This is a genomic window from Actinomadura mexicana (genome assembly GCF_900188105.1).
In the GTDB taxonomy this organism is placed as follows: Bacteria; Actinomycetota; Actinomycetes; order Streptosporangiales; family Streptosporangiaceae; genus Spirillospora; species Spirillospora mexicana.
On sequence record NZ_FZNP01000005.1, the window covers coordinates 55,438 to 112,945 of the forward strand.

47 protein-coding genes (2 of these 47 running past the window's edge) are annotated in these 57,508 nt (G+C 72.7%); 26 read left to right on the forward strand and 21 right to left on the reverse strand.

From position 1 onward, the window contains the following. The 5 genes from CHC11_RS14260 to CHC11_RS14280 form a co-directional block, all read right to left on the reverse strand. On the reverse strand, positions 1 to 581 hold the 5' portion of the coding sequence (locus tag CHC11_RS14260; RefSeq protein WP_245919283.1) for a ParA family protein. 286 nt of this gene lie to the left of the window's left edge; only the first 581 of its 867 coding nucleotides appear in the window; the start codon lies at positions 579 to 581; the stop codon falls past the left edge of the window. A 228-nt stretch (positions 582 to 809) separates the two neighbouring features. Then, the gene (locus CHC11_RS14265; RefSeq protein ID WP_245919203.1) at positions 810 to 1,835 is read right to left on the reverse strand and encodes a site-specific tyrosine recombinase XerD; all 1,026 of its coding nucleotides are present in this window, start codon (positions 1,833 to 1,835) and stop codon (positions 810 to 812) included. Positions 1,836 to 1,871: 36 nt separating this feature from the next. Continuing rightward, entirely contained in the window at positions 1,872 to 2,519 is a 648-nt protein-coding gene (locus CHC11_RS14270; protein ID WP_089312204.1) for an NUDIX domain-containing protein, read from the reverse strand. Beyond that, positions 2,516 to 4,210, reverse strand: a complete 1,695-nt coding sequence (locus CHC11_RS14275; RefSeq protein ID WP_089312576.1) for a CTP synthase — start codon at positions 4,208 to 4,210, stop codon at positions 2,516 to 2,518. The genes CHC11_RS14270 and CHC11_RS14275 overlap by 4 nt, the downstream gene beginning before the upstream one ends. A gap of 421 nt (positions 4,211 to 4,631) precedes the next feature. Next, positions 4,632 to 6,383, reverse strand: a complete 1,752-nt coding sequence (locus CHC11_RS14280; RefSeq protein WP_143227067.1) for a coiled-coil domain-containing protein — start codon at positions 6,381 to 6,383, stop codon at positions 4,632 to 4,634. 373 nt (positions 6,384 to 6,756) lie between these two features. Here CHC11_RS14280 and pip point away from each other — a divergent pair, with 373 nt between their 5' ends. The 13 genes from pip to CHC11_RS14345 all read left to right on the forward strand — a co-directional run bounded on the left by pip (position 6,757) and on the right by CHC11_RS14345 (position 20,791). Continuing rightward, the gene (pip, locus tag CHC11_RS14285; RefSeq protein ID WP_089312206.1) at positions 6,757 to 7,725 is read left to right on the forward strand and encodes a prolyl aminopeptidase; all 969 of its coding nucleotides are present in this window, start codon (positions 6,757 to 6,759) and stop codon (positions 7,723 to 7,725) included. A gap of 616 nt (positions 7,726 to 8,341) precedes the next feature. Further along, a complete protein-coding gene (ectA, locus tag CHC11_RS14290) occupies positions 8,342 to 8,890 on the forward strand; it encodes a diaminobutyrate acetyltransferase (RefSeq protein ID WP_089312207.1) in 549 nt (182 codons plus the stop codon). 52 nt (positions 8,891 to 8,942) lie between these two features. Further along, positions 8,943 to 10,205, forward strand: a complete 1,263-nt coding sequence (gene ectB / locus CHC11_RS14295; RefSeq protein ID WP_089312208.1) for a diaminobutyrate--2-oxoglutarate transaminase — start codon at positions 8,943 to 8,945, stop codon at positions 10,203 to 10,205. Between the two features lie 34 nt (positions 10,206 to 10,239). Next, positions 10,240 to 10,635, forward strand: coding sequence for an ectoine synthase (locus CHC11_RS14300; RefSeq protein ID WP_089312209.1), 396 nt, complete (start codon positions 10,240 to 10,242; stop codon positions 10,633 to 10,635). Next, the gene (gene thpD / locus CHC11_RS14305; protein WP_089312210.1) at positions 10,632 to 11,597 is read left to right on the forward strand and encodes an ectoine hydroxylase; all 966 of its coding nucleotides are present in this window, start codon (positions 10,632 to 10,634) and stop codon (positions 11,595 to 11,597) included. Before CHC11_RS14300 ends, thpD begins: the two co-directional genes overlap by 4 nt. A gap of 98 nt (positions 11,598 to 11,695) precedes the next feature. Next, positions 11,696 to 12,589: an ectoine/hydroxyectoine ABC transporter substrate-binding protein EhuB gene (ehuB, locus tag CHC11_RS14310; protein WP_089312211.1), complete on the forward strand. Its 894-nt coding sequence runs from the start codon at positions 11,696 to 11,698 to the stop codon at positions 12,587 to 12,589. 3 nt (positions 12,590 to 12,592) lie between these two features. Continuing rightward, positions 12,593 to 13,309: an ectoine/hydroxyectoine ABC transporter permease subunit EhuC gene (gene ehuC / locus CHC11_RS14315; protein ID WP_089312212.1), complete on the forward strand. Its 717-nt coding sequence runs from the start codon at positions 12,593 to 12,595 to the stop codon at positions 13,307 to 13,309. Continuing rightward, complete coding sequence (ehuD, locus tag CHC11_RS14320; protein WP_179278853.1) at positions 13,309 to 13,962, forward strand: ectoine/hydroxyectoine ABC transporter permease subunit EhuD; 654 nt, start codon at positions 13,309 to 13,311, stop codon at positions 13,960 to 13,962. The genes ehuC and ehuD overlap by 1 nt, the downstream gene beginning before the upstream one ends. Further along, positions 13,949 to 14,896 carry an ectoine/hydroxyectoine ABC transporter ATP-binding protein EhuA gene (gene ehuA, locus CHC11_RS14325; RefSeq protein WP_245919205.1) on the forward strand — a complete coding sequence of 316 codons (948 nt, stop codon included), beginning with the start codon at positions 13,949 to 13,951 and terminating at the stop codon, positions 14,894 to 14,896. Before ehuD ends, ehuA begins: the two co-directional genes overlap by 14 nt. A gap of 190 nt (positions 14,897 to 15,086) precedes the next feature. Then, positions 15,087 to 16,277 (forward strand): thiolase family protein, encoded by a 1,191-nt coding sequence (locus CHC11_RS14330; RefSeq protein WP_089312214.1) that lies wholly within the window; start codon positions 15,087 to 15,089, stop codon positions 16,275 to 16,277. A gap of 2 nt (positions 16,278 to 16,279) precedes the next feature. Continuing rightward, a complete protein-coding gene (locus CHC11_RS14335) occupies positions 16,280 to 16,675 on the forward strand; it encodes a Zn-ribbon domain-containing OB-fold protein (RefSeq protein ID WP_089312215.1) in 396 nt (131 codons plus the stop codon). Between the two features lie 9 nt (positions 16,676 to 16,684). Then, positions 16,685 to 17,821 (forward strand): NAD(P)H-dependent flavin oxidoreductase, encoded by a 1,137-nt coding sequence (locus CHC11_RS14340; protein WP_089312216.1) that lies wholly within the window; start codon positions 16,685 to 16,687, stop codon positions 17,819 to 17,821. Between the two features lie 123 nt (positions 17,822 to 17,944). Next, positions 17,945 to 20,791, forward strand: coding sequence for a hypothetical protein (locus CHC11_RS14345; RefSeq protein WP_089312217.1), 2,847 nt, complete (start codon positions 17,945 to 17,947; stop codon positions 20,789 to 20,791). Between the two features lie 21 nt (positions 20,792 to 20,812). Here CHC11_RS14345 and CHC11_RS14350 read toward each other — a convergent pair whose 3' ends face one another. Next, entirely contained in the window at positions 20,813 to 21,340 is a 528-nt protein-coding gene (locus tag CHC11_RS14350; protein WP_245919208.1) for a GNAT family N-acetyltransferase, read from the reverse strand. Next, a complete protein-coding gene (locus CHC11_RS14355; RefSeq protein WP_089312218.1) occupies positions 21,337 to 21,777 on the reverse strand; it encodes an ArsR/SmtB family transcription factor in 441 nt (146 codons plus the stop codon). Before CHC11_RS14355 ends, CHC11_RS14350 begins: the two co-directional genes overlap by 4 nt. 104 nt (positions 21,778 to 21,881) lie before the next feature. On the opposite strand from CHC11_RS14355, the gene CHC11_RS14360 reads away from it, so the two are divergent. Further along, entirely contained in the window at positions 21,882 to 22,376 is a 495-nt protein-coding gene (locus CHC11_RS14360; protein ID WP_089312219.1) for a pyridoxamine 5'-phosphate oxidase family protein, read from the forward strand. Positions 22,377 to 22,409: 33 nt separating this feature from the next. Here CHC11_RS14360 and CHC11_RS14365 read toward each other — a convergent pair whose 3' ends face one another. Continuing rightward, entirely contained in the window at positions 22,410 to 23,228 is an 819-nt protein-coding gene (locus CHC11_RS14365) for a class I SAM-dependent methyltransferase (RefSeq protein ID WP_089312220.1), read from the reverse strand. 47 nt (positions 23,229 to 23,275) lie between these two features. Between CHC11_RS14365 and CHC11_RS14370 the strand changes: the two genes are divergently transcribed. Next, on the forward strand, positions 23,276 to 23,863 hold the full coding sequence (locus CHC11_RS14370; RefSeq protein ID WP_089312221.1) for a TetR/AcrR family transcriptional regulator: 588 nt from the start codon (positions 23,276 to 23,278) through the stop codon (positions 23,861 to 23,863). Positions 23,864 to 23,871: 8 nt separating this feature from the next. On the opposite strand, the gene CHC11_RS14375 is transcribed toward CHC11_RS14370, so the two are convergent. From CHC11_RS14375 to CHC11_RS14385, 3 genes are all read right to left on the reverse strand, one after another. Next, entirely contained in the window at positions 23,872 to 24,837 is a 966-nt protein-coding gene (locus CHC11_RS14375) for a CapA family protein (RefSeq protein ID WP_089312222.1), read from the reverse strand. A 74-nt stretch (positions 24,838 to 24,911) separates the two neighbouring features. Further along, positions 24,912 to 25,949, reverse strand: coding sequence for an SGNH/GDSL hydrolase family protein (locus tag CHC11_RS14380; RefSeq protein ID WP_089312223.1), 1,038 nt, complete (start codon positions 25,947 to 25,949; stop codon positions 24,912 to 24,914). An 84-nt stretch (positions 25,950 to 26,033) separates the two neighbouring features. Then, the gene (locus tag CHC11_RS14385; protein WP_089312224.1) at positions 26,034 to 26,540 is read right to left on the reverse strand and encodes a GNAT family N-acetyltransferase; all 507 of its coding nucleotides are present in this window, start codon (positions 26,538 to 26,540) and stop codon (positions 26,034 to 26,036) included. Between the two features lie 247 nt (positions 26,541 to 26,787). Between CHC11_RS14385 and CHC11_RS14390 the strand changes: the two genes are divergently transcribed. Beyond that, positions 26,788 to 27,381 carry a hypothetical protein gene (locus CHC11_RS14390; RefSeq protein ID WP_089312225.1) on the forward strand — a complete coding sequence of 198 codons (594 nt, stop codon included), beginning with the start codon at positions 26,788 to 26,790 and terminating at the stop codon, positions 27,379 to 27,381. Positions 27,382 to 27,668: 287 nt separating this feature from the next. Here the strand turns inward: CHC11_RS14390 and uvrB are convergent, their stop codons facing one another. Both uvrB and CHC11_RS14400 read right to left on the reverse strand, forming a co-directional pair. Continuing rightward, positions 27,669 to 29,786: an excinuclease ABC subunit UvrB gene (uvrB, locus tag CHC11_RS14395; RefSeq protein WP_089312226.1), complete on the reverse strand. Its 2,118-nt coding sequence runs from the start codon at positions 29,784 to 29,786 to the stop codon at positions 27,669 to 27,671. Positions 29,787 to 29,878: 92 nt separating this feature from the next. Next, positions 29,879 to 31,030, reverse strand: coding sequence for a sensor histidine kinase (locus CHC11_RS14400; protein ID WP_089312227.1), 1,152 nt, complete (start codon positions 31,028 to 31,030; stop codon positions 29,879 to 29,881). Positions 31,031 to 31,214: 184 nt separating this feature from the next. On the opposite strand from CHC11_RS14400, the gene CHC11_RS14405 reads away from it, so the two are divergent. From CHC11_RS14405 to CHC11_RS14415, 3 genes are read left to right on the forward strand one after another with little or no spacing between them, the layout of a single operon-like run. Next, positions 31,215 to 32,228, forward strand: coding sequence for a hypothetical protein (locus CHC11_RS14405; RefSeq protein ID WP_089312228.1), 1,014 nt, complete (start codon positions 31,215 to 31,217; stop codon positions 32,226 to 32,228). A gap of 48 nt (positions 32,229 to 32,276) precedes the next feature. Further along, a complete protein-coding gene (locus CHC11_RS14410; RefSeq protein WP_245919210.1) occupies positions 32,277 to 32,984 on the forward strand; it encodes a hypothetical protein in 708 nt (235 codons plus the stop codon). Between the two features lie 31 nt (positions 32,985 to 33,015). Beyond that, positions 33,016 to 33,900 (forward strand): inositol monophosphatase family protein, encoded by an 885-nt coding sequence (locus tag CHC11_RS14415; protein ID WP_089312230.1) that lies wholly within the window; start codon positions 33,016 to 33,018, stop codon positions 33,898 to 33,900. Between the two features lie 24 nt (positions 33,901 to 33,924). Here CHC11_RS14415 and CHC11_RS14420 read toward each other — a convergent pair whose 3' ends face one another. Continuing rightward, the gene (locus CHC11_RS14420) at positions 33,925 to 35,151 is read right to left on the reverse strand and encodes an ArsB/NhaD family transporter (RefSeq protein ID WP_245919212.1); all 1,227 of its coding nucleotides are present in this window, start codon (positions 35,149 to 35,151) and stop codon (positions 33,925 to 33,927) included. Between the two features lie 180 nt (positions 35,152 to 35,331). Here CHC11_RS14420 and CHC11_RS14425 point away from each other — a divergent pair, with 180 nt between their 5' ends. Beyond that, complete coding sequence (locus CHC11_RS14425; protein WP_218826094.1) at positions 35,332 to 41,187, forward strand: WD40 domain-containing protein; 5,856 nt, start codon at positions 35,332 to 35,334, stop codon at positions 41,185 to 41,187. Here the strand turns inward: CHC11_RS14425 and coaE are convergent. From coaE to CHC11_RS14455, 6 genes are all read right to left on the reverse strand, one after another. Then, the gene (coaE, locus tag CHC11_RS14430) at positions 41,184 to 41,783 is read right to left on the reverse strand and encodes a dephospho-CoA kinase (protein ID WP_089312233.1); all 600 of its coding nucleotides are present in this window, start codon (positions 41,781 to 41,783) and stop codon (positions 41,184 to 41,186) included. The two genes, CHC11_RS14425 and coaE, sit on opposite strands and share 4 nt — an antisense overlap. Positions 41,784 to 41,912: 129 nt before the next feature. Beyond that, a complete protein-coding gene (locus CHC11_RS42640; RefSeq protein WP_245919308.1) occupies positions 41,913 to 42,218 on the reverse strand; it encodes a hypothetical protein in 306 nt (101 codons plus the stop codon). 328 nt (positions 42,219 to 42,546) lie between these two features. Further along, complete coding sequence (locus CHC11_RS14440; RefSeq protein ID WP_089312234.1) at positions 42,547 to 43,038, reverse strand: GNAT family N-acetyltransferase; 492 nt, start codon at positions 43,036 to 43,038, stop codon at positions 42,547 to 42,549. A 201-nt stretch (positions 43,039 to 43,239) separates the two neighbouring features. Beyond that, the gene (locus CHC11_RS14445; protein WP_089312235.1) at positions 43,240 to 45,192 is read right to left on the reverse strand and encodes an endonuclease/exonuclease/phosphatase family protein; all 1,953 of its coding nucleotides are present in this window, start codon (positions 45,190 to 45,192) and stop codon (positions 43,240 to 43,242) included. A 216-nt stretch (positions 45,193 to 45,408) separates the two neighbouring features. Continuing rightward, the gene (gene rpsA / locus CHC11_RS14450; protein WP_089312236.1) at positions 45,409 to 46,884 is read right to left on the reverse strand and encodes a 30S ribosomal protein S1; all 1,476 of its coding nucleotides are present in this window, start codon (positions 46,882 to 46,884) and stop codon (positions 45,409 to 45,411) included. A 242-nt stretch (positions 46,885 to 47,126) separates the two neighbouring features. Beyond that, complete coding sequence (locus CHC11_RS14455) at positions 47,127 to 48,041, reverse strand: polysaccharide deacetylase family protein (protein ID WP_245919214.1); 915 nt, start codon at positions 48,039 to 48,041, stop codon at positions 47,127 to 47,129. 798 nt (positions 48,042 to 48,839) lie between these two features. On the opposite strand from CHC11_RS14455, the gene CHC11_RS14460 reads away from it, so the two are divergent. The 6 genes from CHC11_RS14460 to CHC11_RS14485 all read left to right on the forward strand — a co-directional run bounded on the left by CHC11_RS14460 (position 48,840) and on the right by CHC11_RS14485 (position 56,494). Next, positions 48,840 to 49,907: a FecCD family ABC transporter permease gene (locus CHC11_RS14460; RefSeq protein ID WP_089312237.1), complete on the forward strand. Its 1,068-nt coding sequence runs from the start codon at positions 48,840 to 48,842 to the stop codon at positions 49,905 to 49,907. Beyond that, positions 49,904 to 50,974: a FecCD family ABC transporter permease gene (locus tag CHC11_RS14465; protein ID WP_089312238.1), complete on the forward strand. Its 1,071-nt coding sequence runs from the start codon at positions 49,904 to 49,906 to the stop codon at positions 50,972 to 50,974. Before CHC11_RS14460 ends, CHC11_RS14465 begins: the two co-directional genes overlap by 4 nt. Next, positions 50,971 to 51,870, forward strand: a complete 900-nt coding sequence (locus tag CHC11_RS14470) for an ABC transporter ATP-binding protein (RefSeq protein ID WP_281258319.1) — start codon at positions 50,971 to 50,973, stop codon at positions 51,868 to 51,870. Before CHC11_RS14465 ends, CHC11_RS14470 begins: the two co-directional genes overlap by 4 nt. 80 nt (positions 51,871 to 51,950) lie before the next feature. After that, complete coding sequence (locus CHC11_RS14475; protein WP_089312240.1) at positions 51,951 to 52,997, forward strand: iron-siderophore ABC transporter substrate-binding protein; 1,047 nt, start codon at positions 51,951 to 51,953, stop codon at positions 52,995 to 52,997. A gap of 4 nt (positions 52,998 to 53,001) precedes the next feature. Continuing rightward, entirely contained in the window at positions 53,002 to 54,786 is a 1,785-nt protein-coding gene (locus CHC11_RS14480) for an ABC transporter ATP-binding protein (protein WP_089312241.1), read from the forward strand. A 7-nt stretch (positions 54,787 to 54,793) separates the two neighbouring features. Beyond that, positions 54,794 to 56,494 (forward strand): ABC transporter ATP-binding protein, encoded by a 1,701-nt coding sequence (locus CHC11_RS14485; RefSeq protein WP_089312242.1) that lies wholly within the window; start codon positions 54,794 to 54,796, stop codon positions 56,492 to 56,494. Positions 56,495 to 56,800: 306 nt separating this feature from the next. Here the strand turns inward: CHC11_RS14485 and polA are convergent, their stop codons facing one another. After that, positions 56,801 to 57,508 carry the 3' end of a DNA polymerase I gene (gene polA / locus CHC11_RS14490; RefSeq protein WP_089312243.1) on the reverse strand. Its footprint extends 1,983 nt past the window's final position, so the window shows 708 of its 2,691 coding nt (coding positions 1,984–2,691); the start codon falls outside the window, past its right edge; the stop codon is at positions 56,801 to 56,803.

A 57,508-nucleotide genomic window follows, 5' to 3' on the forward strand; every position in this document is an offset into this window, starting at 1 on the left:
TCCATCAGCAGCGCGACGCCGCGCATCGCGAAGTACTCGCACTCCAGCGGGATCAGCACGCCCTCGCTGGCGGCCAGCGCGTTCACGGTCAGCAGGCCGAGCGAGGGCTGGCAGTCGATGAGGATGTAGTCGTAGTGGTCGACGGCCGACTTCAGCGCGCCCTGCAGGATGTACTCGCGGCCGACCTCGTGGACGAGCTGGACCTCGGCGCCGGACAGGTCGATGTTGCTCGGCAGCAGGTCCATCCCGTCGACGCCGGTCTCGATGACGATGTCCTCCCACTCGGTGTCGCGTTCGAGCAGCAGGTTGTGGATCGTCACTTCGAGCTGGCGCGGGTCGCCCTTGCCGAGGCCCACCGACAGGGCGCCCTGCGGGTCGAAGTCGACGAGCAGGACACGGCGGCCGTACTCGGCGAGCGCGGCGCCCAGGTTGATCGTCGTGGTGGTCTTGCCGACGCCGCCCTTCTGGTTGCAGACGGCCACGATCCGGCCGGGCCCGTGCTCGGCCAGCGGCTCCGGTTCCGGGAACACCGGCACGGGTCGCTGCGTGGGCCCGAGGGCACGGCTCGGATCGGTCTCTATGGTGGCGGAGGAAAGGACTCCATCCGCACCGTTAGTGCTGGTCACCAGATCCCTCCCCGGCGGCCTGGAAATGCCATCCAGAACGGGGACTCTAGGCCCGTCCACCCCGTCGCTCAAGCCGACGCGCAACGAACGTCGGGATTTGTCGATGTGTCGGATGGCCCGATTCGTCCCTTCGTGCGTGTCCGCCGCCCCCGGCGGGCGGTCAGTTCCGCCCCCGGCGGGCGGTCAGTTCCGCGCCCGCGGGTGGGAGGTCGCGTAGACCTCGCGCAGCAGCTGGACGGTGACGAGCGTGTAGACCTGCGTGGTGGTGACCGAGGCGTGTCCGAGCAGTTCCTGGACGACGCGGACGTCGGCTCCACCGTCCAGCAGGTGCGTGGCGAACGAGTGCCGCAGCGTGTGCGGAGACACCTCCGACAGCTTCGCCCGGTCGGCGGCGGCGCGCAGCACCATCCAGGCGCCCTGCCGCGACAGCCGGCCGCCGCGCGCGTTCAGGAACAGCGCCGGGCCGCCCCGCCCGGCGCCGGCCAGCTCGGGGCGAGCCCGGACCAGGTAGGCGTCCACGGCCTCGCGGGCGTAGTCGCCGATGGGCACGACCCGGGCCTTGCCCCCCTTGCCGGCGACGCGGGCGAACCCGTCCCGCAGGTCGAGGTCGTCGACGTCCAGGCCCACGGCCTCGGAGATGCGCGCGCCCGACCCGTAGAGCAGCTCCAGCAGCGCGCGGTCGCGCAGGCCGCGTGCGGTGCCGGGGTCGCCGGACGGCCCGGCCGCCGCGGCCAGCAGCCGTTCGACGTCCTCCAGCGAGATCGCCTTCGGCAGCCGGCGGGGCGGCGTGGGCGGCTTGACGTCGTGCGCGGGGTCGCCGGCGGCGAGGCCCTCGCGCAGCGCGAACCGGTGCAGCCCCCGGACCGCCACGAGCGCCCGCGCCGCGGAACCCGCCGACAGCGGCGGATGGTCCTCGTCGCCCTCGCGCAGGCCCACCAGGAACGCGCGGACGTCCTCCTCGGTGACCTCCCCCACCGCCTCCCGTCCCCGTCCCGCCTGCACCTGCGCGTAGCGGCGCAGGTCGCGGCGGTAGGAGCTGAGCGTGTTGGCGGCGAGGCCGCGCTCGACGGCCAGGTGCCCCAGGTAGGCGCGCACGGCCGAGTCGAGCGCGGACCCGGCGCGGGCGTCGCGTGCGGTACTCCGGGAGGACGGGCTCGGGGACAGGGCGGCACCTCTTCCGGCCGTGGGCTCCGGGGACCCGCCCATCATGCCCCCTCCGGCGACCGGAGGGGGGCCTCATCCGGCTCAGTCCTCCGGCGCGTCGACGGGGCGCAGATCCGCGAAGCCGGAGTCGCGTGCGGCGCGCACCGCGAGGACCCCCATGCACGCGATCATGTTGTGCAGCTCACCGGCGAACACCTTGCGGACCGCCTCCTCCAGCGGCACCCACACGACCGGCATGTCGGCCTCCTCGTGGACGCGCTCGAAGTCGATCTGGTCGGCCGGGACCTCGGTGAGATCGCGCGCCAGGAAGATCCGGATGCGTTCGTCGGCCATGCCGGGCGACGGGAACACGTCGATCAGGGTGTCCCAGCGTTCGGCGCGGTATCCGGCCTCCTCCAGCAGCTCGCGCTGGGCGAGCTCGTGCAGGGGCTCGCCCGCCACGTCCCGCAGCCCGGCGGGCGCCTCCCACAGCTGCCGCGCCACCGGGTGCCGGTACTGCCGCAGCAGCAGCACCCGGTCGCGGTCGTCGACGGCGATCACGCCGACCGAGCCGGTGTGCTCGATCACGTCGCGGGCGACGGCCTCGGCGGCCTCGCCGCGCGGCATCTCGACCCGGTCGCTGCGGACGTTGAAGACGCGGCCCCGGAAGACCGTGGAGGACTCCACGACCTTCCAGCGGTCGGGACGGTCGCGGACGTCGCCCGGGCTCAGCTCCTCGCCGCCGCTCATGAGGCGCTCACGGCCCCTGTGCCGCCCTCGTCCGCGCGCGCCTCGGCGTAGTCGAGGGCGGCGGACACGAGGCCGGTGAACAGCGGGTGCGGGCGGGTCGGGCGGGACCGGAACTCCGGGTGCGCCTGGGTCCCGACGAAGAACGGGTGCTGCTCGCGGGGCAGCTCGACGTACTCGACCAGGCGGCCGTCGGGCGACAGACCCGAGAACCGCAGCCCGGCCTGCTCCAGCCGGTCGCGGTAGGCGTTGTTGACCTCGTAGCGGTGCCGGTGCCGCTCGGACACCTTCGCCTCCCCGTACAGCTCCCGGACGACCGACCCGTCGGCCAGGTCGGCCGGGTAGAGGCCGAGCCGCATCGTGCCGCCCATGTCGCGCTCCCCGGCGACGACGTCGAGCTGGTCGGCCATGGTGGCGACGACGGGGTCGGCGGTGGTGGCGTCGAACTCGGAGCTGCCGGCGCCGGCGAGCCCGCCGAGGGTCCGCGCGGCCTCGATGACCATGCACTGCAGCCCGAGGCAGATGCCGAGCAGCGGGACGCGGTTCTCCCGGACGTGCCGGATGGCGCCGAGCTTGCCCTCGATGCCGCGGACGCCGAACCCGCCGGGGACGAGGACGCCGTCGACGCCGTCCAGCTCCCGCTTGGCGCCCTCGGGGGTCTCGCAGTCGTCGCTCTTCACCCAGCGGATGTGCACCTTGGCGTCGTTGCCGAACCCGCCGTGCCGCAGCGCCTCGGTGACCGACAGGTACGCGTCGGGCAGGTCGATGTACTTGCCGACCAGCGCGATCGTGACCTCGCGGGCGGGCTTGTGGACGCGGCGCAGCAGCTCGTCCCAGGCGCCCCAGTCCACGTCGCGGAACGGCAGGTCCAGGCGCCGCACCACGTAGGCGTCCAGGCCCTCGGAGTGCAGCACCTTCGGGATGTCGTAGATGCTGGCGGCGTCCACCGCGGACACCACGGCCTCGCGGTCCACGTCGCACATCAGGCTGATCTTGTGCTTGAGCCCGTCGGTGATCGGCCGGTCCGACCGGCACACGATCGCGTCGGGCTGGATGCCGATGGAGCGCAGCGCGGCGACCGAGTGCTGCGTCGGCTTGGTCTTCAGCTCGCCGGACGGGCCGATGTAGGGCAGCAGCGACACGTGCAGGAAGAAGCAGTTCTCCCGGCCGATCTCGTGCCGGATCTGCCGGACCGACTCCAGGAACGGCAGCGACTCGATGTCGCCGACCGTCCCGCCCACCTCGGTGATGACCACGTCGACGTCGCCGTCGTCGGCCATCCCGCGGATCCGGTCCTTGATCTCGTTGGTGATGTGCGGGATCACCTGCACGGTGTCGCCGAGGTACTCCCCGCGCCGCTCCTTGGCGATCACGTTGGAGTAGACCTGCCCGGTGGTGACGTTCGCCGACCCGTGCAGTTCGGTGTCGAGGAACCGCTCGTAGTGCCCGATGTCCAGGTCGGTCTCGGCGCCGTCGTCGGTGACGAAGACCTCGCCGTGCTGGAACGGGTTCATCGTGCCGGGGTCGACGTTGAGGTAGGGGTCGAGCTTCTGCATGGTGACCCGGAGGCCGCGGAGGGCGAGAAGCCGCCCGAGGCTGGACGCCGTCAGACCCTTGCCGAGGCTCGAGGCGACACCGCCGGTGACGAAGAGATGCTTGGTAGGACGTGATCTACCAGTGGATGCCGAAGGCAAGAAGTCGCTCCCGTGGTCGTTGCGAGGCGGACGGTACCGCACTGCCCACGGGCCTCTAGCTTATTGCATTTCTCTCCTCCTTCGGCCCCGGGGGGCCTCTATCGTCGAGAAACGCGGCGATCGCTGCGCTTTTCGGCGTGTCTCTCCTACTTCGGCCCCGGGGGCCTCCATCGTCGAGAAACGCGGCGATCGCTGCATCGCTCCGGCTCGCCCATGGGCTCGCTGCGCGATCAGGTTCTCGCAAGCTCGAACCTGTTTTCGGACGCGATCGCAACGTTGGCGTCGTCGCGTGGTTGCGGCGATGGCCGGCCTTGTAGTGGTTCGCCGCGGCCCTTGGCGCGGTGGCCGCGGGCGTTGGTACCGGGTCCGTTGGTGCGGCCGCCGTGGTCGCCGTGGTCGTGGTGCCGGCGCCGCCGAGCCCTTACAGGCGGGGGGTGGCGGCGGTGGGCATGATGGTGCGGAGTTGCCTGGTCAGCTCGTCGATCAGGGAGCGGGCCTGGTCGGCGGCCTGGCGGGCCGCGTCGCGCTCCTGGGACAGTTCGGCGATCTGCGCGCGCTGCTCGGTGACGGCCTGCGCGAGCTGGTCGACCCACTGGTCGCGCTCGGCGAGCTTCTCGGCGACGGCGTCGCGCTCGGCGGCCAGCTGCCGCATCGCCGCCACGGTCTGGTCGCGCTCGCGCCCGGCCTGGTCGGCGCGGCCGCGGGCCAGGGTGAGTTCGGACTCGGCGCGCGCCTGCGCCTGGACGGCCCCCTCCCGGGCCCGCTCGGCCGCCTCGCGCGCCTTGGCGCTGCCGTCGCGTTCCCGCTCGGCCTTCTTGGCGGCCTCCAGCGAATGGGCGGCCGTGTCGAGCGCCTGCTGCCGCTCGGCCTCGGCGACGTCGGCCCGTCCGGCCGCCTCCTGGGCGCGGCGCTCGGCGTCCTGCACCCGCCGTTCGGCCTCCTGCGCGCGGCGCTCGTTCTCCTGCGCGCGTCGCTCGGCGACCTCGGCGCGGCGCCGGGACTCGTCGGCCTCCTTGCCCGCCGCGACGACGGCGTGCTGCAGGTTCTGCGCGCTCATCTCGGCGTCGGTGACCTTGGCGCGCAGCGCCGACAGCTCGGCGTGCGCGGTCTCCAGCGCGCGGGACAGCTCCCCGGCCTGCTCGGCGACGCGGTCGCGCTCGGTCTCGGCGGAGCGGCGGCCGCCGACGGCGTCCTCGACGGCGCGCAGGGCGTCGTCGCGGGCCTCGCTCATGGCGTCGCGCTGCTGGATCGCCTGCCGGACGGTCGCCTCGGCCTCGGCGACGCGCCGCTCGGCCTGCTCGGTCTGGGCCTGCAACTGCTCCATCTGCGCGCGGGCCTGCTCCACCTGCGCGCGCGCCTGGTCGGCCTGGACCCGCGCCTGCTCGGCCTGGCCGCGGGCCTGGTCGGCCTGGACGCGGCCCTGCTGGGCCTGGTTCCAGGCGGCGGCCGCGTCGCGCTGGGCGTTCTCCTTCTCGGTCTGGAGCGCCGCGATCTGCGTGACGGCCTCGTTCTGCACCTCGGCGGCGCGGCGCTCGGCGTCGGCGACCTGGCGCTCGGCGTCGACGGCGCGGCGGTCGGCCTGCTCGGCCTGGCCCCGGGCGCGCTGCACCTCGCCCCAGGCGGCGGCCGCGTCGCGCTGCGCCGACTCCTTCTCCGCCTGCACGGCCGCGATCTGCGCCGCCGTCTCGTTCTGCGCCTCGGTGACGCGGCGCTCGGCCTCGACGGCGCGGCGGTCGGCCTGCTCGGCCTGGCCCCGGGCGCGCTGCACCTCGCCCCAGGCGGCGGCCGCGTCGCGCTGCGCCGACTCCTTCTCCGCCTGCACGGCCGCGATCTGCGCCGCCGTCTCGCTCTGCGCCTCGTTGACCTTGCGCTCCCCGGCGGCGAGCGCGTCGCCGATGAGGTCGGCCATCTGGCGGAGCCGCTCGACGATGTCCCAGGGCTGGGCCTCGGCCTGCTCGACGTCGGGGCGCACGATCTCCCCCGTCTGCCCGTGCCGGCCCGGCTGCGCGGGCTGACCCGGCTGGCCGGCCTGCGCGGGCTTGGACATCTGGAGGGGCTGCTGGGCGGACGGCAGCGCCTGCTGCGCGCCGCCCGGGTCGCGTCCCATGGCGGGCCAGGGAGTCGCCGCGTCGGGGACTCCTCGGGAACCGCCGGATCCGTTCAGCTCGCTCACCGGTCTCCTCGCCTCCCGGACGGGAGCGGACCGACCGGCGGCACGCCGCTCGCCCTGCTCGCAGCGTTCCCGGCCCGACGGCCCGTCACTTCGCTCACGTGTCTCCTCGCCCGGCGGCGCGCGGCCGCGTTCGCGGGGGTCGTTGTGCACATCTCGCTCGCTCCGCTGCCGGCCCTGTGGCTCCTCGCTTCGCTCACTAGGAGCACTCTAGTCCCGACCAGCGGAACGTTTGCCCAGTTTGGGGTTTGCCCTCTCGGCGCCCGCCCTGCGTTCGCGCACGCAGGACGCCTGATCGCCGTCCGCGCGGCCCGTCCGCGAGGTGCCGTGGGTCACATCCGGCCGCGGCGCGGACCGGATGGAACAATCGCGCCCCATGGAGCTTCGCACGCTGTACCCGCCGATCGAGCCCTACGACTCCGGGCTGCTCGACGTCGGCGACGGAAACCGTATCTACTGGGAGGTCTGCGGGAACCCGGACGGCAAGCCCGCGGTGATGCTGCACGGGGGGCCGGGCGGCGGGTGCAGCCCGGCGCACCGCCGGCAGTTCGACCCCGAGGCGTACCGGATCGTCCTGTTCGACCAGCGCAACTGCGGCCGCAGCCTGCCGCACGCGAAGGACCCCGAGGTGTCGCTGGAGAGCAACACCACCTGGAACCTGGTCGCCGACATGGAGCGGCTCCGCGAGCACCTCGGCATCGAACGCTGGCTGGTGTTCGGCGGGAGCTGGGGCAGCGCACTGTCGCTGGCGTACGCGCAGAAGCACCCCGACCAGGTGACCGAGCTGGTGCTGCGCGGCATCTTCACCCTGCGGCCGTTCGAGCTGTACTGGTTCTACCAGGAGGGCGCGTCGCTGCTGTTCCCCGATCTGTGGGAGAAGTACGTCGAGCCCATCCCCGAGGACGAGCGCGAGGACCTCATCTCCGCGTTCCGCGAGCGGCTCGACTCGCCGGACCCGCAGGTGCGGATCGCGGCCGCGAAGGCGTGGGCGACGTGGGAGGGCTCCACGCTCACGCTGCGGCCGGACCCGGAGATGGCCGGCGGCTTCGGCGAGCCGGAGTACGCGGTGGCGTTCGCCCGCATCGAGAACCACTACTTCAGCAACGGGGGGTTCCTGGAGGAGGACCAGCTGATCCGGGACGTGGACAGGATCCGCCACATACCGGCCGTGATCGTGCAGGGCCGCTACGACGTGTGCACGCCGGTCGCGACGGCGTGGGACCTGCACCGCGCGTGGCCCGAGGCGGACTTCCACATCGTCGACGACGCGGGGCACGCCTACAGCGAGCCGGGGATCCTGCACCACCTGATCGAGGCGACCGACCGTTTCGCCGGGAAGATATGACTCTTCGTCATAGAGTGACGACAACGCGTCATCGGGCAGGGAGAGACCGGGCCTGAATCGGTCTCACCACAAATGAGCTTCAGAAGGTCCGCAACCGGGCCGGGGTCCGGTTTCCTCGCCCGGCCCCGGCCACCCGGAAGCGGACCGATATCCACATTCCCTGTCCCGTTAGCAACCCTGGCCTTACCCTCTGGATAGCGCACCTGCCCCCGAGGGTCAGCGCAGACGGCCTCGCGGAGCGCTTCGGCCCACACCCGCCCCACCTCGCCCGCTCGCCGCCCGACCTCCCGCGATGCGAAGTGACGCCCGCCGCACCCGCCCCGTTGACAGGCGATCCATGTGACTTACCTCACATAACCGATACAGAAAAGCACTCCTGGCACCGCGGCGAAACGTTAAGGTCGCATTCAGGAAGCATGCTGGCAACATCTCCGGCGCACCCGGCAGTACCTCCTGCGTATCCCGGGGAAAAGCGGATCGCGGCCCGCCTCAAAACCGCCCAAATTGCACCCGAATCGGGAAAGCCCTCAGTCATACCCGCTGGCGACCAGCCCAAACATCTCGTCGATAACATCTATCTGCGATCACCGCGCGAGATTCGCTAAATTGCCTGGACATGGCAGCGCAACCCCTGGAATCACCGACCCGACGCCCCGGGAAGAACGAGACGAACGCGGAAGTGCAACTCCAGGAGCCGAGCCTCGCCGATGGACCCGCGCTTTGGCGGCTCGCCCGGGACTCACGAGTCCTGGACGTCAACTCGCCGTACAGCTACGCGCTCTGGTGCCGCGATTTCGCGGACACTTCCATCGTCGCGCGCGACGGGGCGGGCCCGTGCGGCTTCATCACCGGCTACGTCCGCCCGTCCCGTCCGGACACGTTCTTCGTATGGCAGGTCGCGGTCGACCGCGACCACCGCGGCCAGGGCCTCGCCCGCCGCATGCTCGACAGCCTGGCGGACCGTCTCGCCCCCCGCGGGCTCGAGTACATGGAGGCCACGGTCACGCCGGACAACGCCGCCTCCACCGCGATGTTCGAATCCTTCGCCAGGGCCCGCGGGAGCGAGCTCGCCCGCAGCCCGCTGTTCGCCGCGGAGCACTTCCCCGAGGGGGGACACGAGCCCGAGGTGCTCTTCAGGATCGGCCCGATCGCCGCCGCGAACTGACCCACGCTCCACGCCCCCATCCGCTCCTCTCCGACCCTGCCTGGAGGCAGACATGGACGTTTTCGACCGCATGGAATCGGAAGTCCGCGGCTACTGCAGAAGCTGGCCCACGGTGTTCACCACGGCACAGGGCAGCCACATGACCGACGAGAACGGCAAAAGCTACCTCGACTTCTTCGCCGGCGCCGGAACCCTCAACTACGGGCACAACAACCCGGGGCTGAAACGCCGGCTGATGGACTATCTCGCCGGCGACGCAGTCGTGCACGGCCTCGACATGTACACCTCGGCCAAGCGGGAGTTCCTGGAACGCTTCAACGAGTACGTCCTGGCGCCCCGCAACCTCGACTACAAGGTCCAGTTCCCCGGGCCCGCGGGGAACAACTCGGTCGAGGCGGCGCTGAAACTGGCGCGCAAGTACACCGGCCGCGAGACCGTCGTCAGCTTCACCAACGCCTTTCACGGGATGACGCTCGGCGCGCTCGCCGTCACCGGCAATTCGATGAAGCGCACCGGCGCGGGCGTGCCGCTCGGGCACGGCGTGGCGATGCCCTACGACAACTACCTCGACGGCAGGACGCCCGACTTCCTGCTCTTCGAGACGATGCTGGACGACAGCGGCAGCGGCCTGGACAAGCCCGCCGCCGTCATCGTGGAGACCGTGCAGGGCGAGGGCGGCATCAACGTGGCCACCGCCGAGTGGCTGCGCGGCCTGCAGGATCTGTGCCACCGGCAGGACATCCTGCTCATCGTCGACGACGTGCAGATGGGCTGCGGCCGCACGGGGCCGTTCTTCAGCTTCGAGGAGGCCGGGATCACCCCGGACATCGTCTGCCTGTCCAAGTCCCTGAGCGGCTACGGGCTGCCCTTCGCGATCACGCTGATGAAGCGGGAGCTGGACGTGTGGGAGCCGGGCGAGCACAACGGCACCTTCCGCGGCTTCAACCCCGCGTTCGTCACCGCCGTCGGCGCGCTGGAGGACTACTGGACCGGCGACGACTTCGAGAAGCAGACCCTCGCCAAGGGCCAGCAGGTCCAGGCGGCGCTGAACGAGATCGCGATCGCGCACGCCGGCGCCATCGACTCCGTCCGCGGCAGGGGCCTGGCATGGGGGCTGGTGATGAAGGACCCGGAGGCGGCGCCGAAGGTGTGCGGCGAGGCGTTCGCCCGCGGGCTGCTGATGGAGACCTCCGGCCCCGAGAGCGAGGTCGTCAAGATGCTGCCGCCGCTCACCACGACCGAGTCCGAGCTGGCCACCGGCCTGGAGATCATCGCCGACTCGGTGGAGGCCGTCCGCCAGAAGATCACCGCCTGAGCCGGACCGGCACCGAAAGAACAGAGGAGTTTCAATGATCGTTCGTTCCCTCGGAGAGATCATCGGCACGGAACGCGACGTGCAGGCGCCGACCTGGTGCAGCCGCCGCTTCGTGCTGGCCAAAGAGGGCGTCGGGTTCTCGCTGCACGAGACGATCCTGTACGCGGGCACCGAGACGAAGATGTGGTACGCCAACCACATCGAGGCCGTGTACTGCGTCGAGGGCCAGGGCGAGCTGACCAACGACGAGACGGGCGAGAAGCACAAGATCGAGCCGGGCGTGATGTACCTGCTCGACGGCCACGAGCACCACACCCTGCGCGCCCACACCGACGTGCGGACCGTCTGCGTGTTCAACCCGCCCTGCACCGGCCGGGAGGTCCATGACGAGAACGGTGTCTACCCCCTGCTGACCGAGGAGGACGCATGAGCATCATCGAGTCCCATCCGACGATCGACGACGCCTACCCCACCCGCAAGGCCTCCGAGGCCGCGCTGCTGTACCGCCAGGACCCGGTCGTGTACGGCGAGGCGAAGGACGGGCCCATCGACGGCGCGACCCTCGACTCCTTCGAGGCCAACGGGTTCCTCTCCGTCGACCAGCTGATCGCGCCGGAGGAGGTCGAGGACTACCGGGCCGAGCTGCGCCGGCTGTCGTCGGACCCGCAGGTCCTGGCCGACGAGCGCACGGTGACCGAGCGCGGCTCGGACGAGGTCCGCTCCATCTTCGAGGTGCACAAGCTCAGCGAGGTGTTCGCCGAACTCGTCCGCGACCCCCGCATCGTGGGCCGGGCGAGGCAGATCCTCGGCTCGGAGGTTTACGTGCACCAGAGCCGGGTCAACTACAAGCCAGGTTTCACCGGCAAGGACTTCTACTGGCACTCGGACTTCGAGACCTGGCACGCGGAGGACGGCATGCCCCGGATGCGCGCGGTGAGCATATCCATCGCGCTCACCGAGAATTTCGTGCACAATGGCGGGCTAATGATCATGCCCGGCTCGCACAAGACCTTCGTGGCCTGTGTCGGGGAGACTCCGGACGACCACTACAAGGAGTCCCTGCGCGGCCAGGAGATCGGTACGCCCGACCCCAACAGCCTGTCGATCCTGGCCGACAAGCACGGGATCGAGCTGTTCACCGGCCCCGCGGGCTCGGCGACCATGTTCGACTGCAACTGCATGCACGGCTCTAACGGGAACATCACCCCGTTCCCGCGCTCCAACGTGTTCGTCGTGTTCAACAGCGTCGAGAACACGTGCGTCGAGCCGTTCTCCGCACCCGCGCCCCGTCCCTCCTTCATCGGCGCCCGCGACTTCACCCCCGTCGGAGCCGGGAGCGCTCCGGAGGCCGCGGCCGGACGTCCCCCGGCGGAGGGCACCGCCGGCGCCTGAGCCTAACAATTCGATAAACCGACCCACCCGCTCCGCGCCCGCAAGGGGGCCGTCCGGCCTCCCTGCGGGCGCGGAGCTCACCCATCAGGAGTTCGACGATGACTTCTTCGAGACGCGACTTCCTCCGCACCGCCGTGCTGCTGTCCGCCGCGGCGCCGCTGGCCGCGGCGGGCTGCTCCACGACGGATCCGGAGAAGGAGAAGACCGGCGGCGGCACCCTGCAGAAGGCCAAGGACGCCGGCACGATCACGGTCGGGTTCGCCAACGAGGCGCCCTACGGCTACACCGACAAGTCCGGGAAGCTGACCGGTGAGGCGCCCGAGCTCGCGCGCGCCATCTTCAAGAACCTCGGCATCGACGAGATCAAGGGCGTCCAGGTCGACTTCGGGGGGCTCATCGGCGGGCTCAACGCCAAGCGCTTCGACGCGATCGCCGCCGGCATGTTCATCACGCCCGAGCGGTGCGCCTCCGCGGCGTTCGCCAATCCCGAGTACGTGGCCAAGAGCGCCTTCATGGTGCCCGAGGGCAACCCGAAGGGCCTCAAGGCCGCCGAGGACCCGGGCAGGAAGGGCGTCAAGGTCGGCGTGCTCACCGGCGCCGTCGAGGCCGACTACGCCGAGAAGACCGGCGTCAAGAAGGGCGACATCAAGACGTTCGCCGACCAGGCCAGCGCCTACGAGGGCCTGAAGGCCGGGCGCATCGACTGCATCTGGCTGACCCGCATCTCGCTGGCCGACCTGCTGACCAAGCACAAGGGCGAGGGCTTCGAGGTCACCGACGCGTTCACCCCCGTCATCGACGGCAAGGAGCAGCTCGGCGCCGGCGCGTTCGCGTTCCGCAAGGCCGACACGGACCTGGTGAACGCCTGGAACGGCGAGCTCGCCAAACTCCAGCAGGGCAACAAGCTGCTGCCGGTCCTGCAGCCGTTCGGCTTCACCCAGGCGGAGATGCCCGGCCCGAACGACACCGCCGCCAAGTTCTGCCAGGGCTGACCCGTGTCCGAGGTCCTCGACAGCTATCCCCAGTGGCTGGACGGGGCGTGGGTCACCATCCGGCTCACCCTCCTCGGCGGCGTACTGGCGCTGTTGCTCGCGCTGCTGTTCGGGATGGCCGGCACGTCGCGCCACGCGGGTGTGCGCGTGCTCAACCGCGTGTACGTGGAGTTCTTCCGCGGCAACGCCACACTGGTGCTGCTGTACTGGTTCTTCTACGCCCTTCCCCTGATCGGTCTCCGGTTCTCCACGATGTTCGCGGCCGTGCTGGCCCTCGGCCTGAACGTCGGCGCCTACGGCGCCGAGGTGGTGCGCGGATCGATCAACGCAGTCCCGAAGGCGCAGTACGAGGCGACGATCGCGCTGAACTTCACGCCGTTCCAGCGCATGCGGCGCGTGCTGCTGCCGCAGGCGTTCGCGCTGATGCTGCCGCCGTTCGGCAACCTGATCATCGAGCTGATGAAGGGCACCGCCATCGTGTCCCTGGTGGGCCTGGTCGACCTGACCCGCGTCTCCAAGAACATCCAGGGCAGCACCGGCCAGACCGTCGCCGCGTTCACGGTCGTGCTCGTCCTGTACTTCGTGATCGCGCAGGTGCTGCAGCTGTTCGTCCGCTACGCCGAGCGGCGCGTGGACCGGATGCTGGGCCGCAGGCTGCCCGCTGAGCCGTCCCTCGGGACGATCGCGGCCGGCGCCCCCGGGGCGGGGGTGAGCTCCTGATGAGCTGGGACTGGCACTACTCCGGCGAGATCCTCCCCGACCTGCTGGACGGGCTGCGCTACACGCTGATCGCGACGCTGCTGGGCTATGTGATCGCCCTGGTCCTCGGGCTGGTGTGGACGCTGCTGCGCCGCTCCCCGAGCCGGGTCTTCAACCAGGTGGTCCGGTGGGTCACCGAGTTCATCAGGTCCACGCCGCTGATCCCGCAGCTGTACTTCGTCTTCTTCGTGCTGCCCGCCTGGGGCATCACCATCGGGTCCCTCACCGCGGGCACCATCACCCTCGGGATCCACTACTCGACCTACACGGCCGAGGTGTACCGGGCCGGGATCGCCGACGTCCCCAAGGGGCAGTGGGAGGCGTGCACCGCGCTGAACCTGCCGCGTTCGCGGGTGTGGCTGGACGTCGTCCTGCCGCAGGCGATCCGGCGGGTGATCCCGACGCTCGGCAACTACCTCATCGCGATGTTCAAGGACTCGCCGCTGCTGCTGGCGATCAACGTCTCGGAGCTGCTGTTCTCCGCGTACCAGGTCGGGTCCAAGACCCTGCAGTTCCTGGAGCCGATCACCATGGTCGGCCTGTTGTTCGTCGTGGTCAGCGTCATATCCTCGATACTCGTCCGCCGCCTGGAGAGGCGTTATGCCACCAATTGACACCGACGCAGTCGACCCCGGGGACGCGGCGGACCGCCCGCCCTCGGAGGGCGCCACCGCGGCGCAGGGCCCCGCCCCTGGCGAGGCGGCCGCCGGAGCGGGCGCCTCCACGCAGAAGGACGCCGCCACGAAGGCCGAGCCGGGCGCGGAGCTGCCGCGCGGCGAGGCGCCGGGCATCCGCTTCGAGAAGGTGGTGAAGCGGTTCGGCTCCAACGCCGTGCTCCGCGAGCTGGACTTCACCGTGGCACCCGGGGAGCGGGTGACGCTCATCGGGCCGAGCGGGTCCGGCAAGACCACGATCCTGCGGCTGCTGATGACGCTGGAGAAGCTCGACGAGGGGCTGATCTGGATCGGCGACGAGACGCTGTGGCACATGGACCGCGGCGGCAAGCGCGTCCCGGCGAACCAGAAGCACCTGCACGAGATGCGCAAGCAGGTCGGCATGGTGTTCCAGCAGTTCAACCTGTTCCCGAACATGAACGTGCTGCGCAACCTCACCGAGGGTCCGGTGCGCGTGCTCGGAGTGTCCAAGGACGAGGCGGTCGAACGGGCCCGCGGCCTGCTGGACATGGTCGGCCTGTCGGACAAGGAGAACGCGCACCCCACCCAGCTGTCGGGCGGCCAGCAGCAGCGGGTGGCCATCGCGCGGGCGCTGGCCATGCAGCCGAGGGTGCTGCTGCTGGACGAGGTCACCTCGGCGCTCGACCCCGAGCTCGTGGTCGGCGTCCAGGACCTGCTGCGCGACATCGCCCGGCAGAGCGACCTGACCATGCTCTGCGTCACCCACGAGATGGCCTTCGCCAAGGACATCTCCGACCGGGTCCTGATGTTCGACCAGGGCCAGATCGTCGAGGAGGGCCCTCCGGACCGGATCTTCGGCGAGCCGTCCGAGCAGCGCACCCGCGACTTCCTGCAGGCGGTCCTCGCCTCCTGACCGGTCCTGGCCCGCCGGGCGGGACCGTGTCCCGCGCGTCGCCCGCGTCCCCGTCGCCCCGGGGACGCGGGCGACTCCCGTTCCGGGGGGCGGCCGCGCCGGGCGGCGTCCGGCCTCCCGGTCACCCCGCCCGCACCCGCACCGAACGCGATTCTGTACCGTGGCGCCCACGGACGAGGAGAGCGGGGCGATGGGCACTTCGATCGTGGGGCTCGGCATGACCGAGCTCGGCAGGGTGTACGGGCGCAGTCCCCGGCGGCTCGCCGCCGACGCGGTGCGGCTGGCCGCAGCCGACGCGGGCCTGGCGCTCGGCGACCTGGACGGCCTGCTGGTCAGCCACGGCATCGGCGGTTCGCCCGGGATCGAGCTGGCCGACACGCTCGGCCTGCGCGACCTGCGGCTGCTGGCCCTGGTCAACTCCTACGGGGCGACGGCCGGGGCGATGGTGTCGTACGCGGCCATGTCGGTGCTGAACGGTTCGGCGACCACGGTGGCGTGCGTGTTCGCGGACGCGCCGCTGAAGCCGAAGCAGTCGGCGGGATCGGCCTACGACCGCGCCGCCGGCACAGGGCCCGGGGCCGCGCCCGGGAAGACGGAGTGGTACGGGTTCGGCGGGATGACGGCGGCGCTCGGCCTGCGCAGCGTGAACTCCCACTACGCCCTCGCCGCGCAGCGGCACATGGCCCGCTACGGCACGACGAGCGAGCAGCTCGGCGCGATCGCCGTCGCGACCCGGCGGTGGGCCGCCGGCAACCCGCTCGCGCAGTTGCGCGAGCCGATCACCATCGAGGACCACCAGCGCTCCCGCTGGGTGTCCGAGCCGCTGCACCTGCTGGACTGCTGCCTGGTGTCCAACGGCGCCGTCGCCGTCATCGTGACGAGCGCGGACCGGGCCCGCGACCTGGCGCGCCCGCCCGTCCACCTGTGGGGATGGGGGCAGGGGCACCCGGGGCACCGCAGGGAGCGCGGCAGCGACTTCGGCCTGACGACGGGCGCCGCCGCGTCCGGCGCGGCGGCGATGAAGATGGCCGGCGTCACCGCCGCCGACGTGGACGTGTGCGAGCTGTACGACTGCTACACCTACACGGTCCTGGTGACGCTGGAGGACTACGGGTTCTGCGCCAAGGGCGAGGGCGGCGCGTTCGCCGCGTCCGGCGCGCTCGGGCCCGGCGGGTCGCTGCCGACCAACACCGGCGGCGGGCAGCTGTCGGCGTACTACATGTGGGGCATGACGCCGCTGTCGGAGGCCGTGATCCAGGCGCGGGGGGACGGCGGGCAGCGGCAGGCGCCCTGCACCGACGTGATCCTCGTCAGCGGGAACGGCGGGATCCTCGACCACCACTCCACGCTGGTCGTCAGCCCGCACGAGAAGGGGGCCTAGCCATGGAGACCGGCGTTCTGCGGCGGGACGGGCGGACCGACCCGTTCTTCGACGGCACGGCCGCCGGCCGGCTCGTCGTCCGGCGCTGCGAGGCGTGCGACCGGTGGTTCGCGCCGGACGCGAGCGGCTGCCCCGGCTGCGGCGAGGAGGACCTCGGCTGGGCCGAGGCGAGCGGCGCGGCGACCCTGGTGACCTGGACGATCCTGCCCAAGGAGCCGCCCGTGTTCCTGGCGCTGGTCGAGCTGGCCGAGGGACCGTGGCTGCACGCCCGCCTGGACGGCGTGGAGCGCGCGGACCTGCGCGAGGGGCTGGCGCTGCGCGCCGCGTTCGAGCATCCGGACGAGGGCGAGTCGTACGTGCTGTTCCGGCCCTGGACCGAACGCGGTTCGGTCCGTTAGCGTCGGGCCATGAACACCGAGGTCTGCGCACGGTTCGGCATCGAGTTCCCGCTGTTCGCCTTCAGCCACTGCCGCGACGTCGTCGCCGCCGTCACCAACGCCGGCGGCTTCGGCGTCCTCGGCGCCGTCGCGTACACGCCGGACCGGCTCGAAGAGGAGCTGCGCTGGATCGACGACCATGTGGGCGGCCGCCCCTACGGCGTCGACGTGCTCGTCCCCGGCAAGATCGACAAGGCGGCGGAGGGCGGCGGCGGCCTGGACGCCCTGCTCGCCGCCGTCCCCGACGAGCACTGGAGCTTCCTCGTCGGCCTGTTCGCCAAGTACGACGTCCCACTGCCCGACTTCGAGAAGGCCAGGCGGTCCGACGCGCGCGGCGGCGCGCGGGTCACCAAGGAGGGCGCGACCGAGCTGATCGACGTGTCACTCGCCCACCCCATCGGCCTCATCGCCAGCGCCCTCGGCACCCCGCCGCCGCTGATGGTGGAGAGGGCCAAGGCCGCCGGGATCCCCGTCGCCGCGCTGGTCGGGACGCCCGAGCACGCCCGCCGCCAGGTCGCCGCCGGCGTCGACCTCGTCGTCGCGCAGGGCGGGGAGGCGGGCGGGCACACCGGCGAGATCTCCACGATGGTGCTCGTCCCCGAGGTGGTCGACACGGTCGCGCCGGTGCCCGTCCTCGCCGCGGGCGGGATCGCCACCGGACGCCAGATGGCCGCGGCACTGGCGCTCGGCGCGTCCGGCGTGTGGTGCGGCTCGGTGTGGCTCACCACCGAGGAGGCCGAGACGTCCCCGCCGGTGAAGGAGAAGCTGCTCGCCGCCACCTCCCGCGACACGATCCGGTCGCGGTCGCGGACCGGCAAGCCCGCCCGGCAGTTGCGCTCCGCGTGGACGCGGGAATGGGAGGGCCCGGACAGCCCGGGCCCGCTCGGCATGCCGCTCCAGATGATCGTGGCGGAGGGCGCCATGCGGCAGATCAACAAGGTGGCCGAGTCCGGCAACCCGGGCGCCCGCGCCCTCGCCAACTACTTCGTCGGCCAGTGCGTGGGCCTGATGAACACCGTCAAGCCCGCCCGCCAGGTCGTCTACGACATGGTCGAGGACTTCGCCGACGCCGTGGAGCGCCTCAACGCCGTCACCGGCACGGGCTGAACGACCGAAACCGGACATCGTTCCGGCGGGTGACGCGGCGCTCTCGGCGTGACGCCGCCGCGGCCCCGGCCTACGCTTCCCTGCGACAGGCACGATCCGCCCCCGCCGTCAGGAAAGGCCGCCGTGGGCAACCCCCGACCCGCCGACTCGGGGCGCGGGCTCTTCGCGCTCTTCGACTGGATGACCGGACGCCTGCCCTGGCGGCTGGACTCGCGCCCGTACCCGGTCACCGTCCTGGAACCGGCCGGCGACCGGGACGACCCGGACGAGCACCTGGAGGAGCTGAAACGCCTCGCGGGCGAGATGGGGCTGTCGGCGATCTGCCCGGACCTCGCGGGCGCCGGCGGCGAGGCCGCCGCGATCGCGCTCGTCGACACCATGTCCCAGCCGCTGACCTGGCGGCACACCCGGTCCCAGTTCGGCCGCCTGCGCTTCCCCCGCTCCGACCTCATCCGGACGATCCAGGCCGCCGCCGCCGAACCGGGGCCGGACGGCTCCCTCGCGCCGCCCCCGTACCGCCGCTCCGCCGTCGCCGCCGTCGACCGCTGGAACGAGCGCGCCGGGCTGTTCCGCTGGCAGGGCGCCCCGCTGCGCGCCCCCGCCTGGTGGCCCGGCATCGGCGCGTCCATCGTCGCCCTCATCGCGGTGCTCGCCGGCGGCATCGCCGAGCAGACGCCGAGCCGCATCCTGGCCACCGCCGCCGCCGTCCTCGCCGTCGTGCTCGTCACCGTCGCCGCGCTGTCCACGCGGCGGATCTGGCTGCCCGTGCTGTCGCGCGCCGGGTTCGGCGGCCGCTACCGCTGGTTCGCCCGCACGTCGTTCTTCGCCGTCCTGGACGAGAGCGGCGACGACCTCGGCTTCGAGGGCCGCCTGCACCGGGTGTCCGAGCGGCTCGCCAAGCCGGACGCGGCCCGGTTCCTCCTGCAGATCAAGACCTTCGCGCTGCTGGAGGACATCCGCGACCAGTACCGGCGGCTCGCGCCCAGCCTGCGCGGCTTCAAGCGCCCCGCGCCGCCCGTGGTGTTCCTGTCGCGTCCCGGGCGCCGCAACGGCGGCCTCGCCGTGCTGTCGGCGATCAGCGACATCCGGGCGCGCCGCAGCGAGTTCCACCCGCTGCTGGTCATCGCGGCCATCGACGCCGCCACCCGGGACGAGCTCGGCGGCCCGGCGCCCGCCGGCGGCGACGCCATGGACCGATACGAGCACTGGCGGTCCTCGCTCGGCACCGCGCAGGGGCCGAGCGAGTCCGTCCGGCTGCCCTACCTTCTGCGCATCCCGGTCTCCGGCGCCCCCGCCGAGCAGCGCCCCGCCGACGACTTCGCCGTCCGGCGCCGCCCCCGCTGGACGTGGCTGTGGTCGTGGCGCGCCCTCATCGCCGCCGTCCTGGTGTGCGTGTGCGCGGTGACCTACGCGCAGCTGGACCTGCGCTCCACCTACTGCAGCGTCGGGTTGCCCATGAGCTGGAACGGCGACACCAGGCTGCACACCAACGCCGACCGCAGCCGCGAATGCGTCGGCGTGTCCACGCACGGCGTCCGGTTCGAGCGCGGCGCCGACAGCATCGGCATGGACGGCGACCGGCATGCACCGTCCGACGGCAACGCCGGGCCGCGGCTCACCCTCGCCGACCTCCAGCGCCGCATCGAGCAGGAGAACAAGGCCGTAACGACCTCGGGCGCCCCCTACGTGACGCTCGTCTACGTGGGGATCTTCACCGCGAGCCCCGGCCAGAGCGAGGTCACCGTCAGCAGCGTGCACGAACTCGCGGGCGCCTACCTCGCGCAGCGGCGCAACAACAGGTCCGGCGGCCCCGGCGAGGTCGGCAACCCCCTCAAGATCCGCCTGTTACCCGCGAACACGGGACAGAACATGGCGTTCTCCGACGAGACCGCCGACCGGATCCTGGACCTCGCCCGCCGCGACCCGACCCTCGCCGGCGTCATCGGCTTCGGCCGCAACACCGAGCCGTCCGGGGCCGCGATCGAACGGCTGAGCGACGCCGGCCTGCCCGTCGTCGACACCGTCAACTCCTCCGACGAACTGCCCCGGCTGAAGCACTACTACAGCCTGGCCGCCACCGACTACGACGAGGCCGCCGCGACCCGCGCCGCCGTCCGCGCCGAGTTCGGCGACCGCCCGATCAGCCGCGCGATGATCGTCTACCGCACCCCGGGCCCGTCCCGGGACGCCTACAGCCGCGAGATCGCCGACGACATCACCCGGGTCCTGCACCCGCGCAGGACCGACCGCGTGGAGTACACCGGCTCCGAGGACGTCGCCCGCGCGGTCAAGGCCGCCTGCAAGGCCGCCTCCTACCGCCTCGTCTACTTCGCCGGACGCTCCGAGGACCTGCGCGGCCTGCGCGACGGTCTCATCCAGGGCGGCTGCACCCGCCACCGCCTCGTCCTGCTCGCGGGCGACGACGTGACCAAGTCCAGCTTCGGCACCGGCCCCCACGACGTCCCGCTGCCGGAGAACACCGTCGTCTACCACACCGCGTTCGTCCACCTGCCGTTCCTGATCGCCGGCGACCGCGACCAGACCAACGGCTTCTTCCTGCTGGCCCGCAACGTCCTGCGCATCGGAGCCCCGCGCGTCCGCCCCGACGAGCCGCTCCTCGTGAACGGCCAGATGGCCCTCGCCTACGACGCCGCCCTCGCCCTCGGGGAGGCGGCCCAGAACGCCTACGACGCCCTCTCCCCCGTCCGGGACCGGGCGGGCGTGGTGGCCGGCAGCCGCACCGTCACCTCCGGTTCGGTGCTGCAGGAGCTGCCCCACCTGTCCGGCCTGGAGGGTGCCACGGGGACCATCGCCTTCGAGGGCGAAAGCCACAAGCGGGGCGGTCCCGGTACCCGCGGAATCACCATGATCAGGGTGACGCTGAGGGACGGCGAGCCGGTCTCCACGCCGATCTGCGGCCGTCTCAACGGCGAGAGGCGCGTTCCCCGCCTGGATCCCTGCCCGCGCTGACGTCGGTCCGCGTCTCGGCCGCTACCCCACGAGGGGGCTGCGGCGTTCGAGCAGGACGACGTCGCGCCAGCGGCCGTGGAGGCGGCCGAGGCGTTCGCGGACGCCCACGGCGCGGAACCCGGCCTTGGCGTGCAGCCGCAGGCTGGAGGTGTTCTCGGGGAAGACGCCCGACTGGATCGTCCAGATGCCGTCGGCCTCGGTGGAGGCGATGAAGGCGGCTAGCAGGGCGGAACCGACGCCCCGGCCCCGGGCACGCGGGCAGACGTAGATGCTGTGCTCGACCACGCCGCTGTAGCAGCAGCGGTCGGACACGGAACCGGCGGCGATCCAGCCGAGCACGTCGCCCGGCGGGGCCCCCGCGACGTCGGCGGCCACGTACCGGTGGCGGTCGAGCTTCGCGGCGTCGAACTCCTCCCAGGCGGGGACGCCGGTCTCGAAGCTGGCCTGGCCGGTGTCCAGGCCGTCCTGGTAGATCGCCAGCACCCGCCCGGCGTCGTGCGGGCGCATGGCCCTGACGGCGATGCCGGGGGACGCCTCGGGACCGGTCACGGCCGTCCCTCCGGGGCGCCCGTGGTCAGGGCGGGAGCGAGCACGGAGGGGACGGACAGGGAGGGAACAGGCTGGGCGGGGACGGGCTGGGCGGGGACGGGCAGGGAGGGAACGGGCAGGGCGGGGACGGGCCGGCCCATGACGACGTCGGCGGCGGACGGGAAGCAGCCGACGCAGGCGTCGTTGACGCGGTAGTAGGAGGCGGTGCCCCGCCGTTCGGCCAGCACGAGCCGCACTCCGGCCAGCACCCGCAGATGGGCCGAGACGGTCGACTGGCCGACCTCCACCGCCTTCACGATCTCGCCGACGCTCATGGGGCGGTTCCTGCGGGCCAGCAGCGAGACGATCTGGATCCGGGTGGGATCGGCCAGGGCCTTGAACCAGGAGGCGTACTCGGCGGCGGTGGGCCGGTCCAGCGGCCCGATATCGGCATCCATCGTCCATCGACGATAGACGATGGAGCGACGAAGATCCAGAAGGACCGTCCGGGAGACGGTCTTCACCGCCGCGTTGTCAGGCCCATCGGCCACACTTCTCCCCCATGAGCCTGCCAGAGGATTTGGACGAGTCGGCGCGGACCGTCATCGACGGGAACCGGTACATGACCGTGGGGACGAGCGAGGCCGATCACCGGCCACGCCTGTCGCCGGTGTACTTCACCCACGCCGGCTACCGCACGTTCTACTGGGTGTCCTCCCCGGACGCGCGGCACTCGGGCAACATCGCCGCACGTCCGGAGGTCGCCATCGTCATCTACGACTCCACCGTGGAGGTCGGGCAGGGCCGCGCCGTCTACATCGACGCCGTGGCCTCCGTCGTGCCGGACGAGGATCTGCCGCGGCGCTGCGCCGAGGCGTTCCCCCGGGCCGATCGGGGCGCGGTGGCCTTCCGGCCGGACGAGCTCAGCGGCGGCGCCGCACTGCGCCTCTACCACGCGGACGCGACCGGCTACGAGGTTCACCTGCCGGGGCGGGATCCGCGCAACACCGCCGGGATCGACACCCGGCGCCGCGTGAACCCGGTGCCGCCGACCTGACCGGACCGCGGATCCGGGAGTCCGCGGTGCGTGTCACTCCTGGCCGGCGTCACGCGCCGCGGTGACGGCCACGGTGGCGTAAGGCATGGTGAAGGCACCTCCCATGGCGTCGATGGCCTCGCCGACGCCTTCCAGTACCTGCGCCCGCCCGACGTCCGGGAGCCCGGTCAGCGTGGCGTGGGTGGGCATCTGGTCCAGCCACTCGTCTCGGGTGTAGGTGTGCTCCCAGTCGAACCGCCACTGCTCCGGCTCACCGAAGCCTCCGGCGCTCCGGATCCCGTCGGCGGCCTTGGCGAACATCACCTGGTAGACGTCCATGGCCGGCGTGTCCGTGCGGAGGTTGAACGGCGAGTCGGGCACGACACGCCGGTAGACGGCTGCGAAGGCGTCCGCCACGGTGGGCGGGAGCTGGAACACGTGCCAGAAGGCCGCCAGGCGGCCGCCCGGCCGCAGCACCCGCGCCGCCTTGGCCGCTCCGGCGACCGGGTCCACCCAGTGCCAGGCCGTCCCGGCGATCACGGCGTCGAAGTCCCGCCCCGCGGGGTCCCAGGACTCGAACGTCGCCTCCTCGACCCGCAGCCCGCCGCGCCGCGCGAAGCCGGCCATCCGCGCGTCGGGCTCGACGCCGAGCACCGTGCAGCCGGCGGCCTGGAACTGGCGGGCCGCGATGCCGGTGCCGCAGCCGACGTCGAGGACGTCCGGTCCGGGGCCGGCGGCGACGATGCGCTTCACGAGGGCGTCGGGATAGCGGGGCCGGGCGCGGTCGTAGCGTTCGGCGTCCGTGCCGAAGGACTCCGCCACCTCGCGGGCGCGATGCGGCTCGGGGGACGGGCCGGTCGATATAATGGGCATGCGCCCACTATGAATGGGCGCTTGCCCACTCGTCAAGGAGGGCCGCCGTGCCGACAGGTGTCGCCATGCGCGACGTGCGCGGTCAGCTGTTCGACGCCGCCGAAAGCGTCCTGCTGCGGGACGGCCCGAGCGCACTCACCAGCCGGGCGGTCACCGAGGAGGCGGGCTGCGCCAAGGGCGTGCTGCACCGGCACTTCGCCGACTTCGACGCCTTCCTCGCCGAGTTCGTCCTGGACCGCGTGGACCGGATGGACGCCGACGCAGCCGCCCTGCGCGACGCCGCCGGGACCGGCACCGTCGTCGGCAACCTCTCCACGGCCCTGAAGGCCGTCTTCGCGTCGGTCGCCGTCGCGATCGTCCCCCTCATCACCTTCCGGGACGAGCTGCGCGCCCGGCTGCGGCGGACCTGGCCGGCCGGCGTGCCGGTGCTGACCGAGGCCGTGGAGATGATCGCCGCCTACCTCGCCGCCGAGCGCGACCTCGGCCGCGTCGCGGCGGACGCCGAGGTCGACCTGCTCGCCCCCACCTTGGTCGGCACCGGCCATCTGCTGTTCGCCGACCGGACCGCCCCGCCTCCGGACGACGAGGCCGTGCGCAGGACGGTGACCGGGGTCGTCGCGGCCGTGCTGCGCTGACCCCTCCCCTACGGCCGTTCGATGGCGACCCGGTCGCCCCGGACGGTCACCGGAGTGTCGAAGGCGGCACAGGCCTCGGCGAAACGGTCGATGATCCAGGCGCGGTCGGCGCCCCCGGCCAGGCGGGTGCGGCAGAAGTCCAGCCGGATCGGCACACCCTCGATCCGGGACGGCCCGGCGGCGTCCAGCGTCACCAGGAACAGCAGGCCGAGGTCGTTGCGCAGCAGGGCGTCGACCGCGTAGTCGTCGATGAGGTCGCCCATGTCGAAGACGACCGGCCACGCCACGGCGTGGAAGACGTGCGCGGAACTCCCTGCGACGAGCGTCGCGCCGGCGTCCACCAGCCTCCCCGCCGCGCGCCGCACGTAGGGCAGCGGCGCCGGGATCATGTTCGGGCCCCAGTGCGGCATGACGAGGACGGCGTCATTCTCGCCGCGGAGCCGCCGGATCTCCTCCGTCAGGAAGCCGGGGACGCCGCCCTCCAGGTCGGCGCGGGCGACGCCCGGGCGGTCCGCCCCCGCGGCGAAATCGGCCGGATGGTCGGTGACGCCGAGGACCGCGACACGCATCCCCCCGGCCTCCAGGACGGCGGGTTCGCGCGCCCGCTCAAGGTCCTCACCGGCGCCGACGGTCCGGATGCCCGCCCGCCGGAGGACGTCGAGCGTGTCCGCCAGCGCGTCCGGTCCGTAGTCCAGAGCGTGGTTGTTGGCGAGCGTCACGCAGTCCACGCCGAGGTCGGTGAGCGTCTCGGCCGCCGCCGGCGGCGCACGGAAGTGGAAGGGCTTGCCGGGCGCCTCCCACCGCCGCCCGCGCCCGGACACGCAGCACTCCAGGTTCACCAGGGCGAGGTCGGCCTCGCGGAAGACCTCGCGCACCCCCGCGGAGAACAGGTCGTGCGGGCCGAACGCGGCGATCTCCTCCGCCACGCCGCGGCCCAGCATCGTGTCTCCGGCGAGCGCGATCGTGATGGCCATCGCAGAACCCCTGGGACAGTCGTGCCCTGTTCTGGGACGGCTCTCACCGCTCGCGGCGAGATCAGGTGGCACGGTCAGGAGAGCGCGCGGCCGGGCCCCTTCCTGATCTGATCGACGAAGAGCCGGGCGAGCGCCTGCTGCCCGGCGACCGTCGGGTGGTAGCTGCGGGGCTCCGCTTCGAGCGCCGCGAGGTTCAGCGTCAGGCCGTTCATGTAGGCGTCGCGGCTGCCGACCTCGTGGCCGGCGAACGCGCTGAAGGCGTCGACGAACTCGACGCTGCCGTGCCGGTGCCCGGCCGCCTTGCGCGCGTCGGCCTCCGTCACCGACTGCCGGATCACCCCGCCGAGCTCGTAGGCCCGCGCGTTCAGCCAGCGCTGGTCCGGCACCGTGATGTTGTCCCCGTCCACCCCGCTGACCTCGGAGAACGCCTTGGGGTAGGACATGACGACCACCCGCGCGTACGGCGCCCGAGCGGTGATCTCGGCCAGCAGGGCGGGCAGGCTCTGCCGGAGCTCGGCCATCCGCCGGGCGATCTCCTCGCCCTGCGCGGAGCAGCCCCTCCCCCACGGCAGCTTGACCACGCAGCCGGCGAGAACCCGCGAGAACCCCACGTCGTTGCCGCCGATGCTGATGGTGATCAGGCTGGTGTCCTGCCCGATGCGGCCGATCTGCGGGGGTTCGCCGCCCCGTCCGTCCAGCACGTCGTCGGTGGTCGCGCCGGAGCACGCCCAGAACGCGGTGCCCTTCGCGAAGCGGAACGCCTGCGAGACCTCGTGGTAGTACGCCTTGGACGTCCGATGGCACCGGTCGAGCGGGTTCTGGTCGCCCACGGTCGCCTCCGCCCCGACGCCCGCCGAGTACGAGTCCCCCAGCGCGACATAGGCGCCCCGCGTCGCCACCTCGACCGGGGTGATCGTCCGAGTGGCCACGGCGACCGGCTCCGCGCGCCGCCCGGGATCCGGAGTGCGGCAGCCGCTCCCGAACACCTCGCACCGCGCCGCCGGCATCGCCACCAGCGGGACGACCGTCAGCGCCAGCAGCAGCGCCAGGAGCACGAGCGCGGCGCCCCGTTCGCCGAGACGGCCCCGCACCCATGCGACCGGGCTGATCATCGTTCTCCTTCGTGCACGTGCCGGACGTCCATGGGCCAGACGTCCGCCGAGCGCTCCGGGTTCCCGCCTTTACATTGTAGATCTTTAACTGGGATGCCCGAGCGGCGCCCACATGACGAGCCGCGGCCCCAGTTCGTGCAGGCCGGCCTCGATCTCGGCGTCCCAGTAGGACCTGATCCCCGGCCCCCACCGCTCCGGCGGCAGTTCCGCGAACCCGTGCCGGGCGTACCAGGGGCCGTTCCACGGGACGTCCCGGAACGTCAGGAGGCTGACGCCGGGCGACCCGGCCGCGGCGGCCCGCGCCTTGACCTCCTCCAGCAGCAGGACGCCGATCCCCCGCCCCACCAGGTCGCCGCGCACCGAGATCTGCTCCAGGTGCACGGCCCCGTCGACCTCCTCGACGGCGCCGAACCCGACCGGCGGATCACCGGCCACCACGATCTCGGCGCCCTTGCCGATCATCTGCTCGACCACGGTCGGACCGGGCGGGAACACGATCCCGATCTCCCGGAACATCGCGTCGCCCGAGTTCTCGATCTCCGCCAGCCCCGGCAGTTCCTCGCCCCGCGCCGTCCGGACCACATGCTCCATGCCGCGATCGTAGGCGCTCCCCCGGGGCCCCGTCCCCCGATCAACCGGCCCCCCGTCAGGCGTAGAAGCGCACGCCGGGCCCGCCCTGCCGGCGATCGGGCATCCGCCGCCACCTGCAAGGCTCCCCTCCGGCAGGGTGACCGCTCCCTCCCGGTGGGGAGCCGGATCACGCGCTGGAGGGAGGTCCTTCATCGGGCGCAGGCCCTTCACTGGCCGTGCAGGCAGCGGCACGATCGAAAGGGCGAACATGCTGAGGAACACGATGGCGGTGGTCCGCCGGATGCACGGGCAGACCGTCGAGGACGCCCCGCGCTGGGCGGTCGTCTCCGCCTACGCCGCGAGCCTGGTGGTCCTGCCGTCCTGCCTCTGGCGGATCGCGCTCGGCTTCGGCGCCCCGATCGGCCCGCTCCGGGGGGACATGAGCGACGCGCGGGGCGACCTGCCCGCCTGGGTCCCGGCGTGGGGGTACACGATCTTCCTCAGCGTCCTCAGCGAGGCGCTGGCCTTCCTCGCCGTGGGCCTGGTGGCCCGGTGGGGCGAGGTGGTCCCGCGCTGGGTCCCCGGCCTCGCCGGGCGCAGGGTGCCGGTCCCGGCCGCCGCCATCCCTGCGGGCACGGGCGCCGCCGTCCTCACCATCGGGACGATCACGAGCCTGCCCGGCTTCAACGAGTTCAACGAGCCGGACGGGACCGCGGTGGCGCTCGAAGGCTGGAGGCTCGCCCTCTTCGTCGTGTCCTACGGTCCGCTCGTCTTCTGGGGCCCGCTCCTGGCCGCCGCAACCGTCGCCTACTGCCTCCGCCGCAGGCGGCACCCGTCCCCGGCCACACTGAGCACGCCATAAACGGGCCTCGTCCGGGACGTGGCCGGGGCATGCTGGGGCATGGCTCGGAAGCTGACCGACGATGTCGAAGAGTTCCTGGCGAACGCGGAGGGGTTCCTGCACGCCGCCGTCACCCGCGCCGCCCAGGACGCCGGCGCCGCGGCGGTCGTGCTGTTCACCGACCTCGCCAACGCGACCAGCACAGCGTCTACCGCCGCCTCGGCTACCGCCCGGTCGAAGACCGGCTGGTCCTCACCTTCACCTGCCCCGCCGCACGCCCGGCTACCAGCCGTTGCTCGGGGGCGGGGTCACTTGACACCGGCCTCCTTCATGTCACGCAGTTCGCGCTTGAGTTCCTTGATCTCGTCGCGGAGGCGGGCGGCGAGTTCGAACTGCAGGTCGGTGGCGGCCTGGTGCATCTGGGCGGTCATCTGCTCGATGAGGCTCTCCAGCTCCTCGCGGGGGCGCTCGCCGACCAGGTCGGCGGCGTGCCGGCCGGCCTCCCTGGTGCGGGAGGCGAGGCCGGGGACGGGCGCCTTGCCGCGGCTCTGCTGGCGGCCGGCGCCGCCGATGAGGGTCTCGGTGTCGGCGTCCTCGCGGGCGAGGGAGTCGAGGATGTCGGCGATGCGCTTGCGCAGCGCCCGCGGCTCGATGCCGTGCTCCTCGTTGTAGGCGCGCTGCTTGGCGCGGCGCCGGGTGGTCTCGTCGATCGCCCGCTCCATGGACGGGGTGACGGTGTCGGCGTACATGTGGACCTGGCCCGACACGTTGCGGGCCGCGCGGCCGATCGTCTGGATGAGGGACGTCTCGGAGCGCAGGAAGCCCTCCTTGTCGGCGTCCAGGATCGCCACGAGGGAGACCTCGGGCAGGTCGAGGCCCTCGCGGAGCAGGTTGATGCCGACGAGGACGTCGAAGTCACCGGCGCGCAGCTCGCGCAGCAGCTCGATGCGGCGCAGGGTGTCGACCTCGCTGTGCAGGTAGCGGACCTGGATGCCGAGTTCGAGGAGGTAGTCGGTGAGGTCCTCGGACATCTTCTTGGTGAGGGTGGTGACCAGGACGCGCTCGTCGCGCTCGGTGCGCTCGCGGATCTCGTGGATGAGGTCGTCGATCTGGCCCTTGGTCGGCTTGACCACGATCTCCGGGTCGATCAGGCCGGTGGGGCGGATGACCTGCTCGACGACGTCGCCCTTGACGCGGTTCATCTCGTAGGGGCCGGGCGTCGCCGACAGGTAGACGGTCTGGCCGATCCGTTCGAGGAACTCCTCCCACTTCAGCGGGCGGTTGTCCATGGCGGACGGCAGCCGGAACCCGTGCTCGACCAGCATCCGCTTGCGGGACGCGTCGCCCTCGTACATGGCGCCGATCTGCGGGACGGTCTGGTGGGACTCGTCGACGACGAGGAGGAAGTCCTCGGGGAAGTAGTCCAGGAGGGTGTTGGGGGCGGTGCCGGGGCCGCGGCCGTCGATGTGCCGGGAGTAGTTCTCGATGCCGGAGCAGGTGCCGACCTGCCGCATCATCTCGATGTCGTAGGTGGTGCGCATGCGCAGGCGCTGCGCCTCCAGCATCTTGCCCTGCCGGTCCATCACGGCGAGGGTCTCCTCCAGCTCGGCCTCGATCTGGCCGATGGCCCGCTCCATCCGCTCGGGGCCGGCGACGTAGTGGGAGGCGGGGAAGACGTACAGCTCCTCGTCCTCGGTGATCAGCTCGCCGGTGAGCGGGTGCAGGGTGGCGAGCTTCTCGATCTCGTCGCCGAACATCTCGATCCGGACGGCGAGCTCCTCGTACTGGGGGATGATCTCGACGGTGTCGCCGCGGACGCGGAAGGTGCCGCGGGTGAAGGCCAGGTCGTTGCGGGTGTACTGCATGCCGACGAGCTGCCGCAGCAGGTCGTCGCGGTCGATCTCCTGGCCGACGTGCAGCCGGACCATCCGGTCGACGTACTCCTGCGGGGTGCCGAGGCCGTAGATGCAGGACACGGACGCGACGACGACGGTGTCGCGGCGGGTGAGCAGCGAGTTGGTCGCCGAGTGCCGCAGCCGGTCGACCTCGTCGTTGATCGAGGAGTCCTTCTCGATGTAGGTGTCGGTCTGCGGGATGTACGCCTCGGGCTGGTAGTAGTCGTAGTACGACACGAAGTACTCGACGGCGTTGTTCGGCAGCATCTCGCGCAGCTCGTTGGCGAACTGGGCGGCGAGGGTCTTGTTCGGCTGCATGACGAGGACGGGCCGCTGCAGCTTCTCCACCAGCCAGGCGATCGTGGCGGTCTTGCCGGTGCCGGTCGCGCCGAGCAGCACGGCGTCCTTCTCGCCGCCCGAGATGCGGGTGGCGAGTTCGGCGATCGCCTGCGGCTGGTCGCCCGACGGCGTCATCTCGGTGACGACCTCGAACGGCGCCACGCGGCGCCGCAGGTCCGTGACTGGGCGCATCGACACTCCCCTGGATCCGGCGTTCTCCCTGCTCCCCCAACTGTATGCAGGGGCTCCGACATTCCGCGGCCGTGCGGGCGGGGCCCGCGGGCTCAGGAGGCGGGCAGCGGGAGCCTGGCCCGGACGGAGTAGCCTCCGCCGCGGGGGCCCGCGTCGAAGCTGCCGCCGAGGGCGGTGACGCGCTCGCGCAGCCCGACCAGGCCGTTCCCGCCGGAGGGCAGCCGGTGCTCGGGCCCGGCGGTGGGCGGTTCGTTGGCGATCTCCACTTCGACCGCCTCCGGGAGGAGGCCGAGGCTCACGCGGGTGTCGGCGGCGCCGGCGTGCTTGTGGACGTTGGTGAGGGCCTCCTGCACGAGCCGGTAGACCGTCCGGCCGACGGCGGCGGGCATGGGGCGCTCCTCGCCGCGGATCGTCAGGTCCACGCGCAGTCCCGCGGCACCGGACTGGCCGACCAGCTCGCGGAGGTGGGCCAGCGTGACCACTTGCTGCGGGAGGGCCTCCTCCCCCTGCCTGAGCACCCCGACGACGTGGCGGAGCTCCTCCAGCGCCTGCCGTCCCATGTCGCCGATGACCGAGGCGGTCTCGGCGGCCCGCTCCGGGTCGCGGACGGCGATCGCCTTCAGCGCGCCCGCGTGGACGACCATCACGCTGATGCGGTTGGCGACGACGTCGTGCATCTCCCGTGCGATACGGGTGCGCTCTTCCCCGCGCGCGCGCTCCGCGAGCAGGTGCTGCTCGCGTTCGAGTCTCGCGGCGCGTTCCTGGAGCGAGGCCAGGAGCTGCTTGCGCGCGCCCATGTAGAGGCCCAGCAGGACGGGGACCCCGACGAACGCGATCCCGAAGATCGACTGTGCGAGGAAGGACTCCGTCGCCGCGGTCGGGGCCGGGAAGACCAGGCTGGCGACGTAGCCGCCGACCGCGATGATCACCACCGTGCGGCGGGAGGCGGTGTAGGCGGCGAGCGAGTAAAGGACGATGAGGGTGCTGAACGCCCCGGCGCCCGTGACGGTGCCGTACAGCACCGCGAACACGGCCAGCCCCACCGGATGGGAGCGCCGCACGATCAGGGCCAGGCCGAGCACGACGCTGCAGGCGGAAACGACGGGGGGCGGCAGCCAGAACTTCTGGTCCGCGAACCAGAGGAACGCGCCGTCGCCCACGGCGAAGGACACGGCGATCGCGATGTCGAAGGCACGGGAACGCCGGGTGGGCCATGCCCCCGACCACCATCCCCGTATTCGCATGGCGACGAGCCTATAGCGACCGGAAGGGCGACTGTCGCACATGTGAGCGAACCCCCTACCTGCAGGGCTTTTCCCGTGAATGGGCGCTGTGGTTACGATGACCGCGCCGGTCGTGCCGTTCGAGGGGGACGACCCTCGGCGCCCCCGAGCGCCCCGGCGCCGACGAGGACGGGGAAACCGCACAATGGCCCGATTCACCGACTGGTTCGGGAAGAACGCCGACGCTGTGATCGCGCTGGTCCTGGCGATCGTCGTGGCGGTGCTCGGCCTCGGGGTGAACCTGCCGAACGAGACCGAAATCACCAACAGCGGGATCCTCGCGGTGATCGGCCTGCTGGCGACGTCGGTGCTGCGCGACCGCGGGCGGCGCATCCCGGTCGAGGCGGAGGTTCGCGACACGCTGCGCGCCTCGTCGGCCACGCTCGGCGAACTCGACGCGAAGCTGACCCACATCGAGGCGTTCGAGGGCGTCCTGGCCGACACCAAGCGCGCGCTGGACGAGACCACGGTCGTGCGGGTGATCAGCGGGGCGCAGGTGGCGCAGGTCCTGGCGGAGGCCCGCCGCGACACCGACCGGTGGTTCTTCAAGGGCGGGACGGGCACCTACATCCGGGCCCGCACACTGCCCGAGTGCGTGGCGGCCGCGCGCCGGGAGCGGCGGACGCTGCTGTTCCGCCTGGAGATCCTCGACCCCACGAACGTGGAGGTGTGCGAGGCGTACGCGCGTCACCGCCGCTCGGTGTCGGACGGCCCGGACGCCACGGGCGAGCCGTGGACGCTGGAGCGCACCCGCAAGGAGGCGTACGCCACGCTCCTTGCGGCGTGCTGGCACAAGCAGCGGTTCGCGATGCTCGACATCGACATCGGCCTCGCGCAGACGATGACGACGCTGCGCTACGACCTCGCCTCCTCGCGAGTGGTGGTCACCCGCGACGACCCGCGCGGGGAGGCCCTGGTCGTCGACAGCGCCAAGTTCTACTACAGCTGGGTGAGCGCGGAGCTGCAGACCAGCCTGGACCAGGCGCGGCGCGTCCCGGTCGAGCAGGCCCGGCTGGCGCCCCTGGACGACGAGCCGACCGTGGAGGAAGCGCGCATGCTCTTCGAGGTCATCGGAATCGAGCTCGCGCAGGGCTATACCGACCGCGACGTCATCGAGATCATACGAAAGGCCCTGCGGGCCAAGGACCCCTACGAGTGACCCCGTCCGTGGCAGGCCGGGGCGCGGGAGACGGGCCGGGGAGCGAAGGTGTCGGCGAAGGATGAGGCCGCCGGAGTGAGGTACGAGGAGATCCGCGGGGAGATCCACGCCGGTACCGCGGCGCGGACGCTGCCCGCGTGGGCGGGGCGGATCCTCGGCCGAGTCCTGGAGGACGGCGCGGCGGGCCGCTCCTCCGTCCCCGCGGTGCGGCACCCGCTGGGCTTCCTGTGCCTTCCCCTGGAGCGCAGCGGCGACCTCGGGGTGTGCCTGCACATCTGGACGCCGGAGGTGCGTCCCGCGCCGTCCACCACATCGCCGGTCCACTGCCACAGCTGGGAACTCCTCAGCTTCGTCCTGTACGGGACGGTCCGGAACGTCCGGATGGACGTCAGCGAGGCTTCCGGCACCGGGACGCAGCAGGTCTTCGAGGTCGTGAGCCAGGGCGACCTGGACGAGCTGAGGGCGACCGGGCGCGCCGTCCACTGCGCCCCCGCCGGGTCCAGCACGCACCGGACCGGGGAGTCGTACACCCTGCCCGCCGGTGTCTTCCACAGCACGCTGATCGAGGACGGCCGGGACGCCGCCACGGTCGCCCTGGGCCGGCAGACGCCGGGCGGGGGCGACCTGTCGCTCGGTCCTCTGGACGTTGCCAGCCACAGGGTGCGCCGCTCGCGTTCCGACCACGCCGACACCCTGCGGGCCCTGCGGCGCTCGGCCCGCAGGATCGCCGCCGCCCACTGCTCACCGCGCCGGTAGCCGGACGCCGGATCCCCACTGGAGAGGCCCGATGAGACCCACGCCCCCGTCAGCGGCCCTTCCGGTCGACCTTTCCGAGGCCCGCCGCGTGGCGGTGGCGGCGGCGGAGGCGGCGGGCGCGCTGCTCAGCGCCCGCGTGGACGGCCCCCTCGGGGTGCGGCCGAAGGGCGCGGGCGGGGACGTGGTGACGGAGCTGGACACCGCCGCCGAGGACCTGATCGTCGGGCGACTGCGGGCCGCGTACCCGGGGCACCGGATCATCGCCGAGGAGTCGGGGATCCTCGGCGGCGCGCCCGGCGAGGACATGGTCTGGCTCGTCGACCCGCTGGACGGCACCAACAACGTGGCGATCGGCATGCCGGTGTACGCGGTCGGGCTGGCGTTGTGCGCGGGCGCCGAGCCGGTTCTGGGCGTCGTGCACGACCCGGTGAGCGGCCGGACGTGGTCGGCGGTGCGCGGGCGGGGCGCCCTGGGCCCGGACGGAAAACCCCTGACGCTGGCCGACCGCCCCCGGCCGGGGCGGGAGAGGAACCCGCTCCTGGCCTGGACGCAGGGCCACCAGGTCGGTGCGGGCGATCCGGTCGCGTTCGCCATGCGCTCGGCCCTGGAGCTGCGTTGCGCGCGCATGCTGCAACTGTGGGCGCCGCTGGTGGCGTGGACGATGCTGGCGCGGGGCGACATCGACGGCATCGTCGGCTACCTGCCCGAGATCGTGGACCTGCCCGCCGGGATGCTGGTGGCCGCCGAGGCGGGCGCGGAGCTGCGCCGCCTGGACGGCGCCCCGTACGAGCTGGGCATCGACCGCCCGCCGTCCGAGCTGGGCTTCGTCGCGGCGCGCCCCGAACTCCTCGACCGGCTCCTGGAGACCACGGCGAAGATCGACCCCCGGGACGGGTGCGCCCCCGTCGCCCGGTGAGCCCGTCCCCGGCCGGGACCGGGCTCAGCCGGTCAGCAGGAGGGCCCCGACGGCGGCGGCCGAACCCGTCACGGCCAGGACCGTCCCCGCCAGGACGAACATGCGCATCGGCACGCGCACGTCCCAGCGCCGGCACCACTCGAACCACAGCAGCGTCGCCAGCGACCCCCAGGGCGTGATGACGGGCCCCACGTTCGTCCCGACGAGCAGCGAGAGCAGCTGGTCCTTGTTCGAGGCGGGCACGGCCGATTCCCCGGCGACGTAGGCGGGGAGGTTGTTGAGGACGTTCGACAGCCCCGCCCCCGAGAACGCGGCCCGCACGGCCCCGCCCGTACCGCCGTCGTCGCCGATCAGGGCGCGCATGGCGTCGTCCAGCCCGAATCGTTCCAAAGTGGGGACGACGAGGAACAGCCCGGTGACGAACACCATGAGCTGCCAGGGGATGAGCGCGGGGCGCAGCACCGACCGGTCGCGCACGGCGAAGGCGACCGCGGCCACGGCGGCGGCGGCGGTCGCGGCGAGGCCCAACTGGATCCCGGTGTGCACGCCGGCGAGGATCGCCCCGATGAACAGCAGGCACGCGGCGCCGGTGGCGGAGAACAGCACCCGGTCGCGGACGGGCACCGGGGCGGGCGGGTCGTAGGTCTGCTCGCCGCGCATCCGCCGCCGCCAGTAGAACACCCACAGCAGCACCATGGTCACGGCCAGCACCGCCAGTTGCGGCACCCACATGCGCGCAGCGAACGCGCGGGTCTCCAACGCCACGCGGTCGGCGGCGAGCAGGTTGGTCAGGTTCGACACGGGGAGCAGGAGGCTCGCGGTGTTGGCCAGCCACACCGTCGTCATGGCCAGCGGGAGGGTCGCTATCCGCGCGCGCGCCGCAAGAGCCAGCATGACCGGGGTCAGCAGTACCGCGGTCGTGTCCAGGTTGAGGAAGACGGTGGTGAGCGATGCGAACGCCACGCACAGCAGGAACAACGCGAAATAGTTGCCGCGTCCGGCCTCGGCCATCCGCTGCGCGATCGCGTCGAAGACCCCTGCCTCCTTGGTCAGCTCCGCGAGGATGATGACGCTGAACAGGAAGAGCAGCAGGGGCGCGATCCGTCCGACGCTGGAGCGGGCCGTGTCGGCGGGAAGCAGGCCGGTGGCGACGAACACCAGGCCGAGCACCAGCACGGCGATACGGATCCAGTCGAGAACGCCCAAGGAGCCGGCGGCACGGCGCAGGGCCTCGGTCGGAGGGGGCGGCACGCGCGTCATGATTCCATAGGCGCCCCGCCCCGCTTCCACGGGCTGCGCCGCCATGCCGCCACGGGCTGCGCCCCCATGCCGCCACGGGCTGCGCCCCCATGCCGCAAGGGGCTGCGCCGCATGCCGCCACAGGTGGTCGGGGCGCTGCTTTCCGGCCGTGCTCCGCGCGATACTGGCGCCATGACAACCCCCGGCCACCCCCAGGAGCGTCCGACCGACTTCTTCATCAGCTACTCGCCGGCCGACGAGCGGTGGGCGTCCTGGATCGCCTGGCAACTGGAGGCCGCCGGGCACCGCACGATGATGCAGGCGTGGGACTTCGTGCCCGGGACCAACTTCATCGACTACATGGACCGGGGCCTGTCGGAGGCCAAGGCCGTGGTGGCGGTGCTGTCGCGCAACTACCTGCGCTCGCGGTACGGGCGGCTGGAGTGGATGGCGGCGCTGCGGGCCGACCCGGACGACCCGGCGCGCAAGCTGGTCACGGTCCGCATCGAGGACTGCCCGATCGACGGCCTGCTCTCCACGATCACCTACGTGGACCTGGTGGGGGTGGACGACCCGGACGAGGCGCGGCGGCTGCTGATGCGGCGCATCCAGGAGGCGCTCGCGGGCCACGCGCGTCCCCTCGACGGCCCTGGCTTCCCCGGAGCGGGGCAGAACCGTCCCGGCCCGCTTCCCGGTGGCCGGGAACCGCTGGTGGGCCGCCTGGAGGAAACTGACGGGCCCGGGGGCGGGCGGCCCGAGCCGACCGGGGAGCGGCCCGTCCGGCGGGCGCCCGTCGCCGCGCCGGCGTTCCCGGCGGCGGACGCCGGGCAGGAGCCGCGCGAGCACCTGACCGTCCTGCACGTCTCCGGCCCCCGGTTCGGCCGGACGCTGGCCGAGCCCGGCGAGCCGACGACCGCGACCGAGCTGCAGGACCGGATCTGGAGCGATGTGACCCGGCTCGCCGACTCCGGCGTGCCGCGGCCCGACCTGCTCGTCGTCACCGGCAACATCACCCACTCGGGCAGCCGCAAGGAGTTCGCCGAGGCGCTGTCGTTCCTGACGAGCCTGCGCGCGCTGCTGGGCCTGGAGGCGCAGCGCGTCGTGGTGGTGCCCGGCACCCGCGACGTCACCCGCGCGGCCTGCCAGGCGTACTTCTCCAGCTGCGAGGCCGACGACATCGAGCCCCAGCCGCCGTACTGGCCGAAATGGCGGCACTACGCGAGCCTGTTCAAGGAGTTCTACCAGGGCATCGACGCGCTCATCTTCGACAGCGCCCAGCCGTGGACGCTGTTCCCCGTCCCCGACCTGAAGGTCGTGGTGGCCGGGCTCAACTCGACGCTGCCGCAGACCCACCGCGAGGAGGACCGCTACGGGCGCGTCGGCCAGGCGCAGGCCGCCTGGTTCAACCAGCGGCTGCGGCACTTCGAGGACGAGGGCTGGCTGCGCCTCGGCGCGATCGAGCACACGCCCGTCGCGGGCGAGCCCGGCGCGCTGCGCGACCCCGAGACGGTGGAGACGCTGCTCGCCGGCCACGTCAACCTGTTCTTCCAGGGGACGGAGTCGGAGTACGGCGCCGTCCCGCTGCTGGCGGGCGACGTCCCGTCCGTCCCGGCGCTTGGCCCCGGCCGGCACCAGCTCGTCGTCGTGCGCGGGGACGGGCTGGAGCGCTGGATCCCCGAGGACGCCGCGAGGCGCGGCCCGGAACGCCTCGAACGGTCCTGGACGGCCGTGGGCGGAACGTTCCCGCCGCCGCTCGCGCAGACCCCTCCGGCCCCTCCCGCCCCGGAACTCGGCCCCGGCGCGGACGGCACCGCCGACCCCGTCCCCGACCCCACGGGACGCCTGCTCGACCGCCTGACGGAGGCGTGCGAGACGCGGTTCGAGCGCGCCACCATCCGGCGCGTCGTCCCGCCCGCGCGCGAGGACGGCCGCTCCGACCCGCCGCACCTGCTGCTGACCCACCTGGAGGACGGCTTCGTCCGCCAGTACCGCATCGGCGCCCACGTGGGGCAGGTGGCCGAAGCGGACGTGGACGCGTTCGTCCGGCACGTGCACGCCGACGGCACCGACCACGGCTCGGAACTGGTGTACCTGGGGCCGGCCCCGGCGCGGTCCGTGCGCGACGGCGCGCTGCGCCGCGGCATCCGGGTGCGCAGCCTCACCGAGTTCCAGGGCCTCGTCGACCTGTCGGAGTACGTGGCGGCCCAGACGGGGCGGCTGGCCGCCGGCGGGCTCTACCCGCCCTCCCTTTACGTCCCGCAGCGCTACCGGGAGCTCGACCGGTTCCTCCCGGAGGGCGGCCCCGACGGCCAGCGCCGGTCGGGCGCGGACGTCCACGACGACGTGGTCGGCGAGATGCTGCGGCTGCTGGCCGCCGACCACGGGCGGTTCCTGCTGCTGCTCGGCGACTTCGGCCGCGGCAAGACCTTCGCCCTGCGGGAGCTGGCCCGCCGCGTCCCGGAGGAACTGCCGCACGTCGTCCCGATCCTCATCGAGCTGCGGGCGCTCGACAAGGCGCACTCGGTGGACGGCCTGGTCGCCGCGCACCTGGCCAACCACGGCGAGGAGCTCATCGACCTCAAGGCGTTCCACTACATGCTCCGCCAGGGCCGCATCGTCCTGCTCTTCGACGGGTTCGACGAGCTGGTGACGCGGATGACCTACGACCGGGCCGCCGACCACCTCGACACCCTGCTCCAGGCCGCCCAGGACAAGGCGAAGATCGTTGTGGCGAGCCGGACGCAGCACTTCAAGTCGCAGGCGCAGGTACTGACCGCCCTCGGCGAGAAGGTCGGCGTGCTGCCGCACCGCCGCGTCCTCGCCCTGGAGGATTTCACGCCCCCGCAGGTCCGCTCGTACCTGGTGAACCGGTACGGCGACGAGGGCGCGGCCGAGGACCGGCTGAGCCTGCTCGCGGGGATCGAGGAGCTGCTGGCGCTGACGTCCAACCCGCGGATGCTGTCGTTCATCGCCGACCTCCCCGAGGACCGGCTGCGCGCGGTCGCGCAGGCGCGCCGCGCCGTCAGCCCCGCCGACCTCTACCAGGAGATCCTGTCGTCCTGGCTCGCGTACGAGGCCGAGCGGGTCGGCGGCGCGGGCGGCCCGTCCGGCCTGGGGGCCGACGACATGTGGCAGGCCGTGGGCACGCTCGCGCTGCGGCTGTGGGAGGGCGACGAGCAGTTCCTTCGGCTCGCCGAGCTGGCCGACGTCGCCGACGCCCTCACCGGGCTCGCCGGCGGGCGGATGTCGCCGCACCAGGTGACCCACGCCGTCGGCGCCGGGAGCCTGCTCGTGCGCACGCCCGAGGGGCTGTTCGGCTTCATCCACACGTCCGTCATGGAGTGGCTCGTCGCCCGGCACATCGCGGACGGGTTCGCCGAGGGCGAGGCACCGGCCGCCCTCAGCCGCCGCGCCCTGACCCAGCTCGCCGTCGACTTCCTGTGCGACCTCGCCGACGCCCGCGCCTGCCAGGAGTGGACGGCCCGGGTGCTCGCCGACCCCGAGGCCGACGACATCGCCCGCGCCAACGCGATCCGCATCACGACGCGGCTGCGCACCCCCGCGCACACCGACCTGCGCGGCGCCCGCCTGCAGGGCGAGGACCTGTCCTACCGCGACCTCCAGGAGGTCGACCTCACCGGCGCCGACCTCACCGACGCCCAGCTCGTGGGCGCGAACCTCTCGCGCGCCGTCCTGCGGGACGCCTCGCTCGCCGGGGCGCGCCTGGACGAGGCCACCCTGACCGGGGCCGACCTGCGCGGCGCCGACCTGTCCCGGGCCCGCCTGGCCCGCGCCGACCTGCGGGACGTCGCCGTGGAGGGCAGCCGCTGGACCCGCGCCGCCCTCGTGGACGCCGCACTCCCCGACCGCGTCGCGGCCGCCCCCGAACTGCGCGAGGCGGCCATCGCGCCGGGCCGCCCGATCGACATCCAGGTCGCGCCGGCCGCGGTGGGCGTCCCCTACGGCTTCCACTTCCAGACGAGCCGCCTCCCCCAGCCGCTCGCCTACAGCCCCGGAGGCTCCGTCCTGGCCGTCGGCAGCGAGGACGGCGGCGTCCTCATCTGCGACGCCGTCACGGGCACACCGCTGCGCAACCTCCAGGGCCACACCGACCGCGCCTACGCGGTCGCCTTCGACCGCGCGGGAAGCCTCCTGGCGAGCGGGTCCGCCGACGGCTCCGTCCGGTTGTGGGACCTCGCCACCGGCCACACCGCGCACACCTTCGCCGTCCACCCCGACGGCGTGTGGCCGCTGGTGGTCGGGGGACGCTCCCCCGCGGGCGACGACCTCGTCGCCGCAGGCGCCGCCGACGGCACCGTCCGCGTGTGGGACACCCTGTCCGGCCTGCTCCTGCACGAGCTGCCCGGCCACACCGCCCCCGTCTACACCGCCGTGTTCGACCCCGCCGGCTCGCTCATGGTCACCGGCGACGCGGGCGGCACCCTGCGCGTCTGGGACCTCGCCACCGGCGCGCTGCGCCGCGAGCTGGCCGGCCACCACGGGGCGGTGTTCCGCGCCGTGTTCCACCCGGACGGCTCCCTGCTCGCCGCAGGGGACGAGGCGGGCGTCGTCCGGCTCTGGGACATCCGCACCGGCGCGATCCGCCAGGAGCTCCTCGGCCACACCGGCCGCGTCTACGCCATCGCCTTCCACCCGGACGGGGACCTCCTCGTCACCGGCGACACCGACGGGACCGTCCGCATCTGGGAGGACGGCCGTCAGCGCAGCGTCCTCACCGGCCACGGCGGCGGCATCTACCAGGCCACCTTCAGCCCGGACGGCGGCCGGCTCGCCACCGCCGACAGCGCCGGGTCCGTCCGCCTGTGGGACCCGAGCACCGGCCGGCAGCGCCTCGAACTGGCCGGGCACCGCGGCGCCGTGTGGCCGTTCGCGTTCCGCCCGGACGGCGCCCAGCTCGCCACCAGCAGCAACGACGGCACGGCCCGGCTGTGGGACGCCGAGAACGGGCAGTGCCGCGTCGTGCTGCGCGGCCACGGCCGCCGCGTCACCGGCGTGGCGTTCAGCCCCGACGGCGGCATGCTCGCCGCCAGCGGCAACGACGGCCTCGTCCGGCTCTGGGACCCGCGCTCCGGCCGGATGATCCGCGAGCTGCGCGGCGTCGCCGACAACCTCACCTCCGCCGCGTTCAACACCCGCGACTCCCAGCTCGCCACCGCCACCAACGACGGCGGCGTCCACCTGTGGCAGGCCGGGACGGGCACGTTCGAACGCGAGCTGAACGTCGAGACCGACCACGTCTGGGCGCAGGCGTTCGCGCCGTCCGGGGACGTCCTCGCCACCGCCAACGACGACGACTCCGTCCGGCTCTGGTACTGGACGACGGGCCGCGAGATAGTCAACCTGGCCGACCACCGGGGCCGCGTCCGCTCCATCGACTTCCAGCCCGGCGGCGCCCTGGTCGCCACCGGCTGCGACGACGGCGTCGTCCGCCTCTGGAGCCCCCGCACGGGCGAACTCGCCGCCGCGCTGCGCGGCCACGGCGACCGCGTGTACCAGGTGTCGTTCTCACCGTCCGGGGAGACGCTCGCCAGCGCCAGCAACGACGGGACCGTCCGCCTCTGGGACCCGTCCACGGGCGATCTCCTGCACGCCCTCACCGAGCACACCGGACGCCTGTGGACGACCGCGTTCCACCCGTCCGGGACGATGCTCGCCAGCGCGGGCGACGACATGGTCGTGCGCCTGTGGAACCCGTCCGACGGGCGCCTGCTGCACACCCTCACCGGCCACACCCGCCGCGTGTGGTCCGCGGCGTTCAGCCCGGACGGCTCCCTGCTCGCCACCGCGGGCGACGACGGCGCCGTCATCCTGTGGGACGTCACCGACCGCGCCGCCCCCGCGCGCCGCGCCACCCTCCTCGGCCTGGCCGAGGGCTGGGCCGCCCTGGCCCCCGACGGCCGCTACAAGTGGGAGGGCAACGCCACCGCCGAGTTCTGGTACGCCGTGGGCATGTGCCGCTTCGAGCCGGGCGAGCTCGACCCCTACCTCCCCGAGGTCCACCGCCTCCCCCTCGACGCCCCGTTCTAGGACGGGGTGCGGCGGGCGAGGGAGTCCCAGAGGGCGTCGACCTGGGCCTTCAGGTCGGCGAGGGTGCCGGAGTTGTCGATGACGCGGGTGGCGACGGCACGGCGGTCGGCGCGGGACGCCTGGTTGGCCATGCGGGCACGGGCGTCCTCCTCGGTCATGCCGCGGCGGGCGACCAGGCGGTCCAGCTGCGCCTCCTCGGGGGCGTCCACGACGACGACCTCGTCGTACATGCCCGCAAGGCCGTTCTCCGCCAGGAGGGGGACGTCGTAGACGACGACCGCGCCGGCGGGGGCGGCGTCCATCAGGTCCTGCATCCGCTCCCCCACCAGCGGGTGGACGATCGCGTTCAGCGCGGCGAGCCGGTCCGGGTCGGCGAACACGATGCGGCCGACCTTCTCCCGGTCGAGGGCGCCGGACGGCAGCAGGACGTCCTCGCCGAACTCCGCCGCCACGGCGGCGAGGCCCGGGGTGCCCGGCTCGACCACCTCGCGGGCGATCCTGTCGGCGTCGATGACGACCGCGCCGTGCTCGCGCAGCCGCTTCGACACCTCGCTCTTGCCCGAACCGATCCCGCCGGTGAGTCCCACTTTCAGCACGGGACACACCCTAACCGCGCGGCGTCCGGAGCGGACGGCCGGCCACCTCATCGAGGTCGTCGCCGACGGCATGCGCACGCGGCGGCCCTGCCGTGCGCTGGAGTTGTCCGGCAATGGCAACAAGACTTGTCAGGGCGCAGGTGAGGGGCGTGTCCAAGTGTCGGCGAGATCGGCCAGGTCGTTGAGTGCGCTTTCGACGCGGTCTTTGTCGCCGGTGGTGAGGTAGTCGATCTGCAGCCCGGCGTAGGCGCTGTTGAGCAGTGTGGCGTTGCGGAGGGCGGCCTCGTCGGGGACACCGTGCGCGCGCAGTACGTCGGCGACGTACCGCGCGCGGTCGGCCAGCATTCTGGGCACGTACGGTCCGGTGAGATGGCCTGCGGCGGACAGTCCCTCGATCTCGTGCAGGAGCCTGACCATCGGCAGGTGCTCGTTCATGTGCCAGGCCCACGAGGCGCGGATGACCGAGCCGAGCCCCTCGCCTTCGCGGGGGGCAGGCAGCGCTTCCAGCCTTCCCTTCTGGCGGCGGTCCAGGTGCTCCAGGGACCGCGCTGATCAGCTCGTCCTTGGTGGCGAAGTGGTGGGTGAGCACGTAGGTGCTGTGGCCGAGCGCCGCGGCGAGCGGGCGCATCGACAGCTGCGCGATGCCGTGTTCGGCCAGGTAGTCGACGATGGCGTCGAGCAGGTGGATGCGGCGCCGCGGATCGCGGGGTCTGGCCACGTCGGCTCCTCTCCCGCTTCCCGGGACGACTGGGGTGGAGTTCCGCTAGGCGGTTCCGGCGGGGACGAGGGCCTTGCGCATGTGCACGAGCGTGAGGTGCGCGGCGACGCGCTCCCGGTGCGTCTCGGAGTAGCCGAGCCGCCGGTACAGGCGCAGGTTCGTCTCGCTGAGGTGGCCGGTGAACAGCACGCACGCGTCGGCGCGCCCGGCGATCTCGGCCTCCAGCTCCGTCAGCAGGCGCCGCCCGATGCCGCGGCGCTGCAGGTCGGGGACGACGACGAGCCGCCCGATGAGGCACGTGCGGTCGCTGAACTGGGCGCGCACGGCGCCGACGAGGCGGCCGTCCACGACCGCCTTCAGCGCCACGGCGTCGCCCGACAGCACCTTGCGCAGCTGCTCGGCCGACTCCACCAGCGGGGGGATGAACGGGTCGCCGTACAGCTGCGCCTCCGAGACGTAGGCGGCCCGCTGGACGGTCATCATCTCCCCCGCGTCCCCGGGGGCCGCCCGCTCGATCGCGACCGTCTCGGCGCTCATGGGCGGTCTCCTCGCGGGAGGCCGGCCCCCCGCACCCCCCGCTTCGCTTCGCTCATGCGCATCCCTTGCGGGGGGACGACCCCCCGCACCCCCCGCTTCGCTTCGCTCATGCGCATCCCTTGCGGGGGGACGACCTCCCGCACCCGCCCGGTTCGCTTTGCTCACTTGGTGACCCTAGCGGCGGGCGCCGCCGGCGTCCGCTCACCGCCCGATCCGGACGGTGACCGCGACGGGGTAGTGGTCGGAGGCGTCGGACGCGGGCACGTCGTAGTCGGTGACGAGCACCCCGTCCGATCCGAAGACCCAGTCGGTGCTGGTGCCGTCGGACCTGGTCGGGTACTGCTCGCCGCCGATCGCGGTGTTGCGCAGGTCGGTGCCGTCGGTCATCGCGGTCAGCTCCGGGCTGCCCGGACCGGCGTTGAAGTCGCCGCCGATGATCGTGCGGGGCGCGCCGCCCCACGCCCGCAGCAGCGCCGCGATCTCCCGGGCCCGCTCACCGCCCCGGTCGTCGCCGCCTTCCAGGTGCGTCGACCACACGTCCATCGTGGTCTGGCCGACGCCGAGCCGCGCCCACACGTAGCCGCGGATCTGCGACCAGTCGCCCTTGGGCATCCGGCCCGTCCCGGAGCTGCGCACCGGGAGCGACGTCAGGATCGCGTTGCCGAACTGGCCGTCGGCGGCGGGCCCCCAGATCAGCTTCATGCCGAGGCGCCGCGACAGCCACACGGCGACGTCGGTGGTGCCGGACAGCAGCGACCCGCGCCCGGCCTCCTGCAGCAGGACGACCTGCGCGCGCTGCCCTTCGATGACGCGGGCGACGCCCTCGGGGTCGAGCCGCCCGGACTGGTTGACCGCGTCGTGGATGTTGTAGCTGAGCACCCGCACCTGGCCTCCGGCGGGTGCCGCCGGGGCCTCGCCGTCCGGCGCGGCCACGGTGAACACGAGGGTGCCGGCCAGCAGCACCAGCGCGGCGGCGCCGGCGGTGAGGGCCCGCAGCGGGGCGCGGGCCGGCAGCGGGCCGCCGCGCGCCGCGGCGATCGCCGCGAGCGCGCCGAGCAGGATGCCGGCGAGCCCGGGCAGCAGGTTGTTCGGAACCGGCAGCGGCGAGACCGCGCTGACCTGGTACGGGATGAGGATCGCGGCGACGAGCAGGCCGCCGAGCGCGGCGCCGGCGTCCACCCGCCAGACGGGCCCGCCGGTCCCGGCGCGGCGCAGCGGCGCGCGGCACGCCACGGCCAGCAGCCACGCCGACAGCACCTGCCCGACGATCACGATGGGGACGACCTCGATGCCGGAGAGCGCGTACGTCCCGGCGACGGCGCCCGCGCCGACGCCGAGGACCGTCCCGCCGAGCACGCACACGCCGCCCGGCACGGCCCGCACGGCGAGCCCGGAGGCGAGGAACGCCAGGGCCAGGCCCTGCCCGATGACGATCGCGACGTGCGCGCCGGTCAGCGACTGCCACCCCGACGAGGCCACGAACGCGGGGCTGGCGAGGACGAGGATCTGCAGCGCGAGGAACGGCCCGAACGCCGCGGCGCCGAGCGCGTCCCGCCAGGACACGCCGGGTGCGGAGACGGGCCCGGACGCCAGCTCGCGGTAGAGCGCGGCGGCGCCGACGCTGACGAACGCCAGGCAGGCCAACCAGGGGCCGATGCCGTCGCGCCACGCCGGGTCCCAGGTGGCGAAGCACATCCGCACGGCGCCGTCGATGGACAGGCCCGCGACGGTGGCGGTGGCGAACCCGACCCCCGACAGGCCGCGGGCGCCCTCGTACAGCGCCGCTACGGCGATCATGCCGACGGCGGTGCCGGCGAACGCGAGCGAGGTGCGCGGGTCGAGCGCCTGCGCGAGGAGCCGGACGGCGAACAGCCCCCCGACGCCGGCGAGCAGCAGCCCGCGCGGGCCGGCGAGGCGGCGGATCAGGGGGGCGGCGAACCCGGCGAGGTAGACCACGAGCACCGCGCCGGCGGCGGCCGCGGTCCCGGCCTCGTCGGCGAAGTGGTCGAGCTGCGGCAGCGAGAACCGCAGCGTCTGCGCGAGCACCGCGACGGTGACGGCGATCAGCGCGAGTCGGGCGGGGCCCTGCGGGACGATCGGGGGGCCGGCCGCGGCCGGGCCGCCGGTCCTGGTGCCTACGTCTGTGCTGGCCAATTGAACGACTGCTCCCGGGGGACGAGCGGACCTTCGGGACGTGCGGATGCTGCGAAGCGCCGCGGACCGGCGCATGCCTTCACGGTCATGGTGGCGCAACCGCAGCACGGCCGGAGGGCGATCTCGAAAGATCGTTCTCCGGCCGTGTTCTGGGTCTCACCGGCCGCCGCGCGGGCCGCCGAGGCGGCCGCGCGCGGACGGCGCGTCAGCTGGGCGTCACTGCCCGCCGGAGAGCTTCTCCCGCAGCGCGGCGAGCGCCTCGTCGGTGGCCAGGGCGCCACCGCCGGACTCGCTCTCGCCGCCGCCGGAGTAGGAGGTCTCAGCGCTGGCCGCGGGCTCGGCGGTGGCCTCCGCCTCGGCCTTGCGGGCCTCCTCGATCTGCTTGCGGTGGGCGTCGAAGCGCGTGCGGGCCTCGGCGTACTGCCGCTCCCAGGTCTCGCGCTGCTCGTCGAAGCCCTCCAGCCACTCGCCGGTGTCGGCGTCGAAGCCCTCGGGGTACTTGTAGTTGCCCTGGTCGTCGTACTCCGCCGGCATGCCGTACAGGGTCGGGTCGAAGTCCTCTTCCTCGATCCCCGCGGCGCCCTCGTTGGCCTGCTTGAGCGACAGGCTGATCCGGCGCCGGTCGAGGTCGATGTCGATGATCTTCACGAAGATCTCGTCGCCGACCTGGACGACCTGCTCGGGGATCTCCACGTGCCGCTCGGCCAGCTCGGAGATGTGCACCAGGCCCTCGATGCCCTCCTCGACGCGGACGAACGCGCCGAAGGGCACCAGCTTGGTGACCCGGCCCGGGACGACCTGCCCGATCTGGTGGGTGCGGGCGAACTGCTGCCACGGGTCTTCCTGGGTCGCCTTGAGCGACAGGGAGACGCGCTCGCGCTCCATGTCGACGTCCAGGACCTCGACCGTGACCTCCTGGCCGACCTCGACGACCTCGGAAGGGTGGTCGATGTGCTTCCAGGACAGCTCGGAGACGTGCACCAGACCGTCGACGCCGCCGAGGTCGACGAACGCGCCGAAGTTGACGATCGAGGACACGACGCCCTTGCGGACCTGGCCCTTCTGCAGGGTGTTGAGGAAGGTCTGGCGGACCTCGCTCTGCGTCTGCTCCAGCCAGGCGCGGCGGGACAGCACCACGTTGTTGCGGTTCTTGTCCAGCTCGATGATCTTGGCCTCGAGCTCGCGGCCGACGTAGGGTTGGAGGTCGCGGACCCGGCGCATCTCGACCAGCGAGGCGGGCAGGAAGCCGCGCAGCCCGATGTCGAGGATGAGACCGCCCTTGACGACCTCGATGACCGTGCCGGTGACGATGCCGTCCTCGTCCTTGATCTTCTCGATCGTGCCCCAGGCGCGCTCGTACTGGGCGCGCTTCTTGGACAGGATCAGCCGGCCCTCCTTGTCCTCCTTCTGGAGGACGAGGGCCTCGACGTGGTCTCCGGTGGAGACGACCTCGTTCGGGTCCACGTCGTGCTTGATGGACAGCTCGCGCGAGGGAATGACGCCCTCGGTCTTGTAGCCGATGTCGAGGAGGACCTCGTCACGATCGACCTTGACGACAGTGCCTTCGACAATATCGCCGTCGTTGAAGTACTTGATGGTCTCATCGATCGCCGCGAGGAAGGCTTCCTCGGACCCGATGTCGTTGACCGCTACCTGCGGGGTGGTCGAGGTGGCCTCGGTGCTGCTCGTCATGTGTCGGCTGGCTCCGGTACGGACATGGAAGTCGTGATGGGCATATGCGCGGAGGGCCGTTATCCGCCCTGCCGAAGACCGGAAGGGAACGCGACCAAAACCGTCGCGTCACTGAACCGAACCGATGTCGCCGACCTGACCGAGCGCGAGCCTGCTCCGTCCGAAGCGCGCGCAGGCCCACAGCGCAGCGATCAGGATATGGGACCGAACCCCCGTGGTCAATCCACCGGCGGCGCCCGCGATCAGTAGATCCGCGCGAAGCCCCGGTACCGCTTGGCGATCCGGTCTTCGGCCGCCTTCGGAAACGTCACGGTGTCCGGGTCGCCGTCAGATGTGTACCGCTCGTCGGGGTTCCTGTCCAGGTACTCCAGCCACGCCGTGGAGCAGTACTTGGTGCAGTCGTTCTCCTTGATCTTGCCCTCGGAGCGCACCCGGTCGATGTTCCACCGGTCGAAGTCGGCGTCGAACGGCGAGACCGACGGCCGCCACCCGGCCAGGAAGATCCCCTGGAAGGCGTACCGGCCGTCCTGCTTCTCGGCCCACGCCTTCTTCTTCGGGACGGCCCCGAACGGGTACGCGAACGTGGTCGTGTGCGCCCCGCCGAGCCGGACGATCCGGTCCTCCATGTCGCCGATCTCCTTGTGCACCTCCTTCTCGGACATGCCGGACAGGCTCGGGTGGGACACGGTGTGGTTGCCGAGCTCGAACCCGTGCTGCCGGAGCCAGCTCAGCCCGGCGGCCGCCCGCGTGTCGTCCATCCCGAACAGCTCCTTGTTCAGGTAGAACGTCGCGACCGGCCGGAACCCCGGGTTCTCCCGCGCGACCTGCTCGATGACCGCCACCGCCGTGTCCGGCGCCGGGTTGCCCTGCGGGTCCAGGCCGAAGTGCCCCGGAGTGCTGTCGTCGAACGTCAGCACCACGGGATGCCGGCCCGCCGGCACGTCGATCCGCCCGCTGACGAACTCGGCCGCCGTGATCGGGTGGTAGCCGTCCTTGGCGAGCCCGGTCAGCTCGTCGTACAGCTCCTTGCTCGACCGGTCCAGCGACAGCTCCGGCTTCTTCATGATCCGGTGGTACATCAGCACCGGGATCTGCCCCAGCTCGTTCGCCTTGGCCGCGACCGCCCCGGCCGCCGCCGCGGCAATGGGCGTGGACACCGTCACAGAAGGCGTCGCGCTCCCGGAAGCCCCCGGAAAAGGAGCGACTCCCGCCTTGGCAGCCCGCGCGGTGGGCGTCGCCTCGGACGCGGCTCCAGCCCGCTGCGCCACGTTCCCCCTGGAATGTTCCTTTCGTCCCCCGGGAAGCGTCAGCCCCAGAACCACGGCGCAGACGACCACAACTCCAGCGATCTTGTGAAGGAGAGGCACAGTACCCCCGCCGGTCGACCCGAACAGGACCAGGAGGACAGCGTACGACCCCCCGGACATCTACGGACACCCGCTGGCGTACCCGAATGATCTCCACGCACCACCCCGGGTCCGCCCCACATCAAGCCAAGTCCGAAAACCCCCGGTAAAACCCGCCCACCCCCGAAAAAGAACGCCCCACCGCGACCCGCGACTTCCCTCCGTCCAATGGCATCTGTACGTGAGCGGACATCGCTATAAGAACAAACAGACCAAAAGTCACAAATGCGAACAAATCGACTCGCCATACCGGCGGCAGTCGGCCACAGGAAGAGCCGAAGGAACACAGGGCTCCGGTCGGAGCCCGGCCCGCGAACCCGCCGGGCCGCACAGCGGCGCCGGTCCCCGGCGGGGGCCATCGGCGCCACGCGCACGAGGGCCGAGTCGACCCGCGCAGGCACGGGCGGGCCATCGGGCCGCCCTGCCCGGCCGGGCGCCGCCGCCACGGATCGAGGGTGAAGCGGCCGGTGGGACACGTTAGGTTAGGCTTCCCTCATCTGAAGATCCATATCGGGAGGAAGCGGTGCTGACCGGGCTCGACGGGCGCGGATGACCGCGGTCACGAAGAAGCCGCTCGCGCCCCGTCCCGGGTCCGGGGTCGCGGCTGCGCGGAGGCGGCGCGCCGCGGGGCTGGGCGTGCTCGTCGCGGTGCTCGCGGGCGCCTCAGCGGTGTCGCTGGCCGTCGGCGCGCGGGCGCTGAGCCCCGGCGAGGTCTGGGACGGGCTGTTCGCGGCACCGGACTCCGATCAGCGGCTCACCCAGATCAGGCTCATCGTGCAGACGGTGCGGGTGCCGAGGACGGTGCTCGCGATCGTGGCGGGCGCCGCGCTGGGGGTCGCCGGGGCGCTGATCCAGGGGTGCACGCGCAACCCGATCGCCGACACGGGCCTGCTGGGGGTGAACTCCGGCGCCTCGTTCGCCGTGGTGTCGGCGATCTCGATCTTCGGATTCGGCAGCCCTCTCCAGTACGTCTGGTTCGCGTTCCTCGGGGCGGCGACGGCCGGGGTCGTGGTGTTCGGCCTGGCGAGCATCGGGCGGGGCGCCGGCAACCCGCTGACGCTCGCCCTGGCCGGGCAGGGGGTCACGGTGTTCCTGGCGGCGATGACGACGGCGGTCGCCCTCTCGGACCGGCAGTCGCTGAACGCGCTGCGCTTCTGGAACGCGGGGTCGGTGGCCGGTGTGGGATTCCGCGTCATCTGGCCGGTGGCCGCGTGCGCCGCGGTCGGGCTCGTCCTGGCGCTGACCACGCTGCCCGCCCTCAACCTCCTCAGCCTGGGTGACGACGTCGCGCGGGCGGTGGGGGTGAACATCGCGCTGAGCCGCACGGTGGGCATCGTCGCCATCACCCTCCTGGCGGGCGCCGCGACCGCCGCGTGCGGCCCCATCGCGTTCCTCGGGCTCATGGTGGCCCACGTGGCGCGGCACCTGACCGGTCCGGACTACCGCTGGCTGGTTCCGTACGCGGGGCTGCTCGGCGCCGCCGTCCTCATGGTCTGCGACATCGCGGGCCGCCTGGTCGTGCGGCCGGGCGAGTTGGACGCGGGCATCGTCGTCGCGCTCCTCGGCGCCCCGTTCCTCGCGGCTCTGGTGTGGCGCGGAAAGCTCAGGAACGCATGAGCGGGACGGACCTCAAGCGGCCGGTGGCGCCGGGCGTGCGGCTCGGCCGGGTGTCGTTCGTGTGGCGGCCCTGGCTCGTCCTGGTCACGCTGCTGCTGGCGGCGGCGACCTTCCTGGTGTTCTGCCTGTCCATCGGCGCCGGCGACTTCCCCATCGGCCTGCCCCGGGTCATCGCCGCCCTCCTCGGCCGCGGCGAGCGGTTCGACACCTTCGTGATCATGGACCTGCGGCTGCCGCGCGCCCTGACCGGGCTCGTCGTGGGCGTCGCGCTCGGGATCTCGGGTGCGATCACTCAGTCCCTCGCGCGCAACCCGCTGGCCAGCCCGGACGTCCTGGGGATCACCCAGGGCGCCGGCGCGGTCGCGGTGCTGCTGCTGACGGTGTCGGGCGGGGCCACCGCGGCGGTCACCGGTTCGATCGGCGTACCCGCGGCGGCGCTCGCGGGGGGACTCGGCACCGGCCTGCTGGTGTACCTGCTGGCGTGGCGCCGCGGGATCGACGGCTTCCGGCTCATCCTCATCGGCGTCTCGGTGAGCGCGGTGATGCAGGCGGTCACGACCTGGCTGCTGGTCACGGCCGACATCACCGACGTGGCCCGCGCCCAGGTGTGGCTGGTCGGCTCGCTGGACGGCCGGTCGTGGAACCAGGCCTGGGCCGCGCTCGGCTGCGCACTCGCCCTCCTGGCCGTCGTGGCGGGCGCCGCGTTCCAGTTCAGGCCGATGCACTTCGGCGACGAGGTCGCCGCCGGGTTGGGCGTCAGGTACTCGCTGGTGCGGGCGGTCATGCTGCTTTGCGCGGTGCTGCTGGCGGGCGTGGCGGTGAGCGCGGCGGGCCCGGTCCCGTTCGTCGCGCTGGTGGCGCCGCAGGCGGCGATGCGGCTGGCGAGGTGCCCGACACCGCCGCTGGCGGCCTCCGGCCTGTTGGGGGCCTCCCTGCTGACCGGCGCTGACCTGGTGGCGCGCACCGCGCTGCCGGTGGCCTTGCCGGTCGGCGTGGTGACCGCCGCGATCGGCGGTCCCTTCCTCGTCTATCTGCTGGTGCGGGCGAACCTGAGGAGGGCGGCGTGACGACGCGGCGAAGAGAGGACGAAGTGGAACTTGCGGCCGCCCGGCGGACCGGGACCGAGGCCGACGACGGCGCGGCGCGGCTCGCCGCCAGGGGGGTCGCGGTCGGGTACGGCGGACGGGCGGTCATCGACGGACTCGACGTGGAGATCTCGCCCGGGGTGATCACCACGATCATCGGGCCCAACGGCTGCGGGAAGTCGACCCTGCTGCGGACCCTGGCGCGGCTGCTCAGGCCGGCCAGGGGCACGGTCGTGCTGGACGGCGCCGACATCGCGGGGCTCCGGACGAGGGACGTGGCCAGGAAGCTCGGCCTGCTGCCGCAGGCGCCGGTCGCGCCGGAGGGGCTGACGGTGGCCGACCTGGTCGCCAGGGGGCGCCACCCGCACCAGAGCTGGCTGCGGCAGTGGTCGTCGGACGACGCCGACGTCGTGGAGCGCGCGCTGGCCATGACCGGGGTGTCGGAGCTGGCCGATCGTCCGGTCGACACGCTGTCCGGCGGGCAGCGCCAGCGTGTCTGGATCTCGATGATCCTGGCGCAGGGCACCGACCTCCTGCTGCTGGACGAGCCGACCACGTATCTCGACCTGGCGTACGCGATCGACGTCCTGGACCTGGTGGACGACCTGCACGAGGCGGGGCGCACGGTGGTCATGGTGCTCCACGATCTCAACCTGGCCGTGCGCTACAGCGACGACCTCATCGTGATGCGGGCGGGGTCGATCCTCGCGCAGGGGCACCCGAGGGACGTGGTCACCGCCGAGCTGCTGGGCGAGGCGTTCGGGTTGCGCGCCGAGGTGATCGACGACCCGGTGGGGGACCGTCCGCTCATCGTTCCGATCGGGCGCGCCCACGTCCGACCGGGACGCGGCGGCCCGTGTGGACGGACAATGAGTTAGGTTAGCCTTCCCTTACCTATCTCACCCGCGGTCAGCCCCTTACCAGGCCGTAGCGGACAGCGCACAAGCGAGGATTCTGCATGACCCCCCAACGAACGACACTCACGAGATCCTGGCTGCGGTTGGCGGCGGCGGTGTCCGCCGCGATCCTCGGCGCCGGTCTCCTCGCGGGATGCGGTTCCGGCTCGGCCGACGAGCCGGGCGGCGACGCCCGGGCCGCGGGCGGCGTGTTCCCGGTCACCGTGGAGCACGCGTTCGGCTCCACGAAGATCACCAAGGCCCCCGAGCGGGTCGTCTCCGTCGGCTACACCGACGACCAGACCATCCTGGAACTCGGTGTCAGGCCGGTCGGCATGGTCGACCAGTACCCGAACCCGCCGGGCCGGACTCCCGACATCAACACCCAGTGGCCCTGGGTGAAGGACAAGTGGGGCGGCGCCCGTCCCGAGGTCGTCATGAACAACGGCGACTCAGGGCCGAACTTCGAGAAGATCGCCGCGCTGCGGCCGGACCTGATCATCGCGGTCTACTCGGAGATCGACAGGGCCGCCTACGACAAGCTCTCCAAGATCGCCCCGACGGTGGGCCGGACCAAGGCCGAGAGGGAGCCGTTCAGCGCGCCCTGGCAGGACAACGCGGTGCACATCGCCAAGGCCCTGGGCAAGGAGGCCGAGGGCAGGAAGAAGGTCGCGGACGTCCAGGCCAAGCTCGACGCCGCCCGCAAGGCTCACCCGGAGTTCGGGAGCCAGACCGCCGTCGTGCTGTCCTGGTACGAGAAGTCGGTCGCGCCCTTCACCACCACCGACGTGCGCGGGCGGTTGGTGTCCGGCATCGGCTTCAAGGGCGCCACCGAGATCGACGAGATCGCGGACGGCAAGTTCTTCACCGTGCTGTCCCCCGAGCGCATCGACCTCGTCGACGTGGACCGCCTCTTCGTCGTCAACGACAAGGCCGACCAGGAGGCGCTGAAGAAGTTCGAGCTGTTCGCCAACCTCTCCGCGGTCAAGGGCGGCAAGGTGTCGTACCTGCTGGACAGCGAGGGGCCGGCGATCGGCGCGGCCATGTCCCAGAGCACCCTGCCGTCCCTGCCGTACGCGATCGACGAGATCGTCGAGTCGGTCGGATAGGCGCGTGAGCGCCACCGGCACGCGCCTCGCCCCGGCCGCCCTGCACACGGCGACCGGGCGCGAGGCCGCCCGATGGGTCGCGGCGCGCTGCCGCGAGGCGCCGTGGACCACGGCCGCCGCCCTCCTCACCACGGTGGCCGGCGCGGCGTTCCAGGTCCTGCCCGTGCTCCTTCTCGGCCGCGTGGTCGACGGCGTCGCCGAGGGCGGACCGGAATCGACCCTGATCACGATCGGGGCGCTCATGGCGGCCGGCGCGCCGCTCGCCGCGGCGGCCTCCGCCGCTTCGACGTACCTGATCGGAAGGCTCGGCGCGGATCTGCTCGCGCGGCTGCGGGAGGGGGCCGTCCAGGCGGTGCTGGGCATGCCGAGCGCCCGGATCGAGCAGGTCGGCCGGGGCGACGTTCTCTCCAGGGTCGGCGACGATGTCGCCGTCCTGTCCAAGGGCGTCCGCACGGCCGTCCCCACGGTCTTCTCGGCGGGGGTCCTGGTCGCCATCGCCACTGCCGGGATGTTCGGCCTCGACTGGCGGCTCGGCCTGGCGGGCCTCGGCGCGCTACCCGCCTACGCGCTGGCCCTGCGCTGGTATCTGCCGAGGTCGGCCCCGCTCTACGCGCGGCAGCGGTCGGCCCAGGCCGACCGGGCGCAGGAGCTGATCAGCGGTCTGGACGGGATCGGCACCGTCCGGGCGTACCGCCTTGAGGACGCCTTCCAGGCGAAGGTCTCCCGCGAGTCGTGGCGGGTACGGGAGATCGGCATCGAGGTGTTCCGCCTGTTCGGCCGGTTCGTCGGCAGGGAGAACCGCGCCGAGTTCATCGGGCTCGTCCTGATCATCGCGGTGGGGTACGCCCTGCTGGAGGCCGACGCCGCCAGCCTGGGAGAGGTGGCGGCGGCCCCGCTGCTGTTCCACCGACTGTTCAACCCTCTGGGCGCCATCATGTTCACCTTCGACGAGGCCCAGAAGTCGGGCGCGAGCCTGACCCGGCTGGTCGGCGTTCTGGGAGAGGCAGCGGACGGCCGGCTGGTGTGCGACGCCGCCGCACCGGCGGACGCCGCGGCGTACCCGGTGACGGTCGAGGGGCTGACGTTCGGCTACCCCGGCACCGAGGGACCCGTCCTCCGGGACGTCGACCTGAGGATCCCCGCGGGCGGCTCGCTCGCGCTGGTGGGCGCGACCGGCGCGGGCAAGTCGACCCTGGCCGCGCTCGTCGCCGGCATCGGAACCCCGCAGGCCGGATCGGTCCGCATCGGCCCCACGGACCTCGCCGGCCTGGACGAGGCCGGGGCGCGCGCACTGGTGAGCATCCTGACGCAGGAGACGCACGTCTTCTCCGGCCCGCTCGCCGCCGACCTGCGGCTGGCCGCGCCGGAGGCGACCGACGCCGAACTGGTCGACGCGCTTCGCACGGTCGGCGCGGACGGATGGGTCGACGCGCTGCCCGACGGGCTGAACACCCCGGTCGGCGAGGGCGGCGAGCGCCTCGACGCCGCCCGCGTCACCCAGATCGCCCTGGCCCGCCTGGTGCTGAACCGGTCCCCCGTCGTGGTGCTGGACGAGTCGACCGCGGAGGCGGGCAGTCAGGGCGCCGCCGAGCTGGAGCGCGCCGTCCTCGCCGCGTGCCGGGGCCGCACGACGCTGCTCGTCGCCCACCGGCTGACCCAGGCGAGGATGGCCGACCGGATCGCCGTGCTGGACGGCGGCCGCGTCGCGGAGCAGGGCACGCACGAGGAACTGGTGGCCCACGGCGGCAGGTACGCGCGGCTGTGGCGAGCCTGGCGGACCGGGGGGTGAACCCGCGATGACGACCCCGGACAGCCGGGCGCCCCGCACGGGGGCCGGGATCCTCCGGAGCGCGCTGCGCCACAACGCCCGCGCCATGGCCTCGGGCACCGCCCTCATGGGCATGTACCAGGCGGGCGAGACCGCCTTCCCCATCGCGCTCGGCCTGATCGTCGAGCACGCGCTGCGGGACCGGAGCCTCGGCGCGCTCGGCCTGTCGATCGCCGCGCTCGCCGCGATCATCACGACCGTGTCGTTCTCGTGGCGGTTCGGGATGCGCGTCCTGCAGAAGGCCAACACGACCGAGGCGCACCGCTGGCGGGTGCGGGTCGCGGCGTGCGGGCTCCAGCCGGTGGCCAGGGACCTCGACATCAAGTCCGGCGAGGTGCTGACCATCGCCACCGAGGACGCCGACCAGACCGCCGACATCATCGAGGTGGTGCCGCTGCTGGTCAGCTCGCTCGCCGCGGTGCTGATCGCGGCGGCCGCGCTCGGCACCGCCAGCGTCCGGCTCGGCCTCCTGGTGATCGTGGGGACCGTCGGGATCCTGTCGGTCCTGAGCGCGATGTCCAAGCGGATCGGCTCGGGCACCCGCGAGCAGCAGGCCCGGGTGGCGCGAGCGGGCGCGAAGGTCGCCGACCTGATCGCCGGCCTGCGCCCGCTGCACGGCTTCGGCGGCAACCACGCGGCACTGCGCTCCTACCGCGGGCTCAGCGGGGAGGCGAGGGACCAGGCGATCGCCGTCGCCAGGGCGAACGGCGCCTACGCCGGCACCGCGGTGGCCCTCAACATGGCCCTGGCCACCGCCGTGACCCTGATGGCCGGCCGGCTCGCGTTCCAGGACCAGATCACCACCGGCGAACTCGTCATGGCGGTCGGCCTGGCGCAGTTCATCATGGAGCCGCTCAAGCTGTTCTCGGAGATGCCGAAGTACGTCATGGTCGCCCGCGCGTCCGCGGAGCGGATGGCCCTGGTCCTGGCCGCGCCGCCGGTGGCGACCCCCGGCTCGGACCGTCCCGCCCCGGACGGCGGCCTCGAGGTCGACTGCGTCCAGTACGGGTCCCTGCGGAAGCTGAGCTTCCACGTGCCCGCCGGCCGGTTCGTCGCCATCGCCGCCTACCGGCAGCACTCGGTGGCCGACCTGGTGTCGGTCCTGACCGGCGACGTCCCGCCGAGCGCGGTCGAGGGTGCGGTGCGGGTCGGCGGGCGGGACACGGCGCACCTGGCGGTCGACGCGCTCCGCGCGCACCTGCTGGTGAATCCCTCCCACGCGGAGGTCTTCGCGGGCACCCTCCGCACGAACATCGACCCGTCGGGCACCGGACGGATGGTCTCCGAGGCCGTCGAGGCGTCCATGCTGACCGACGTCGTCGCCCTGCACCGCGAAGGACTCGACCATCCCGTCCGCGACCGCGGCGCGAATCTCTCCGGCGGGCAACGCCAACGCCTGTCCCTGGCCCGGGCCCTGGCCGCCGACGCTCCCGTCCTGGTCCTGCACGACCCCACGACCGCCGTGGACGCCGTCACCGAACAACTCATCGCGCGCAACATCGCCGCACTGCGCCAGGGCCGCACCACGCTGGTGATCACCAGCAGCCCGGCCCTCCTGGACGCCGCCGACAAGGTCCTGGTCCTGGACGACGGCGTCATCACCACGGAAGGCACGCACCGCGACCTCCTCGCCACCGACGAGGACTACCGCCTGGCAGTAGCCCGCTGAGCCCGCAACGCCCCCAACCCGGCTGAAACCGCGCCACCCAGAGGTTCAAGCGAAGCGAGAACCCACCCCCCAGCGAGCCCCCAGGCGAGCAACGCACACCAAGCAGCACCCACTACGGCGACAACCTCAGCCCCAAAGCAACCCCGCGACAACCTGGGGGCCGCGATCGCGTCCGAAGGCAGTTTCAAGCGAAGCAAGAAACTGATCGCGCAGCGAGCCTCAAGGCGAGCCGGAGCGATGCCAGCGATCGCCCGCTTTTATCGACGATGGAGGGCCGCCAGGCCCGAAGGAGGAGAAAAAGCAATCCTAATGAGCAGCGTCCTGCCAGGTGCGGCCGGTGCCCATGGAGACGCTCAGGGGGGCGCGGAGTTCGTAGGCGTCGGCCATCTGGGCGCTGACGAGGGTTCTCAGGTCGTCGAGTTCGCCTGGGGCGACTTCGAAGACGAGTTCGTCGTGGACCTGGAGGAGCATCCGGGAGGTGAGGCCGGCGTCGCGGAGGGCGCGGTCGACGTTGAGGCTGGCGACCTTGATGATGTCGGCCGCCGAGCCCTGGATGGGGGCGTTGAGGGCCATCCGCTCGGCCATCTCGCGGCGCTGGCGGTTGTCGGAGTTGAGGTCGGGCAGGTAGCGGCGGCGGCCGAGGATGGTCTCGGTGTAGCCCTCCTGGCGGGCCTTGCCGACGATGTCGCGCAGGTAGTCGCGGACGCCGCCGAACTGCTCGAAGTACTCCTCCATGAGGCCGCGCGCCTCGTCGGGGGAGATCCGCAGCTGCTGGGAGAGGCCGTAGGCGGACAGGCCGTAGGCGAGGCCGTAGTTCATGGCCTTGATGCGGGCGCGCAGCTCGGAGTCGATCTGCTCGGGCGGCAGGCCGAAGACGCGGGAGGCGGTGATGGTGTGGAAGTCGGCGCCGGAGCCGAAGGCCTCCAGCAGCGCGTCGTCCTCCGACAGGTGCGCCATGATGCGCAGCTCGATCTGGGAGTAGTCGGCGGTGAGGAGGGACTCGTAGCCGTCGCC

Bases quoted from the DNA above. Each gene is read 5' to 3' on its own strand.
- pip (WP_089312206.1), top strand. From the start codon at position 6,757: ATGGAGCTTCGCACGCTGTACCCGCCGATCGAGCCCTACGACTCCGGG.
- CHC11_RS14380 (WP_089312223.1), bottom strand. From the start codon at position 25,949: ATGATCAGCCCGGTCGCATGGGTGCGGGGCCGTCTCGGCGAACGGGGC.
- CHC11_RS14385 (WP_089312224.1), bottom strand. From the start codon at position 26,540: ATGGAGCATGTGGTCCGGACGGCGCGGGGCGAGGAACTGCCGGGGCTG.
- CHC11_RS14405 (WP_089312228.1), top strand. From the start codon at position 31,215: ATGGCCCGATTCACCGACTGGTTCGGGAAGAACGCCGACGCTGTGATC.
- CHC11_RS14355 (WP_089312218.1), bottom strand. From the start codon at position 21,777: ATGGATGCCGATATCGGGCCGCTGGACCGGCCCACCGCCGCCGAGTAC.
- CHC11_RS14390 (WP_089312225.1), top strand. From the start codon at position 26,788: ATGCTGAGGAACACGATGGCGGTGGTCCGCCGGATGCACGGGCAGACC.
- uvrB (WP_089312226.1), bottom strand. From the start codon at position 29,786: ATGCGCCCAGTCACGGACCTGCGGCGCCGCGTGGCGCCGTTCGAGGTC.
- CHC11_RS14265 (WP_245919203.1), bottom strand. From the start codon at position 1,835: ATGATGGGCGGGTCCCCGGAGCCCACGGCCGGAAGAGGTGCCGCCCTG.
- ehuD (WP_179278853.1), top strand. From the start codon at position 13,309: ATGAGCTGGGACTGGCACTACTCCGGCGAGATCCTCCCCGACCTGCTG.
- CHC11_RS14415 (WP_089312230.1), top strand. From the start codon at position 33,016: ATGAGACCCACGCCCCCGTCAGCGGCCCTTCCGGTCGACCTTTCCGAG.
- CHC11_RS14360 (WP_089312219.1), top strand. From the start codon at position 21,882: ATGAGCCTGCCAGAGGATTTGGACGAGTCGGCGCGGACCGTCATCGAC.
- CHC11_RS14475 (WP_089312240.1), top strand. From the start codon at position 51,951: ATGACCCCCCAACGAACGACACTCACGAGATCCTGGCTGCGGTTGGCG.
- ehuA (WP_245919205.1), top strand. From the start codon at position 13,949: ATGCCACCAATTGACACCGACGCAGTCGACCCCGGGGACGCGGCGGAC.
- CHC11_RS14270 (WP_089312204.1), bottom strand. From the start codon at position 2,519: ATGAGCGGCGGCGAGGAGCTGAGCCCGGGCGACGTCCGCGACCGTCCC.
- rpsA (WP_089312236.1), bottom strand. From the start codon at position 46,884: ATGACGAGCAGCACCGAGGCCACCTCGACCACCCCGCAGGTAGCGGTC.
- ectA (WP_089312207.1), top strand. From the start codon at position 8,342: ATGGCAGCGCAACCCCTGGAATCACCGACCCGACGCCCCGGGAAGAAC.
- CHC11_RS14335 (WP_089312215.1), top strand. From the start codon at position 16,280: ATGGAGACCGGCGTTCTGCGGCGGGACGGGCGGACCGACCCGTTCTTC.
- ectB (WP_089312208.1), top strand. From the start codon at position 8,943: ATGGACGTTTTCGACCGCATGGAATCGGAAGTCCGCGGCTACTGCAGA.
- CHC11_RS14440 (WP_089312234.1), bottom strand. From the start codon at position 43,038: ATGAGCGCCGAGACGGTCGCGATCGAGCGGGCGGCCCCCGGGGACGCG.
- CHC11_RS14460 (WP_089312237.1), top strand. From the start codon at position 48,840: ATGACCGCGGTCACGAAGAAGCCGCTCGCGCCCCGTCCCGGGTCCGGG.
- CHC11_RS14340 (WP_089312216.1), top strand. From the start codon at position 16,685: ATGAACACCGAGGTCTGCGCACGGTTCGGCATCGAGTTCCCGCTGTTC.
- CHC11_RS14375 (WP_089312222.1), bottom strand. From the start codon at position 24,837: ATGGCCATCACGATCGCGCTCGCCGGAGACACGATGCTGGGCCGCGGC.
- CHC11_RS14365 (WP_089312220.1), bottom strand. From the start codon at position 23,228: ATGCCCATTATATCGACCGGCCCGTCCCCCGAGCCGCATCGCGCCCGC.
- CHC11_RS14330 (WP_089312214.1), top strand. From the start codon at position 15,087: ATGGGCACTTCGATCGTGGGGCTCGGCATGACCGAGCTCGGCAGGGTG.
- CHC11_RS42640 (WP_245919308.1), bottom strand. From the start codon at position 42,218: ATGAACGAGCACCTGCCGATGGTCAGGCTCCTGCACGAGATCGAGGGA.
- CHC11_RS14425 (WP_218826094.1), top strand. From the start codon at position 35,332: ATGACAACCCCCGGCCACCCCCAGGAGCGTCCGACCGACTTCTTCATC.
- ehuB (WP_089312211.1), top strand. From the start codon at position 11,696: ATGACTTCTTCGAGACGCGACTTCCTCCGCACCGCCGTGCTGCTGTCC.
- CHC11_RS14300 (WP_089312209.1), top strand. From the start codon at position 10,240: ATGATCGTTCGTTCCCTCGGAGAGATCATCGGCACGGAACGCGACGTG.
- thpD (WP_089312210.1), top strand. From the start codon at position 10,632: ATGAGCATCATCGAGTCCCATCCGACGATCGACGACGCCTACCCCACC.
- CHC11_RS14465 (WP_089312238.1), top strand. From the start codon at position 49,904: ATGAGCGGGACGGACCTCAAGCGGCCGGTGGCGCCGGGCGTGCGGCTC.
- CHC11_RS14400 (WP_089312227.1), bottom strand. From the start codon at position 31,030: ATGCGAATACGGGGATGGTGGTCGGGGGCATGGCCCACCCGGCGTTCC.
- CHC11_RS14485 (WP_089312242.1), top strand. From the start codon at position 54,794: ATGACGACCCCGGACAGCCGGGCGCCCCGCACGGGGGCCGGGATCCTC.